38 protein-coding genes (1 of these 38 running past the window's edge) are annotated in these 51,541 nt (G+C 44.0%); 11 read left to right on the top strand and 27 right to left on the bottom strand.

Annotation, left to right across the window (positions count from 1 at the left end; all coding sequences use genetic code 11):
* Window positions 1-492 precede the first annotated feature (492 nt).
* The 4 genes from ACEN2L_RS13795 to nlpI all read right to left on the bottom strand — a co-directional run bounded on the left by ACEN2L_RS13795 (window position 493) and on the right by nlpI (window position 4,368).
* Window positions 493-1,095 carry an HAD family hydrolase gene (locus ACEN2L_RS13795; RefSeq protein WP_441744489.1) on the bottom strand — a complete coding sequence of 201 codons (603 nt, stop codon included), beginning with the start codon at window positions 1,093-1,095 and terminating at the stop codon, window positions 493-495.
* A gap of 109 nt (window positions 1,096-1,204) precedes the next feature.
* On the bottom strand, window positions 1,205-2,263 hold the full coding sequence (nadA, locus tag ACEN2L_RS13790) for a quinolinate synthase NadA (RefSeq protein ID WP_441744487.1): 1,059 nt from the start codon (window positions 2,261-2,263) through the stop codon (window positions 1,205-1,207).
* A 96-nt stretch (window positions 2,264-2,359) separates the two neighbouring features.
* Window positions 2,360-3,454 (bottom strand): hypothetical protein, encoded by a 1,095-nt coding sequence (locus ACEN2L_RS13785; protein WP_441744486.1) that lies wholly within the window; start codon window positions 3,452-3,454, stop codon window positions 2,360-2,362.
* A gap of 5 nt (window positions 3,455-3,459) precedes the next feature.
* Window positions 3,460-4,368, bottom strand: coding sequence for a lipoprotein NlpI (nlpI, locus tag ACEN2L_RS13780; RefSeq protein ID WP_441744484.1), 909 nt, complete (start codon window positions 4,366-4,368; stop codon window positions 3,460-3,462).
* Between the two features lie 246 nt (window positions 4,369-4,614).
* Between nlpI and cdd the strand changes: the two genes are divergently transcribed.
* From cdd to ACEN2L_RS13740, 8 genes are all read left to right on the top strand, one after another.
* Window positions 4,615-5,025 (top strand): cytidine deaminase, encoded by a 411-nt coding sequence (gene cdd / locus ACEN2L_RS13775; protein WP_306022540.1) that lies wholly within the window; start codon window positions 4,615-4,617, stop codon window positions 5,023-5,025.
* Between the two features lie 220 nt (window positions 5,026-5,245).
* Window positions 5,246-5,950 carry an ABC transporter ATP-binding protein gene (locus tag ACEN2L_RS13770; protein WP_441744482.1) on the top strand — a complete coding sequence of 235 codons (705 nt, stop codon included), beginning with the start codon at window positions 5,246-5,248 and terminating at the stop codon, window positions 5,948-5,950.
* Window positions 5,943-6,902, top strand: coding sequence for an HlyD family secretion protein (locus ACEN2L_RS13765; protein ID WP_441744480.1), 960 nt, complete (start codon window positions 5,943-5,945; stop codon window positions 6,900-6,902). Before ACEN2L_RS13770 ends, ACEN2L_RS13765 begins: the two co-directional genes overlap by 8 nt.
* Window positions 6,903-6,912: 10 nt before the next feature.
* Window positions 6,913-7,902, top strand: a complete 990-nt coding sequence (locus ACEN2L_RS13760) for an HlyD family secretion protein (protein ID WP_441744478.1) — start codon at window positions 6,913-6,915, stop codon at window positions 7,900-7,902.
* Window positions 7,899-9,095, top strand: coding sequence for an efflux RND transporter periplasmic adaptor subunit (locus ACEN2L_RS13755; RefSeq protein WP_306022536.1), 1,197 nt, complete (start codon window positions 7,899-7,901; stop codon window positions 9,093-9,095). Before ACEN2L_RS13760 ends, ACEN2L_RS13755 begins: the two co-directional genes overlap by 4 nt.
* Window positions 9,095-10,336 (top strand): ABC transporter permease, encoded by a 1,242-nt coding sequence (locus tag ACEN2L_RS13750; RefSeq protein ID WP_306022535.1) that lies wholly within the window; start codon window positions 9,095-9,097, stop codon window positions 10,334-10,336. The genes ACEN2L_RS13755 and ACEN2L_RS13750 overlap by 1 nt, the downstream gene beginning before the upstream one ends.
* Before the next feature lie 46 nt (window positions 10,337-10,382).
* A complete protein-coding gene (locus ACEN2L_RS13745; RefSeq protein ID WP_441744475.1) occupies window positions 10,383-10,850 on the top strand; it encodes a (2Fe-2S)-binding protein in 468 nt (155 codons plus the stop codon).
* A gap of 1 nt (window position 10,851) precedes the next feature.
* Window positions 10,852-13,059, top strand: a complete 2,208-nt coding sequence (locus ACEN2L_RS13740) for a molybdopterin cofactor-binding domain-containing protein (RefSeq protein ID WP_441744473.1) — start codon at window positions 10,852-10,854, stop codon at window positions 13,057-13,059.
* A 60-nt stretch (window positions 13,060-13,119) separates the two neighbouring features.
* Here ACEN2L_RS13740 and ACEN2L_RS13735 read toward each other — a convergent pair whose 3' ends face one another.
* Together ACEN2L_RS13735 and ACEN2L_RS13730 are read right to left on the bottom strand one after the other, a co-directional pair.
* On the bottom strand, window positions 13,120-13,425 hold the full coding sequence (locus ACEN2L_RS13735; RefSeq protein ID WP_441744471.1) for a DUF1244 domain-containing protein: 306 nt from the start codon (window positions 13,423-13,425) through the stop codon (window positions 13,120-13,122).
* Between the two features lie 48 nt (window positions 13,426-13,473).
* Window positions 13,474-14,061 (bottom strand): glutathione S-transferase family protein, encoded by a 588-nt coding sequence (locus tag ACEN2L_RS13730; RefSeq protein WP_441744469.1) that lies wholly within the window; start codon window positions 14,059-14,061, stop codon window positions 13,474-13,476.
* A gap of 279 nt (window positions 14,062-14,340) precedes the next feature.
* Here ACEN2L_RS13730 and ACEN2L_RS13725 point away from each other — a divergent pair, with 279 nt between their 5' ends.
* A complete protein-coding gene (locus ACEN2L_RS13725; protein ID WP_306021917.1) occupies window positions 14,341-14,979 on the top strand; it encodes an NAD(P)H-dependent oxidoreductase in 639 nt (212 codons plus the stop codon).
* Window positions 14,980-15,062: 83 nt separating this feature from the next.
* Here ACEN2L_RS13725 and ACEN2L_RS13720 read toward each other — a convergent pair whose 3' ends face one another.
* Window positions 15,063-16,106, bottom strand: coding sequence for a serine hydrolase domain-containing protein (locus ACEN2L_RS13720; protein WP_441744467.1), 1,044 nt, complete (start codon window positions 16,104-16,106; stop codon window positions 15,063-15,065).
* A 305-nt stretch (window positions 16,107-16,411) separates the two neighbouring features.
* Window positions 16,412-19,099, bottom strand: a complete 2,688-nt coding sequence (locus ACEN2L_RS13715) for a M14 family metallopeptidase (RefSeq protein ID WP_441744465.1) — start codon at window positions 19,097-19,099, stop codon at window positions 16,412-16,414.
* 569 nt (window positions 19,100-19,668) lie between these two features.
* On the opposite strand from ACEN2L_RS13715, the gene ACEN2L_RS13710 reads away from it, so the two are divergent.
* Entirely contained in the window at window positions 19,669-22,077 is a 2,409-nt protein-coding gene (locus tag ACEN2L_RS13710; RefSeq protein WP_441744464.1) for a hypothetical protein, read from the top strand.
* 242 nt (window positions 22,078-22,319) lie between these two features.
* On the opposite strand, the gene ACEN2L_RS13705 is transcribed toward ACEN2L_RS13710, so the two are convergent.
* The 10 genes from ACEN2L_RS13705 to ACEN2L_RS13660 form a co-directional block, all read right to left on the bottom strand.
* On the bottom strand, window positions 22,320-22,946 hold the full coding sequence (locus ACEN2L_RS13705) for a hypothetical protein (protein ID WP_441744462.1): 627 nt from the start codon (window positions 22,944-22,946) through the stop codon (window positions 22,320-22,322).
* Between the two features lie 37 nt (window positions 22,947-22,983).
* The gene (gene asd, locus ACEN2L_RS13700) at window positions 22,984-23,895 is read right to left on the bottom strand and encodes an archaetidylserine decarboxylase (RefSeq protein ID WP_441744460.1); all 912 of its coding nucleotides are present in this window, start codon (window positions 23,893-23,895) and stop codon (window positions 22,984-22,986) included.
* Window positions 23,895-26,603, bottom strand: a complete 2,709-nt coding sequence (locus ACEN2L_RS13695; protein WP_441744458.1) for a glycosyltransferase — start codon at window positions 26,601-26,603, stop codon at window positions 23,895-23,897. The genes asd and ACEN2L_RS13695 overlap by 1 nt, the downstream gene beginning before the upstream one ends.
* Window positions 26,604-26,605: 2 nt before the next feature.
* Window positions 26,606-28,357 (bottom strand): aminotransferase class III-fold pyridoxal phosphate-dependent enzyme, encoded by a 1,752-nt coding sequence (locus ACEN2L_RS13690; RefSeq protein WP_441744456.1) that lies wholly within the window; start codon window positions 28,355-28,357, stop codon window positions 26,606-26,608.
* 153 nt (window positions 28,358-28,510) lie between these two features.
* Window positions 28,511-31,627, bottom strand: a complete 3,117-nt coding sequence (locus ACEN2L_RS13685; RefSeq protein WP_441744454.1) for an efflux RND transporter permease subunit — start codon at window positions 31,625-31,627, stop codon at window positions 28,511-28,513.
* On the bottom strand, window positions 31,624-32,730 hold the full coding sequence (locus ACEN2L_RS13680; protein ID WP_441744452.1) for an efflux RND transporter periplasmic adaptor subunit: 1,107 nt from the start codon (window positions 32,728-32,730) through the stop codon (window positions 31,624-31,626). The genes ACEN2L_RS13685 and ACEN2L_RS13680 overlap by 4 nt, the downstream gene beginning before the upstream one ends.
* Window positions 32,731-32,843: 113 nt before the next feature.
* Window positions 32,844-34,862 carry a RecQ family ATP-dependent DNA helicase gene (locus tag ACEN2L_RS13675; protein ID WP_441744450.1) on the bottom strand — a complete coding sequence of 673 codons (2,019 nt, stop codon included), beginning with the start codon at window positions 34,860-34,862 and terminating at the stop codon, window positions 32,844-32,846.
* A 57-nt stretch (window positions 34,863-34,919) separates the two neighbouring features.
* On the bottom strand, window positions 34,920-35,156 hold the full coding sequence (locus ACEN2L_RS13670) for a DUF2164 domain-containing protein (protein WP_306020756.1): 237 nt from the start codon (window positions 35,154-35,156) through the stop codon (window positions 34,920-34,922).
* 136 nt (window positions 35,157-35,292) lie between these two features.
* Complete coding sequence (locus tag ACEN2L_RS13665; protein ID WP_441744449.1) at window positions 35,293-37,083, bottom strand: trans-sulfuration enzyme family protein; 1,791 nt, start codon at window positions 37,081-37,083, stop codon at window positions 35,293-35,295.
* A gap of 187 nt (window positions 37,084-37,270) precedes the next feature.
* Window positions 37,271-37,723: a hypothetical protein gene (locus tag ACEN2L_RS13660; protein WP_441744447.1), complete on the bottom strand. Its 453-nt coding sequence runs from the start codon at window positions 37,721-37,723 to the stop codon at window positions 37,271-37,273.
* 241 nt (window positions 37,724-37,964) lie between these two features.
* On the opposite strand from ACEN2L_RS13660, the gene ACEN2L_RS13655 reads away from it, so the two are divergent.
* A complete protein-coding gene (locus ACEN2L_RS13655; protein WP_441744445.1) occupies window positions 37,965-38,363 on the top strand; it encodes a DUF2750 domain-containing protein in 399 nt (132 codons plus the stop codon).
* A 148-nt stretch (window positions 38,364-38,511) separates the two neighbouring features.
* Here the strand turns inward: ACEN2L_RS13655 and ACEN2L_RS13650 are convergent, their stop codons facing one another.
* The 9 genes from ACEN2L_RS13650 to ACEN2L_RS13610 form a co-directional block, all read right to left on the bottom strand.
* Window positions 38,512-39,159: a hypothetical protein gene (locus ACEN2L_RS13650; protein ID WP_441744443.1), complete on the bottom strand. Its 648-nt coding sequence runs from the start codon at window positions 39,157-39,159 to the stop codon at window positions 38,512-38,514.
* Window positions 39,160-39,290: 131 nt separating this feature from the next.
* Window positions 39,291-39,683 (bottom strand): response regulator, encoded by a 393-nt coding sequence (locus tag ACEN2L_RS13645; protein WP_441744441.1) that lies wholly within the window; start codon window positions 39,681-39,683, stop codon window positions 39,291-39,293.
* A gap of 191 nt (window positions 39,684-39,874) precedes the next feature.
* Entirely contained in the window at window positions 39,875-42,247 is a 2,373-nt protein-coding gene (locus ACEN2L_RS13640; protein ID WP_441744439.1) for a DNA polymerase II, read from the bottom strand.
* A gap of 1 nt (window position 42,248) precedes the next feature.
* The gene (locus ACEN2L_RS13635; protein ID WP_441744437.1) at window positions 42,249-44,156 is read right to left on the bottom strand and encodes a diguanylate cyclase; all 1,908 of its coding nucleotides are present in this window, start codon (window positions 44,154-44,156) and stop codon (window positions 42,249-42,251) included.
* 114 nt (window positions 44,157-44,270) lie between these two features.
* Window positions 44,271-46,799, bottom strand: coding sequence for a glycoside hydrolase family 3 protein (locus ACEN2L_RS13630; RefSeq protein WP_441744435.1), 2,529 nt, complete (start codon window positions 46,797-46,799; stop codon window positions 44,271-44,273).
* Window positions 46,796-46,960: a DUF6445 family protein gene (locus ACEN2L_RS13625; RefSeq protein WP_441744492.1), complete on the bottom strand. Its 165-nt coding sequence runs from the start codon at window positions 46,958-46,960 to the stop codon at window positions 46,796-46,798. The genes ACEN2L_RS13630 and ACEN2L_RS13625 overlap by 4 nt, the downstream gene beginning before the upstream one ends.
* Before the next feature lie 75 nt (window positions 46,961-47,035).
* Window positions 47,036-48,577, bottom strand: a complete 1,542-nt coding sequence (locus ACEN2L_RS13620) for a tryptophan halogenase family protein (RefSeq protein ID WP_441744433.1) — start codon at window positions 48,575-48,577, stop codon at window positions 47,036-47,038.
* A gap of 11 nt (window positions 48,578-48,588) precedes the next feature.
* A complete protein-coding gene (locus ACEN2L_RS13615) occupies window positions 48,589-50,088 on the bottom strand; it encodes a tryptophan halogenase family protein (RefSeq protein WP_441744432.1) in 1,500 nt (499 codons plus the stop codon).
* A gap of 105 nt (window positions 50,089-50,193) precedes the next feature.
* A protein-coding gene (locus ACEN2L_RS13610) for a TonB-dependent receptor (protein ID WP_441744430.1) crosses the window boundary here: on the bottom strand, window positions 50,194-51,541 show its 3' portion. 1,988 nt of this gene lie beyond the right edge of the window; 1,348 of the gene's 3,336 nt are visible here — the last part of the coding sequence; its start codon lies beyond the right edge, outside the window; it ends in the stop codon at window positions 50,194-50,196.

The following is a 51,541-nucleotide window of genomic DNA, read 5'->3' as shown; positions in this document are numbered from 1 at the left end:
CTACTCTTCGATTTAATCCCAGAGTTAACACGTCCATGATGATCTGCACCCGGATTCGACGTCCTGTCGAATCGTTCCACCGGGCGGAGCTTCGCTCCTAAAGAGACCGGTTTCACCCACCTCTCCAAATTTTTACTCTACTCTTCGATTTAATCCCAGAGTTAACACGTCCATGATGATCTGCACCCGGATTCGACGTCCTGTCGAATCGTTCAACCGGGCGGAGCTTCGCTCCTAGAGAGACCGGTTTCAGCCACCTCTCCAAATTTTTGCTTTGCTCTTCGATTTATTCTCAGAATAAAAAGTTCGTGGCTAAAGCCACTCCTACCAGGGGCTGTTTTCAACAAGCCCTACAAAAGAGGCGCGTATGTTAGGGAAATACCTTGTTCTGTGCAAGTAATAACTGCTGTTAGGCCGCGAGTCGGTGAACTATTGTGCAATTTAATCTGACAATCTCAAGTAAACGCGTAATCGAGGTAGTTATTCAATACATCAGTTAATGGTCTGAATCGGTAGTTCTATCTTACCGTTAATTACCATAATGCAATCCATCCCGGCATTTTGGGCGGCTTGACGCCCTATTTCGGTATCTTCAAACACCACGCAGTCTTTGGGCTCGATGCCCATGTTAAGTGCTACGGTTAAAAAGGTTTCGCCGTGCGGTTTGCCGTTTAACACATCGGTGGCAGTAACAACGGTTTCGAGTCGCTCTAACAAACCTGTGGCGGTTAGCATGGAAATGGCGTTACCGCGCTCCGAGCCGGTACCAACGCCCATTTTGAGCACACCTTGATAGCGCTTCATCACAGCAAAGGTGTCTTCTATTACCGTGGGCTTATCGTCAAGTTCAAGAAAAGCTTGCCGTTTGGTTTCGGTAACCTCATCTAAATCGTGATCAAGGCCATGTTTTTCATTCAACAGTTTAACGATTTCGCGGGTGGGTACTCCGCCGAGGTTATGAATATAGTCTCCGTCGTAGGGATAATCATATTTTTCGCAAGTTAGCTGCCACGCTTTGCCATGGGCGCCCATCGAGTCTATTAAGGTGCCATCCATGTCAAACACGATCCCCTTGTAGCGGCTTAAATCTGGCATGTAGTACTCCTTTTTAGTTAGTTGATTAATCGTTATGAGGACTAAAAATAAAAAAGCCAGCATAGCTGGCTTTTTGTTGAGTAAATATACCTAAAAACGATAAGGTAAATCAGGCGTTACCCGTCACCTTCATCTTTAGCTCTGCAGAAAAATCGAGCATGCGATTGAGCGGCACTAGGGCTTGTTGACGCAGGGCTTCGTTTACAAAGATTTCGTGGCCGCTGTTGTCGGTCAATGACTGGTAAATGGCTTGTAAGCCGTTCATCGCCATCCATGGGCAATGAGCGCAACTTTTACAGGTTGCACCATTACCAGCGGTAGGTGCTTCTAATAATATTTTACCCGGCGCCGCTTGTTGCATTTTATAAAAAATACCACGGTCGGTAGCCACAATAAAATGACTATTAGGTAGGGTTTGCGCGGCTTTGATTAATTGTGTTGTTGAGCCAACGGCATCGGCCATTTCAACGACACTGGCGGGTGATTCGGGGTGCACCAATATAGCGGCATCAGGATACAGGTTTTTCATGTCCAGCAAGGCTTTGGCCGAAAACTCGTCATGTACAATACACTCTCCCTGCCACATCAACATGTCTGCACCGGTTTGTTTGGCGATATACGAACCTAAATGACGGTCCGGTGCCCAAATGATTTTCTCGCCTAATGAGTCTAAATGCTCGACAATTTCTAAGGCAATACTTGAAGTGACTACCCAATCAGCTCGGGCTTTTACTGCTGCAGAGGTATTGGCATACACCACCACGGTATGGTCGGGGTGAGCGTCACAAAACGCCGAGAATTGATCGGCTGGACAACCTATATCAAGCGAGCATGTGGCTTCTAGTGTTGGCATTAGAACGGTTTTTTCAGGGCTTAGAATTTTGGCGGTTTCGCCCATAAACTTAACACCCGCCACAATGAGGGTATCGGCTTCACAATCTCGGCCAAATCGCGCCATTTCCAATGAATCAGAAATGCATCCACCCGTGGCTTCAGCTAAGGCTTGAATCTCTGGATCGGTATAATAATGCGCAACTAAGGTGGCATTTCTCTTTTTTAAAAGCGATTTAATTTCTTGCAGATAAAACTGCTGCTGATCAACAGACAAGGTTTTGGGTTTAGCAGGAAAGGGATAATCGACTTTTTCGACTTCAATAAGCTGTGACATAGATAACCTGAGGCGCTGACTAGATAAAATCGGGGAAATTAGGTCCGGGCATTATACCTAATTGAAATAAAAATGACATATAGGACGCATTGAGTGCTAATTGAAATGAAACTGTTCGTAGCGCTTACGCCAGTAAGTGGCATATGGACTAGCCGGCTGTTCTTCAAAAGTTTGAGCAAAATTTATAAAGGCCGGCGTCAGATTTTTTGGCTGCTTTAACGCTTGCTGCCAAGCCGCAAGGTAAAATTCAGGAATACGTGCCACGTCGTAATATTCCATAAAGGTTAACTTAGCGCTGGGTTTAAAGGCTTGGCTACTGTGATTGTCACACGTACGTGCTGGGGTCAGCGCCACATTAGTGTTTTGTTTGAGACTCTGCCAGTACTGTGTATCTATTTGTCCTTCATTGATACGTTTAAACACCAAGTTAGGGGCTTTTCCTTGTTTACAAACGTTTGCGGCTAACTCGCTCGACAAGGGGTACTCATCAACAAAACCGGCAAAATGGGCCAATTCGTGCACCAATACATCATAGGTGTCTTGCTGGTCGAGATACATAATACCGTTGTGCACATTAGCTTTACCGTGTTTGGCAAATACCACCAAATGGGTGAATTGTTTGTTTTCTAATTTTGGCGCTAAAGGCTTGATATCACAGGTAATACGAGCATTTTTATACGGGCTTGCACAAGGCAGTAAATGGGGCTCAAAAACAATATTTGCGGCTATGCAAATAGGCAAAGACGCCAAGCGTTTATCCGCGTTAAATTGATGAATAAAACGGCTAGCCTGTGGCAAAGAGTCAAGCTCTGAGGTGACAAATAATATTTGCTGCAAACACGCTTGAGGCGCCCAAGCTTGCAGTGAATTTTGCTCAATAACAAGGGGCGCACTTTGCTGTGCAGTTAACCACTGCTGGCCATATTGCTGATATAGGCCAGCGTCTGGCGAGCCCAGTTCGTTTGCCTTGGCAAAGTCATTTAAGGCAGCGACATATTGCTGTTGTTGCCATAAATTTAGCCCTTGAGCTAGATGCAACTTAACTGCGGCACTACGTTGTTGTTGGTTAAGTTGAATAACGGGCGATACAGAAGAGGGGAAATAAGCACTGTGGACCATTACAACAATAGGCAAGGCAGCGAGTGTTAACCACAGCGCTGCCCAACTGACCTGACTTATTTGCTTACGCACCGCTTTTATTGCGCTTGAATATTAGCATCTTGTTCTTTACTGGCGTTTTCGCGCAGCAAATTTAACTCTAAGCGGGCGTAACGATGTTCAACGTATTCAAACACATTGGTGCTTAGGGCGAGTTTGAAATAGTTAGACGCCACACCACGATGCCCTCGGGCGGCATGGTATTTACCTAAATAAAAATAGGCCTCGCATAGTCTGTCGGTCAGTTGCTGCTGACTGGTCACCCCTTGGATCAAGGCATTAAGTAATTGGTTTTCGGTAACCCGGTCTAAGTATAAGTCTACCAGCCGAGTGGCCCAATTATCGTTATCAAGGCCATTGCGAGCCGTTTCTAATGCGGTTATTGCTGCATTAGCATCAAGCTCACTGGCCGCTAAATAGTTCCACAGGGCTCGATAAGGATCACTTTCATCTTTTGCATAAAAGGCGTTTAGATCCTGCACGGCTAAATCGGGACGCCCCCCGTAATACAAGGCAATGCCACGGTTTAAAAAAGCAAAGTCATAAGTTGGATTGATGTCGAGTGTGGCGTCAAAGGCTTCATAAGCCTGAATAAATTCCATTTGCTGTGTGTAGTGCACACCTAAGGCATTATAGGCTTCAGCCAAGTCAGGCTTAAGTTGAATAGCTTGGTTAAAATCATATTGCGCTAAACCCGCTAAACCGACACTGTCATACAACATGCCGCGCTGTTGCAGCAATTGCGCGCGCTCTTCATCTTTTAACGTAGCCTGAGCCAAAATTTGGTTGTAACGCGCAATCGCCATTTGCGAGCGTGCGCTCATGGGTGCAGGCTCAGCCAGCAGCAAATTACTCATTTGAGGGTAATCTTGTTTGGTTGGTGGTGTAGAACTGCAACCTGCTAAAACCGCACTACAAAACAGTAAAGAAATAAGACGTTTATACATAATAAAGAAAGACTGAAGAACCTGGTTGAGATTACTACGACCTTGTTTAACGGTAAGCTAACTCACGCTTTTAAGCCCTAGATAATCGTTGAATTCGAACGACTGGTTGCGTCTAAGAGTCTCGCAATTAGGTTTAAAAGTAAAGATAAGCACTGGGCTTGGCACTAAATTTATCAATATAACTTGTATCAAACAGTAAAAATAAAGCAGACTAGATGGTCAAGTATAAAGACACCCGAGGAAGCCATGTCTGCAACTGTTAGCGATATGCAAACACAATTACTAGAAAAAGCCTTTCTAGCCCAAAAAAACGCTCACGCCCCCTATTCACATTTTCAGGTTGGCGCTGCCCTGCTTGATAACACTGAGCAAGTTTACCATGGCTGCAATGTTGAAAATGCCGCTTACCCCTTAGGCCAATGTGCCGAAGCTACCGCTATTGGCAGTATGGTGGTAAATGGAGGTAAAAAAATTCGAGAAATTCTAATTGCCAGTCCCAATGACGACTTTTGTCCTCCTTGTGGGGGGTGCCGCCAAAAAATAGCTGAGTTTGCTGATAAGCATACGCTGGTCCATCTGGCCACTCAGCAAGGCAAAATAAAAACGGTTACGTTTAGCGAACTACTGCCACTGTCATTCGGTTTTAACCCAGAGTAGTTAAGACCCAATGCAGCACTAAGATTATGGTATTTAGCTTATTGGTTTACTTAATTTATTTAAATAGTCAGTCTTTTGGGTCGTCCACCTAAAACCGCTCTAATCGTACACATCTTGAAACATTAAATAGACCGTCTCAGGCCCTGTTTTGCTGTTGCTTTGTTGCGCCAGTTTGGCCACCCAAGTAAGGTTAAGCTTAGGTCATTTTTTAGTTAACTGTATGTTAGAACTTCGCCATATCTGCAAGTCGTTTCTTAACGGCACAGAGCAAGTCCACGCTCTGAACGACATCTCGTTATCCATTCAAACCAATGAATTTGTTGCCTTTATGGGCAGTTCAGGTTCGGGCAAATCGACTCTTATGAATATACTCGGTTGTTTAGACGCGCCCAATAGTGGGCAGTACCTACTCGACAACCAAGACGTAGCCAGTTTGGACGACGACACTTTGTCGCAAATTCGCAACAAACACATTGGTTTTATCTTCCAAACCTTTCATTTACTGCCCAAGCTTGATGCCATCGCCAACGTAAAATTGCCCCTGCGCTACACCCATGTGAGCGATGCCGAAGCCACAGAACGCGCGGTTGCTTTGTTGCAAAAAGTGGGACTTGGGCATCGCATGCACCATAAACCCTTTGAAATGTCGGGTGGGCAACGTCAACGAGTGGCCATAGCTCGGGCGCTTATCAATAATCCTACGGTAGTCTTAGCGGATGAACCAACCGGCAACCTAGACAGTAAAACATCTGTTGAGATCATGGCCTTACTAACCGACTTACACAAACAAGGGCAAACTATTGTCATGGTTACTCACGAAGACGATATCGCCGCTCACGCTCAGCGTGTGGTGATGATGCGTGATGGAAAAGTGCTTGACCTTGATTACAAGATTGACGCAATGACGAGGCATCCCCATGGTTAAGCCAATAGCGAAAGTGATTTTTTTATCTGCCGGTTTATTAAGCATTGCAGGCACCGCCAGTTATGCATCAACCCTATTAACCGGTGAAGTTGCCTCAGCGCAAAGTCAAACGGTTACCGCCCCCAAAAGTACCGGTTGGCAAATTCAAATTCAGTGGCTTGAAGAAGAAGGCACCATCGTGAAAGAAGGCGACCTGGTAGCGGTATTTGACTCAGGGGGTATTCAAACTCAGCTAGAAGAAAATCAAGAGAATTTACAAACCCAAAAATTGCAATTGTTAAAAATTGAAATGGACGTAAATCAAGCCGTAGTTGAAGCAGAAGGCCGCCTAAAGCTAGCTACCATACAGGTTAAAAAAGACCGCATAGAAGCCAATATCCCTAAGGGTGAAGTCAGCGATTATGAAAAAGGTAAATTTATCATCGCCTATGAAAAAGCCCTGATGGAACAAATTAAAGCCGAAGAAAACCTCAAGCTTAAATTGGCGGAACGGGATGTTGCTATTCAAAAACAAAAAATAGAAATTATTAAACTGGAAGAAAAAATAGCCTATCAGCTTGGGCAAATAGACAAACTCAGTGTACGGGCGCACATCAGCGGACCGGTGTCGCATCTAATGCATCCTTGGATGCCACAAAAAATTGCCGCAGGCATGAACGTCCAACCCGCATGGGAAGTGGTAAGGGTGCAAGCACAGTCGTCGTATCAAGTGACCTCATGGGTACATGAAATCGATGCAGCAAAAATGGATCTTGCCAATAACACCCTGCAGCTCACGCTCGACGCCTACCCGGGGAAAAGCTACCCAGGTAAACTGCTCAGCATGAGTAGTCAAGCAGAACAGCGCAGCCAATGGAGCGAGAGCGCTTACTACCGACTTGAAATTGCGTTTGATGAAGCAGTTAACCATCCCATTTTTCCGGGCATGAGTGTCCGAATTAATCTGCAATAAGGACGGCCCGATGATAATCATTACACGTTCAGCCCTGCTTGCTGCCATAAGTGCCTTTGTCTTAGTGGGCTGCCAGCCAGATGCGATCGAAACTAGTGTGGTCGAGCAGCCTAAAGTCACTGCCACCGCAGAATTAATTTCACTTAAAAATGCAACGTTAGGACCGCCCAGCATACCGCGGATGTGGCAATATAAAATCGAATACATGGCCCGAGAAAATCAGTTGGTCAAAGAAGGCGATAAAGTTTTAGTCTTTGATGCCCAAAACCTAAAAAATGACTTAATTAGCCAATCCAGTCGGCTTGCTGCAGAAATTAAAAAAGCGGAAAACCAAAAACTCAAAGACGAAGCCACACAACAAGATTTGATTTTGGCCTTAGCGGAGGCCGAAATGAATTTTCAAAAAGCCAAACGTAAAGCGGAGATCACCGACGCCTCTCGCTCGAAAATCGAACGAGACAAACAACAAGCGGACTACGAATACCAAACAGAAAATCTAGCCCAAGCCAAACAAAAGCTAGCACACCACAAAAAAGCGATGGACATTAATCGCAGGGTGGATCAAGCCGAAATCAATCAGCGTCAAAGCCGTGTGAATAGCGTAAAACGTGATATCGCTAAACTTACTATTAACGCCCCCAAAGATGGTTTAGTTATGTATACCGCTGATTGGGAGGGTGAAAAAGCGGCAGTAGGTCAAACGGTGTACATGGGCCGCACATTAATGCAACTGCCATCACTTGATGAGGTGGCTATAAAAGCTGAGTTTGCCGAGCCCGACACCGCTAAATTGCACACTGGACAAGTGGTTAAGGTCATCTTTGAAGCCTACCCTGAAAATGCGTACATGGGTAAAATTTCCGAACTTGGGGAGGCCTATTATCCGAAGTCCACGTCTAATGCCAAAGTGGTATTTGACGCGTTAATTGAACTTGATGACAACAAACCGGAAGTTATGCGCCCCGGAATGAAAGCAAAGGTAGAGGTACTAGGTTCATGAGCAAGTTTTTAATGTTTGCGGGCTGTTTAAGTGCCGCCACGTGGCTTAGCGCTTGCAGCGAAGCGCCCATATCAAGTACCCCCGTGTTCACCGTTGAAAGCCGAGAGTTTGAAATAATCATCCCTGCCTTTGGAGAGCTAGAAGCCGCTGAAGCACACAATATTTCAGCGCCAGGTCGTCAACCAATGATGATTGATTGGCTAGCAGAAGAAAACAGCAAAGTGAGCAAAGGGCAAGTGGTGGCGCGCTTTGATGCCGAACGCTTATTGCTCGATAGCCGCGAAGAAGAGCTTGAAATGCTGTTGCTCGATAAAGACTTACGCAAAACCTACGCCGAAAAAACCAAACAAGAAAACGAGCTTAATTCAGAAGAAGTGTTTGTGGGTAAGGAGTTCAAGTTTGTGGATACCTTTGCCATTGATGACATGCGTTTGTATTCGAAAATTGAAATTATCGACACCCTATCAAACCGCGACTATTTAGGCGCAAAAGAAGAATTTATTGATTGGAAACAAGACAGTATTGGCGAGCAAAACCAAAGTTCGGCACAAATTTTAGATATTCGTAAACAAGGCCACGAAGCCAAATACACCCAACACAAAGAAGCCTTATCTCAATTAGAAATCTATGCTCCTTTTGATGGTTTGTTAGTTTACGAAAAAAACTTTCGGGGTGATAAACCCAGCGTCGGGCAAACGGTATTTCCGGGCAGCACTATTGCTAAAATTCCTAACTTAGAAAAAATGCAGGCTAAGGTGTTTGTGCTCGACAAAGACGCGATTGGCTTAAAAGCTGGCCAGAATGTTGAGCTAACCTTAGAAGCCCTACCTGATCAAAAGTTGCAAGGCACGGTGGCCAGTGTATCGGGGTTTTCACGCACCATTAAACGGGGCAGTCCAACAAAGTATTTTGAGCTGACGGTAGACATCCCACAAAGTGAGCGCAAGTTGCAACCTGCACAAAAAGTGGTCGCTGCTATCAGAGTCAGCGATGTGCAAAGTAAAATTGTGATCCCCCTACAAGCTATTTTTAACGACAAAAGTGAAAACTTTGTATACCTGCAACAAGGCAGTGACTTTGTGAAACAGATTGTCACCACCGCCGATAAAAATTTGTATTTTGTGGAAATCAGCAATGGCCTCAAACCCGGCGATATTATTGCCCTTAGCGTACCACTTGGAGTAACTGGCTGATGGTTAGCACCTTTAAACCTTTAATTGTGGATGCCCTAAAAGAAATGGCAGCCCACAAATTACGTACGCTACTCACCTTACTTGGGATGATTTTTGGGGTAGGCGCAGTTATCGCCATGTTGAATATTGGCGAAGGGGCTGAGCGCCAAGCCTTGAAGTTAATAGACTCAATGGGCCTGCGTAATCTCATTGTTGAAAGTAAACAATTTGCCAGTGACGAACTCAAAGAAATCCGCGAAGAATCATTAGGCCTAACCTTAGCTGATGTTGAAGCCGCTGCCGCGACACTGCCCTTTGTCGAAGACTATAGCGCCGAACGCAATATCAAAACCCAATCGGTTTACAGTGACAAAGGGCGTTCAGATGCCAACGTGGTAGGGGTGACGCCAAGTCACTTTGTATTATCGAACATGAAAGCCGCCAGCGGCAGATTGTTAGACGATGCAGACGAACGCAACGTATCGCAAGTTGTAGTACTGGGTGCTTCAGCCGCCGATGCGTTGTTTCCACAAGGCAATGCACTGGGACAGTTTGTAAAAGTGAACCACCTTTGGCTAGAAGTAGTAGGGGTATTGTATAACCCGTTTTTAGGTAAAGACGAATTTCAAGGGGTCAAAATCGGCGGCGACAGTGAACGTTTATTTGTACCGCTGTCTACCAGCTTGAAAAAACTCAGTGCATTGGCGTTGGCCAGTGAACTTGATACGGTAAAACTGAAGATCTCTGAGCAAGTAGACCCCAGTATTGCCGCCAAAGCAGTAGAGCAGTTGTTTAAGCTGCGCCACGGTGAAGCAGAAGATTATCAGTTAATCGTACCTGCGGCCTTATTGGCCCAGCAAAAACAAACTCAGCAAATATTTAATATTGTCATGGCCTGTGTGGCGGGCATCTCGTTATTAGTGGGTGGCATCGGCATTATGAATATCATGCTGGCCAATGTGTTAGAGCGCACTAAAGAAATTGGACTCTTAAGGGCTGTAGGGGCCACCCAACGTGACATTAAGTTTCAGTTTATTGCTGAAAGTTTTACTATATCGGTGCTCGGTGGTTTGTTGGGCATCGTCTTTGGTTTGGCTCTATCAGAAATTATTGGTTTTTATTCTGGCTGGGCTGTCAGTTGGTCAATGGTTGCTATCTTTTTGTCTTTAGGAATTTGTATTGCAGTGGGTGTGGGCTTTGGGGTATTTCCTGCCATTAAAGCGTCACAGTTAAATCCTATTGAAGCCTTGCACAGCGACTAACACAATTAACTAACATAGTCAGGTGTGCTGGCTAATGGAGGATACAATGAATAAAAGCATTAACATCAACGGCAAAAATTTCGAGCTCGACGTACCTGACGACATGCCACTGCTGTGGTACTTGCGTGACAAATTAGAACTTACCGGCACTAAATTTGGTTGCGGTATGGGTTTATGTGGGGCGTGTACCGTGCATTTAGACGGACAAGCTATCCGCGCCTGTGTCATGCCAGTGGCAGCAGTTGCAGGCAAATCAATTACCACTATTGAAGGCTTGTCTGAAAATGGCAGCCACCCATTACAAAAAGCCTGGATTAAACACAAAGTGCCACAATGTGGTTACTGCCAAGCAGGTCAAATTATGAATGCAGCCAGCTTTTTAGCCGCAACTCCGCGCCCCAGTAGTGCAGACATCGATAATGCGATGCAAGGCAATATTTGTCGCTGCGGCACCTATCAACGCATTAAACTCGCCGTGGCCGATGCCGCTGACGAGTTAGCTAAGGAGGTATAAGATGAGCGCTAAAGAGACTCATATTCATCAAGGCTTTAACCAAAGCCGGCGCGTTTTTCTAAAACAAAGTTCGGCCTTAGGCGGCGGGTTAATGCTTGGTGTTAGTGTGGTGCACCCGGCCCTTGCGCAAGTCAAGGTTGGCGCAGTTGAGAATTTTAATCCTAACGCCTTTATTCATATTGCGCCCAATGGCGATACCCTGATTTATTGTGGGCGCTGTGAAATGGGGCAAGGCATTAGTACCGCATTACCTGCTGCAGTTGCAGACGAACTCGAAGCTGATTGGGCAAGAGTGACGGTTAAACAGGCTGACGGTGACGAAGACAAATATGGCTCACAGGCTACTGGCGGCTCAGCCAGTATTCGTACCATGTATATCCCCATGCGTGAAGCAGGCGCCGCAGCAAAAGAAATGTTAATTGCCGCAGCTGCTAAAGTGTGGGCCACAGACGTCAAGAACTGTAAAGCAGACAAGCACGTTGTGATTAATACCCTGAACCAGCAAAAACTAGGTTACGGTGAACTGGCCAGTTTAGCGGCAGACATGCCTGTACCCGCTCAGCCAAGCTTAAAAACCAAAGCAGAATATAAATACATAGGTAAGGGGCTGGCGAGACACAATCAAGGCGATATCGTAGTGGGTAAACTCACCTATGGTGTAGATACCAAGTTACCTGGTTTAAAATACGCAGCGATTACGCATTGCCCTGCTTTGGGCGGAAAACTAAAATCAGTCGCCAACAAAGAGCAAGCTTTGCAAATGGCGGGAGTAATCGATGTCGTCGAAATCCCTCGGTTTGAAGTGCCCTTTGGTTCAATTGGTGGTGTGGCCGTTGTAGCAGACAATACCTGGACAGCTCAGCAAGCCCTTAAGAAGCTCAACATAGAGTGGGACCTGGGTAAAAACGCCAGCTACGATACCAATGCCTACAAAGCCATGTTAGTAAAAAATGTTGAAAACCCAGCTAAGCTTGTAGCTGAACGTGGCAACCTGCAACAAGCATTTGATGATGCAGCCCATTTGATGAAAGCCACTTACACGGGTGGGCATTTATCTCATTCACCCATGGAACCTAACGCCAGTGTCGTTTGGGTACAAGATGACTCATGTGAAGTGTGGGCCGCCACGCAAAGCCCCGGCGATATTCAAAAAACCTTAGCCGAATATTTTAAACGTGATCCCAAAGATATAGTGGTGCACGTCACCATGTCTGGTGGCGCCTTTGGTCGTAAGTTTAAATGTGATTATGTGCATGAAGCAGCGGTACTGTCTGCTAAAGTGAAAGCGCCGGTGCAACTGACGTGGTCTCGAGAAGAAGATATGCGCACCGGTTATTTTCACTCAATTAACGCCCAGCATATTGAAGCGGCACTTGATCAAAACGGTAACGTGAGTGCTTGGCTGCACCGCGTTGCCTTTCCGCCCATTGCCTCTTTGTTCAACCCTGCACAAGACCGAGCTACTGACGCCGATGTGGCAGAGGTAGCGAATCACCCCTTCGGGATCGCTAATTTGCGCAGTGAAAGTGGCGAAGCGCCAGCGCATACCCGTATAGGCTGGTATCGAGCGGTATACGCCATCTTTTATGGTTTTGCTTTTGGTGCTTTTGCTGATGAACTTGCCCATCAAAACAAACAAGATACCGTCGAGTTTTTAAATCGTTTATACGACAGTAATACCGACCCTAAACAAGCTGAACTCGTCAAACGCTCAAAAGATGTCTTGGCGCTGGCTGCTGAAAAATCAGGTTGGGCAAAGCGTGATGCGTTACCGAGCAATCAAGGTCTTGGCATTGCAGTTCATTATAGCTTTAACACGTATGCGGCCATGGCGGTATTAGTGGAAGTGAACGGCGATGACATAAAGGTACTCGAAGTGTGCGCCGCCATTGATTGTGGCCAAGTACTCAATATTGACGGCGCTACGGCGCAAATGGAAGGTGCCGTAGTCATGGGCATGGGTTATTCTTTGCGCACTGAAATAGTATTTAGAAATGGCGAAGTGCAAAACACTAACTTTCATCAATACCCCGTACTGCGTATTAATGAAATGCCTAAGGTACAAGTACACTTTGTAGAAAGTGATTATCCGGCAACGGGCTTAGGTGAACCGGGCCTTGGTCCATTCGCCTCAGCTTTAAGCAACGCGGTATTTGCAGCTTCTGGCAAACGTTACCGCGACCTGCCTTTTAAACCGATGGCTATTTAAGCGGGGGCATACCGAGAATCTTTGTCTTGCTGAGCATGGCAAAGATTCTCACTGTGATAATTATTTGTCTTTCTTAGCCGCTTCACGTGCGTTGAATAAAGCGAGCTGTTCTTCAGTAGCCGGCAGTTGGTATTGCGCTTTCCACTGTGCGAAGGGCATGCCATAAATCGCTTCTCTTGCTTGGTCGTAGTCCAACTCAATGCCCTGATCCTGTGCACCAGCCATATACCATTTTGCTAAACAGTTACGGCAAAAATCAGCCAAATTCATTAGATCGATATTTTGCACATCTTTGTTTTCATCAAGATGTTTGACGAGTTGTCTAAAAGCAGCTGCTTGCGCTTCGGTTTGTTGCTGTTGATTCATTTTCATTTCCACACTATTAATACGATGGCTGGTATATTATCACTAAAGCTACTTTCTGGGGTCAGTGGCCGTGACTTCAATGCGCTGGGCATTATTTTCATGAAAGGCCAATAGTTCAGTCAGCCCTTTAAGGTTATGTAAACTTCTGAACTCTACCCAGTCAATCAAACTAAACAAACACATAGCAGGGTATTGCCAACTTTTGAACAATCCTAGCGAAGCCAACTCATCTAGCTCGATGAGTACCGCATTGACTCGCTCTTTTTGTAGCTTAAAAAACAACAGATTTTCATCTGCTTTAATGCCCGACTGCGCCAGTAAAAACATTTGCACCAATGAGTCGTTTACCGCATCAATAAGCGTAAGCTGATTTTCTTGATCCCAGCTTAATTTGGGTCGGCCCAGTTTTTCACTGAGGTAATGAAAAATAGCGCGTGAATCCAGCACGGTTTGACTGCTTCCTTCTTGTTGATCAATCAAAAAAGGGACTTTCATGCTTGGATTAAGCAAGATCAATTTTTCACGATCAGGTTGCTCATAAATTTTCAAATTAACAAAATCATGCTGAGTATTGGCCAACCAAATACGCAAGCGTCTGACATAAGGAGAAGTTGTTGAACCATATAGTGTTAACATAGTAGAGCCTTAATATATTGCTGAAAATACAGCGTTATCTTAGTGTACGAACGAAGAATATGGATATTAAAAATGGCTGAGGGTTCCCTTCTGACATATTTCGCAACGATTTTTCCCATCATCAACCCAGCACTTAACTCACCGTAAATAAAAAGAATTTATACGTTTGAGTTGATAATTGTCTGACTCGCCTACATCACTTACCACGATGAACTAATCCAATTTTATCTCGTAATAGCGAGTTAGTTTACTTTTTATTAATCAAACAGAGAGCCTTACATGTCTGAATTATTGCAAAACTTGCAATGGCGTTATGCCGCTAAAAAAATGAATCCTGAAAAAGTTGTCAGCGAAGAAAACGTAAATTTTATTTTAGAGGCAATCCGTTTAACCGCGACGTCTAGCGGCTTACAGCCTTACGAAGTTATTGTGGTTACAAATCCCGCAGTGCGTGAGCAAATTGTGCCCCACGCGTGGAACCAAAAGCAAATCACTGATGGCTCACACCTATTAGTGTTTGCAGCATGGGATAACTACACGACTGAACGCATCAATGAGATGTTTGATTTAGTGAATGAAGAGCGTGGCTTTAAAAACGAAGGGTGGGAGAACTATCGCCAAATGCTACTTAATACTTATCCACAACGTGATGCAGAAACTAACTATCAACATGCAGCTCGCCAAGCTTATATCGGACTAGGTTCAGCCCTAATTGCTGCCGCTGAAGTTAAAGTAGACAGCACGCCAATGGAAGGTTTTAGCCCTGATAAAGTAGACGAAATTTTAGGCTTGAAAGCGCGTGGATTGCGCTCGGTGGTGCTATTGCCACTTGGCTACCGCGCCGACGAAGGCGACTGGTTGGTTAACTTGAAAAAAGTACGCCGCTCAACTGAAGACTTTGTTACCCAAGTAAAGTAAGCACCTCGATACCATGCGCTAGCCACACAGAACAACGTGGCTAGCGCCTTTTCAATCTTGCTATCAATCATCACAAACCTGCTTTATTCAGACATTTCAATTTGCATAATCTGCTCGCCTTTTTTACCTAAGTAATGCAAGAGTAAGGCCTCATAGACTTTGTAACCCTCATCTACATTGGTGAAAATAATTAAACCTTCTTTGCTTTTTGGCAAGATAAATACGATGGTTTGCGCACCATAATCTGACCCACCATGAGATAGCGCGTATTCACCATCAGCTAAATCATAAATTTCAAAGCCTAAGCCAAAGTGCTTACCCTTGGTGCTAGCAACTTGATGAGAAATCATATCCTGATACACACTGTCAGACAGACCCGCCCCGGCTAAAACACTGACCAAAAATTTACCATAGTCTGCAACGCTAGTTAGCAGATCATCAGCAGCATTGGCGGTTTGATGTTTAATCGTTTCGTAGGCCTTACCTTGCGTATCATAACCTTGCACCACTCTGGCTGGGTCGATTTGTGAATTAAATACGTACTGAGTGTCAGTCATCGCCAAAGAGGTGAATATTAGGTCATTGGCCAGCGCGTTTAAACTTTTACCAAACTTGTTTTCTAAGGCTTTTCGGAGGTACTCCATGCCTTCGCCTGAGTATTGATATTGAGTGCCAGGAGAAAATTTAAAATCTAAGGTATTCGACTCATTCATGTAGCGCCAATTAGGAAAACCACTTTGGTGGCTTAAAATATGTCGAGTGGTGAGTAGTTTACTTCTGGGATCGGCGGCCACATCAGGATCGGTCCAATAGGTAAAAAGGGGCTCGTCTAGTTGCCATTCACCTTTACTAACTAATGTTAACGTCACCATGGCAGTAATAGGCTTAGCTAAGGAGGCAACGTTAAAAATGGTATTAAAAGGCGCGGCGTTGCCGCGTTCAAGCTCACCAAAGACCCTAACCTGCTGCAACTGACCGTGCTTGATGACGCCAAGACCTAGGGTAGGAATACTGTTCGCTTTTAGCCATTGCTCAATTTGCGCGTCATTCCCAAGTAGAGGCTTATCTTGCCCTATGGACACTAAGCTGACCAAACATAAACACACCGACACTATTGATTTAAACATTAGGGCTTTAATAATCACACTCCTTTAACGCGGCGTTGACACTCACAAAATGTGAGGTTTTATGTAACCACCGCTAATGAATTTCGAGTGATAAAGCAACTCTAATACCAAAAAATTAAGTCGTTGATTTAATGATATATTAAACAATCCCACAGAATATTAGTCATCTAAGTGGCTACTTTTTAGCTGATTGAACCAACAAATTAGGCGGTTTTAGCGAAATTTACGCCACCCGCTGCACAGTCACTTAGCCCATAAAAAAGCCACGAATTAACGTGGCCTATTTAGGAGACAACGAGTCAAACTTAACGCAAAGGCGCTGCGTGCGCTGCCGCGCTAAAAATACTGTTCATCAATAGCACGTTCAAACCGTCTAAATAAGCACGGTTTGTTGGCTCTTGCGTAAAGGCGATGACCATACCTTTGCCACTGGGCTGATGAATTAAAAAGGGTTTGTAGGCTAACTGCTGAGTCACTTCAGGCCATAAGTATCCACTGGCTAATACGTTTTTCTCATCGGCAAACCACGCCAAATTCTTCCCAGAGGCCAGTTTTATCGGACTATAAATACTATTACCTACGACCATTGCAACCAGCTTAGGATTCACGCCTGCAGTTAACCAGTGCTCTTGGTCCACTTCAACATTTGCCAGAATACCCGCGACATAATCAGGACTTTCGTCATTGTTTTCAGTGGCTTTAATCAGCTCAGCTTTTGACGTAATCAACTTTCCAGCTACCGTTGATTTTTTGTCTTCTGACTTAACTGCGGCCTCTTTTTTAAACAAATTTTCTCGTTGTACATCAAGCAAATTAATATCTGCTTGAGCAGCAAAGCGGGTGGCACTGCCAATAGTCAGCAACACACCGCCTTGATTTACCCATGCCTGAATGTTTTCTGCACCGGCTTTACCTAAGGCTTGGGCATAATTACCGGAGGGTAAAACGAGCACTTGATAGTGACTTAAATCAGCACTGGCCAAGCGGTTAGAACGGATGGCCGTGACGGGGTAATTAAATTGACGTTCTATAACAAAACGAGTATTGCCGGCACTTAATGAACTGGTTGGCTCATCCCATGCCATCGCAATATTAGGGGCACGCATTGCAACGGTATAACCGCTACCAAAGCTTGGACCATCGGTTACCCAACTGCTATCTACCCCAACAACTTTAGCCCCCGTTTGCATGGCAAGATCACTTACTTGCTTGGCCACGTTGTTATCATTGGCTTTCACTTCAATAATCAAGGTTCCTGCTGGGTAGGTATTTTTATTATCAAGCACAAAGGCTTTATCAGCACTTTTAACCCTTAATCCAGCTTGCAAGGCCCCCGTTAGAAAACGACCTGCAGCCATATCGCCCCAAGGCACTAAGTACGCGACTTTAGCGCTTGGATTGAGCACTTCACCTTGCAGTGCCGTATTGGCGTTTACTGAGGTACTGGCAACATCGACCTCTTTGCCGCAACTATTGGTCTCGATATTAAACATCAAGGGTAACGACCAACCGGTAACGTCATAAATTTCGTCGTTAAGTTTACGCGCCCGGCGGCGTTCTTGCTCTTTTATAAAAGCGTCTGACATATCCACTTGCGAGGTAAACGTTGTTTTCACAAACCGTCCACGTGGCTGTGCAGTATCAATATAATATGCGCCAGTAGCATAATTAACTCCGCAGGCTCTAAAATCTTTGCTAGCTTGTTTTACTTCCACGCCATGCTGGGCCATTAACGTAGCTAGGCGATGGGTACCTGCTTTGTCACGCACATTTGGCATGATAAATACCCTTTCAGTTTTGTCGTTTTTACCTTCAATAATGGCGTTTTCTTGATAACGGTAAAAATCATGCAGAATCTTTTCACGATTGTCAGCGACGGCTTCGGCTGTGGCAATTGACGCCACAAAGTGCCGTTCGATGGTATCGATATAGAGCATGGTTTCGCCATTTGCTTTGCGATATAACTCACCACGACTTGAGGAGACTTCGTAAGTTGCCGCCGATGCCCCATAGAAGGTGGGCCAACTGTCGCCATAGCCCGGATAAAACGCATCGAATATTTCACGGGTAAAATAGTCAAAACCGTGCTGATCAAAATTACGGCCTATGTTTTTGCCGATTATCGCGGTGTTTTCTAATTGCGCTTTGCTCATGTGCGGATTGATTGGCTCAGCCGCAGGCGGAAAAAAGTAACTTTCGTCGCCGCCCATTTCATGCAAGTCAATGACGACTGTCGGTTTGTAATGATTGAGTAGTTTTACTCTACCGGCAGTTTCTGGTTGGGTTATTGCTAACCAGTCTCGGTTCATATCAAATAAATAGTGATTGCTACGCCCGTTCGGCCACGGCTCGTTTTGTTCTGCGCTTAAACGGTCGCCACTATGGCTCATGCCAACTGTGGCGTAATACCGGCTAGTAAAACGGGTGCGACCATCTGGGTTTTGCAAGGGGTCGATAAACACCAAGGTATTGGCGAGGATCTTTTTATTGCGTGGGTCATTAGGCGCTGCCAACAGATGATAAGCGGTCATCATCGCAGCATCGGTGCTACTAATTTCGTTTCCATGAACGCCATGTTCTAACCATACAGAAGCCGGCAGGGTATCAATTAGTTGTTTAGCGGCTCTTTCGTTCGTTACGCGAGGATCTGCGAGTTTTTGCATCTTAATTGCAAATTCATCTAACTTCGCAATGTTCTCTGCTGAGCCAATCACAGCATAAATCAACTTACGCCCTTCCCAAGAACGCGCATATTCAAAGACCTTAATACGCTGCGGTGCGGCCTGTTGTAATGCCTCAAAAAAGCGCAACATATCGCTATGATTAGTAATGCGCTCGCCCACTTTATAACCGAGCACTTGGGTATGCGTAGGAATCGTTTGGTCGTAGTCGGTGGCCGACAATGGGGAGTTACTTTGTTTTGCAAATGTGGGATTAATTAGCCCAAAGAAGCTTAAAGTAAAAAGTAAAATACAAAGGTGGGTGAATCTCATTGATTTTCCTGTTGGTGACAGACTGCAACTTAATCGCATACTATCAGCGAGATACCCTGTTATTCAAAGTTAATTCATCGCATCCACCGCCGTTTTCATCCTAAATAGACTTAATTCAAAATGAACTGAAGGCTTATCTTTAAAGGTATATGACAAGCTTGGGCAATTGACAGTCAGCACTAGTGTGCAAACCTCAGTTTTTAATGCCATGACTTTAGCTGTTTGACCTTGCCCACACTGTAGTACGAATACACGTTCAAATTAAGTGGACGTCCTTTCAATAATTTTTCTAAATTATCTCTCACTTACACCATGAAGCGAAGGTGTTGAGTAACGTAGCGCCGTTGTACATTTGATACGCCGGACAAGGTAAAAATACGGGTTTAAATTGAAGGTATTAGACTAACGAGACGATTGAATTCATTAGGGAACATGATAAAGTTGACTCGTTAGTCAATAAGCATTGTGCTATGGACTTAGCTAATATATTTAGGTTGTATTACAAATGTAGGTGTAAGGTATCGGTTGGATACTAGCCAGTTGATTGACTTAATAAACGGAATGCAGAGTTGAGCAGTAATAACGTAGACGACAAACAGTATTTTGAGCTGCTAGAAAGAATTAAATACACCAAACCTCAGACGCTTAGAAAACTTATGCAAACTGAGGGGCTGTTTAGTGGTTTAGCCCCTGCGTTAGTCCAAAAATTAATCCGCGAAGTTGATCATCTTTGGATTAAATGTGATCGTCCAATCGATTTACGCTACAAAGAAGATGGTTTGGTTATCGGTCGCTTTGACTTATTAGGTACCACGCATTTTATTGATAGCAGTTCAAAACGGCTGTTGTTGGATGAAATCAAACGCTTCGATGACACCTACACTATAGGCGTATACGAAAGCGTTAAATCTAATTTTGAAAAAAACAAAGCAGATTTAGCCTTATCTCAGCGTTTAAATGAACGTGACATCAACTTAGTTAGATTTAACGAAACAGAATACCGCAGTGAAGAGCGCATGAATCTGGCGATTTCTGCCACATTGTATTGCTTACCCGACGCTGATGTGGCTATAGATTTTGTGCCCCGTACCAAGATGTTAAAAGATGGTTTACCCGTCGTCACCTCTAACATCAGTCACCATGGTTTAAAAATTAAAGCCCCTACTAAATTTAAACGCGGGCAATTAGTGATCATCACCTTTGATGATCTTGAAAAGGAATTGGTCTTCAAGCAAAACATGATTATTTACAAAGTCATGGTGTGCAAACCCAATCCAAAGAGCGATGTGTTTGATTCAATGTTAAAGCTGGAAAATATTGAAGCGAATGATGAGTTTAGTCATTATGTTAAAAACCTCATTTTTAGTCATAAACATAAATACAAAGTTGATTTAGATACCATTTACACCTCTGCTCAAGGCAAAGGCTATGAACAATATTATATTGATTTAACAGATGCCTTAGTATTGTTTGCCAACGAAAAAAATATCATCACCCATGTATTGAGCGACTTAAAACGCCAGAGTATTCAGCCCTTTGTTTTTTCTGAAACCAACTTCCTTTGCGCATTGCTGGCCAAAGATAAAGTTATTGATTATTTAATAGATCATCAGCACTGTTATTATTTTGTTGTACGCCTAAAACAAAAACAAAGTCAAAAAGTGGTTTTTTTCAGCACTATTATCAAAAAAGAGGCTGAGATTTATTCGCTGCTGCAGCACTTTAAAGGCAGTGTCAGTGCACGACTATTTAAACTGCAGATGGATGATGTTGAAACAGAGCGTGCCCTGTTAAATTCCACCATACCGGAAGAAGCCCAAGTTAACTATGGCACACAGCGCATCCATCGATACTCGAAAAAAGCAGAAGACATTGTCAGTCAATTTGAGCGTTTAATAAGCCTCATACCCGTAAGTGCAAAAGTGTTAGCCAGCCTGACTTTTACTGATCAGCCTTACAAGCCAAGGGTTGAGGATGTATTTAAACCGCACAGTAGTCTAGCATCTAATATCCAAACCATTATGCCTGAGACCAATGATGGCCGAGCTGAAGACAGGTTTTACTATCAAACATCAGTGACGATTTCATATTTAAAGTCCAGCTGCAACGCCATCACTGAAACCATTTCATCTTTAGGTTTGAGTTGCCGTATTGACGGGAATACCCACTTTAATGTTGGTACGGTTATCACCGTGAGTTTTGATGAATTTGCCGAACGAAACACCAAGTATGCCTTGCGCCTTTGTAAATATACCGTGGTAGGGTTTAAAGACGGCGTAGTGCGAGCGTCTAACCAAGCCTTTAGTAATCACGACGGACGTACCTTTTGGCTGGCCTTCATTCTGGATAAATTAGACCAGCTAAAAGTACAAGGACGCGATCAGCAGGCCTATGGCTTGAGCCGCGCCTTACGTAATTTAGCCGCAAGTAATACCCCCGTGGTTAATCTTTTTTACACTACCTACAAAGCACGGATGGTAATAAGTAGTGTGGCGGTCCCTAAAACACTGGCCATGTTCCAAGAAAATAAAGAGTTGGGCCAAAGTTATATTAACATCATAAAGGGCTGGTTTTATCATCACGATATACGTAAAGAACTGCAACATATGGTTCGTGACGCTGCAGAAGAAAGAAGCACTCAGTACGCGGTACTAGTGGTCTCGACCAGCCGCCAAGACAAGATAGAGGTGCTACAAAAAGCCACGCTGATCCGCAACGCTGAATTAACACCTGAATTGTTAGGCAACACCATCAAGTTCGCTCAATTTAAGGGCAGGATTATGCGCGTGTTTGAGTTAAAGCTGAATCCAACTCGCAATGAATTTAACCGCTATTACCATGATGAACTTAACTATATTAAAAGTTTTGCGAATCATCGTTATAAAACCTTAACGCAAGAAATAGCGAACATTAAAGGCATGATACAAGCCACCAACATTACTGATTTAGTACCTGAGTTAATGCTGACAAAAAAATAAGACATTGATAAACGGTTTAGCAAGGTACGCTCTTGTCATCGAAAAAACGTGGCTAGATCAGAAGCTCAGACAATTTGCAGTGCCTTCACCCGGTATGAGCTTAACAAGCGGCTATTTGATAGCCGCCTCAACTCAATACACTTTAGAGTTATTGCCCATAAGCCACTAGGCCCGTAATCTGGCGTCGCGATCAAAAACGTTTTACATCTGAACAAAAGTCACACAGCAAGCGGCTACACACCCTAGGCTTTATTTTCAAACGAGGTCTCTTCGTACCAATCTTCCATGTTGTCGTACATCTCACCTTTGAGAATGAAATACGGTGATTTGCAGTAAATTTTAATATCGTGAAACGGGTCGGTGATAATTTTTGTCATCCATACCAAACCTGATTGCAGGCCCATTAATTTAAATAAAAGCAAGGTTCTAAAAGCAATAGCACCCAACCCTACTACCAACCAAATAATGGCCATATTGTTGATAAAAGCCATAAACGTAGTGGCAGGGCTAAACACCCCAAAAAAATCAGGTTTAACGTATAGCACAACAGGTACTAGTGCCCAAATCGACAATAACACCACTTTGCGATTTAAGTTGTAACCTACCTTTACGCTTTCTTTGTATTCATGCGAGGCGTTATTCACTTCATCATAGGTTTTAGGCTCAAAGAAAAAATGCCCGGTTTGACGCAGCACCATCGCCAATAACCAACCGACAAGGGCAGCGGCCGCCGGGTAATAAAAAACCAATATATAACTGACTAAAAAACAGCTGGCACTGAGTAAATGCAAAAACTGATTTATACGATTATGGTGATAATACCGGTGGTCATCCCAACGTTGTTTTTGCAGCTCTTGAAAAAAAGTCATGGCTAGTTCCTTGATAAGTATTGTTATTAAAAAATAATTAGGCGCCATCATCAGCGAAAGATGATGGGTCACCGTGGCAAGTTGGGTGCCCTTGTAGTAGGGCTTCACCCATTTTTATTGGACTGCCTTGCGCTACTCCCTGACACAGTTGGTAATGCTCTGTTGCAAACACTATGATGGTCGAGCCGTGCTGAAAATAGCCCATTTCTTGGCCTTTATTAAAACGAGCATGACAAGACAATAAATTAGGGCCTTTGTATCGCAAATCCAGCACCTTGGGCAAAAAATGAAACTTCATGCTCGCCACCAAAATCGCGGCAACGGGCACCAAGGTAATGCTGCTCGATTTGTCGCCCAGTAGTAGTTCAATAACCGCACGTTCGTTTTTACAAAACAGTTTTTCAACCCGTTTTAAGGCAACAGGATTTACGTTCCACGTATCACCAGAGATGTAATTAACCTGCTTTACTTGGCAATCAACGGGGGCATGAAAACGATGGTACATACTAGACTTCAAGCGCAGTGTCACAAAAAAGCCATTGCGGTATTTGTGCGCCAAACGTACATCGGGGATGAGGTCATTCAACTCATAGGGAAAGCCTTTGGCTTGAAACACACGATTACCCTCTACTCGGCCACACGCTCCTACAATGGCATCACAGGGGCTGACTACAATGTCAGATTGCTGATTGATTGGCCGCAGTCCATCTTTGAGCTGACGAGTAAAACACTCACCAAGGCTATTAAATTCTTGCTGTTTGGCGTCTTGTAAACGTAAGTCTTCGGCAAACCACTGCCACACCCTTATCGATATTTTCGCCAGCCATGGACTTTGAATTTGACTGTACCACCCCATAAACAAGGTTAGCCAGCGCCTGGGTATGCGATTCGTCAGTAAAAAGTTAAGCTGCTCTTGTTTACTTAAAGGTTGAGCAAGGATTTTCATCATCAGGCAACCGTGCGTTGTTGATGATAAACCGCCGGACAATCTAAGCCCAAGTCAGTTAAAAACTGCTGCATAATGGGTTCAGCTTGATAGTCGTTGGCACGTTGACGTGCCTTTTGGCCCATAGCACCTTGTTGTTTTTTATCAGTAAAAAATTGCACAATATGCCGCGCCATTGCCTCTATATCATCCACCAAATAACCGTTTACCTCGTGCTGAATAATGTCTCTTGGGCCTTTGCAGTTATAGGCGATAGTGGGCATACCATGCACAAAAGCTTCAAGAATAACGTTACCGAAAGTGTCAAAACGCGAGGGAAATACAAATAAATCTAAGCCCAAATATAAGGCTGCCAATTGTTTTTTGTTTTGCCAACCGAGGTATATGGCATCAGGCAGTTTTTGTTTTAGCTTTTCTGTTGCAGGGCCAGCGCCCGCAATTACAATTTTTAGCTCTGGCAGTTGTTGTTTGGCTATGGCCACAATTTTTGGCAAATCAAAAATGCCTTTCTCTTGGCTGATACGACAAGCGATAAAAAGCACGGGAGTGTCTTCTGTCGCACCGGGGAACAAGGTGTCTTTGTGCACTCGTTGCACTTGCATATCACGGGCTTGGGTATGATGCGCGGTCAAAAACACTTGCTCTTTGTTTAGCTGCATTTCATGGCCTGTCAGCCAGGCTTTATGCTCTTGATTAAGCACAAAAATACCGTCGTAGCGATTGTACAAGGCACGCATTAAACGGCGCACTCGGTCACGCTCATACTGATTCAAGTCAGTAGTATGTTTTATAAAATCAATCCAGTCGGTGTGCATAAAGAAAAAACTGGGAACATTAAACATCTGTTGTAAAAACAGCGAGACCACTGCCATGGGTCCTTCTGTTGAACATACAATCCGGTCGTAGCCTCCCTCGTAAAATATGCGGGCTATTTGCATAATATCGGGGATACGAATTTGTTGTTCGCCATAACGTTGCACATCAAACTCAGCAATGGGTTTAACCACATGTAAATGAGACTCGGCTTGTGCTTCACTATGACAAATGAGAAAGTCGATAGGTAAATCGGCTCTTTGAATTTCTTTTAATTTACCGGACAAGGAGGTTGAAACACCGTTTTTATCTAACAAGGTATCGGTTAAATACAAGGCGCGTTTGCTGTGTTGATTTTTGCCTAGGTGCTGGGCAAATTGATTGAGTAACTCACGGTTTTGATACAACACTCGGGTCGAAGCCAGATTTGAGCCTGCCAAGATAATACTAATGAGTACCGGAAAAGATAAGTTATCAAATATCTTGCCCATATTAACGTTACTCATGTTGTCTTGGCGTTTACCTTCCCCTAAAAATAACGCGGTGAGTTGACTAGGGATTTCTAGTTTACGCGTCAGCTCTTCAGTTGAAAAACTATCAAGCAGTAGCCCTTGATGTTTATCAATCGCACTGGCTATGCGTTTAGCAATTAATTGATTTAAGTGAGTAAATAACTCACTCATGGCGACATTCACGGTTTCAATATAGGTTTCGGGTTTATTGCGTTTAGCGTCAGCAATACGTTCTAGCTGGGTGATGCAAAATTTATAATCTTTGGATACTTGCCATTTAAGCAATTTGTTGGGTTTTTTACCTTGAAGCGCATCATGGACAAACGAAAAAAACTTCATGGTTTTTTTATGCTTTTGCATTTCAAGCATGATGTTACTCACCGCAAAGCAGCCAATTTTGTCCCAAGTAGATCCGCGATGGAGCAAAATACGCAGTAAACCAGGATCCTTGATTTTAGTGGCCACCTGCGAAAAATAATCTAACAAGGAAATATTCAACTTTTGGTTTTCAGCAATGTGACCAAAAGGTGCAATATCCCCTTTTTTAAGGGCTTCGAGGGCTAAAGCAGAAGGGCTTTGGGTGAGTAATCTTTCTTGCAGATTTGGCACATATAGATATGAACCACACTGCCCTGCAAAAATACCGGTGTGGTCATCCGAGCCGCCCGTCAGGATCTTGGGCTTTTTAGGGTCAACCCCAAATGTAACGGGGTTAAGGTTATGGCGCAGGGCGTATTGCTTAATTTTTTCTGGAGTAAGACTTTGCACCCAGTTTAAGGTCAACACACTTTGCCACAGATCACGCTGACCGTTTAGTACTTCAAAACGAGAAAACATCACCGCAAGTTTTTCAAATAGAGACAAATCGATTTTTTCATTGCGAGTATAAAAATACAGCGGATGGGGCAAAATCACCGGAATATCTTGCTCTGCGCAATAGCGTAAAAAGTCATAAATATTCTGTCTTTTTTTATTTAAGACCACCTCTTGTTCACGACTAAAGCCGTACGTCAACACATGAATAAATAACTCGTATTCTGGGAAGTAGCAGGTGAACTCAGCGCCAACCAGCACATCAATGCCTTTGTCTTGTAATTCCCAACACGAGCGAGCATTGTTGTGATTGGTGATGGTCACCACGCTATTCCCATTGGCTTGCAAGGTGCTATGCAACTTTTTAGTTTTTAACCAGGTTTCAGGTAAGCGTAAAATACGCCCCCATAACTCATCAGGCACATCACTGTTGTGATCATGGCAATGAAAATCGATCTTAAGGCAGTTTTTGGGGTTAAAACGTTGCCCCTGCTCTTGCAAAAATTCGGCGTATTCGTTAGCCAAACGTTGTCGAAATTGTGGTTGTGCCCCTAGGCTTATTCGCTCAGACATATTCACCCCGCCTTTGTTAAGTTGCTTTCTTCACTCGGTGGTAAGCCAGTTGCATCGGATACCGTTGATACAGATAAAGGCTTGGGTAATAGTGTTGCAATAATGGGATATTTGGTGCCCAGCATATCCATCAAAAACTGCCGTTTAATGCGTTTATTGGTCAGAGCCGGCGACTGCCACCACCACTGATCCTCTTGCATTTTTTTTGCGGATTTAATAAAACAGCTGATGACCTGCGCAAAGTCCTCATCAGTAAAATTAAAGCTCATAATCAAACGCCCGGTGCCTGTCCAGCTCAGCTCAATACCATTGTTTTTTAGATAGAACTGCAGCATCCAGTTGTAGCGACTGGGTAGGGTATAAATTACTGATAATATCGAATGGATATTGCTAATTTGAATGGGCAAATTTTCTTGGTTTAAGCGACGATTAAAATGCTCGACGCGTTGGTTCCATAGCGCTTCTGATTGCGCATACTGCGCTTGGATTTCGGGGCCTTGAATGCGTTTTAAAAACACATTCATGGCGCCCATCACATAAGGGTGTGAGTTAAACGTCCCGCGAGCAAATGATACATTTACTGGCCTGTCATCTTGAAAACGCTTCATCAGTGCATGAGTCCCGGTTAATACCCCAATAGGTAACCCCCCTCCTAGCGTTTTACCATAGGTGACCATGTCAGCTTGAATACCGTAGTACCCTTGTGCGCCGCGATAACTAAGGCGAAAACCGGTAAATACCTCATCAAAAATCAGTACAATCTTATGCTCGCTACAGACTTGGCGAAGCTGTTTTAACCATGCCACATAGCGCGGTTTATCAAAGTGAGTACTGCGGTCACTGGCCACCAAGGCAGCATCAGAGGGCGCATCAGCATTAGGATGAAAGGCTTGTAACGGATTAATCAACACGCAAGCGATGTCTTTACGACTGCGTAATACTCGCAAGCTATGCTCACTGTAATCAGCCAAGGTGTATACATCATGAGTTACCCGAGTATTGCCAATGCCAGGTTGGACGCCATCCCACCAACCATGATACGCACCGCAAAAACGCACTAAATGAGTCTTGCCAGTATGATAGCGGGCCAAGCGTACAGCTTGCATCACGGCCTCTGTGCCCGACATATGAAATGACACTTCATCAAGCCCAGACACTGCTTTAATCATTGCAACGTTTTCACTAATCAATGGGTGATACGCGCCCAGCACAGGGCCAAGTTGCTTGGTTTGAGCGATACCTTCTTCCATGCACTCTTTATAAAAGTCATAGCCAAATACATTCACACCATAAGAGCCGCTGAGGTCATAGCGCCAGTTACCGTCTAAGTCACACACTTTTAGGCCCTTAGTTTCTTGGGCGATAGAACTGAGTGTGAAGCAAGGCGCGAGCTGATTACGGTAGGGAAAAGGAATACGGTAATGACTGGTAAACCGCACATCTGAAATACTGTTTTCTAAATTTTGGCTATGGCTTAAGGTCTGCGGACAACAGGATTCAATGTCGTCTTGCAGTTGTTTAATGGCTTGGCGCCGCTGGGCCACCACCTTAGGGGGTGCGCCATCACTGTTGTAAAAGCGCTCTGCGTCGTAACTAAAAAAAGGAATAAAGCGGGCCACGCGCCGCGACCATTTGCTATGCCCACGTAAGGAGGGGTGTTTTGCTTTGGATAATTGCAAACGCACAGACAGTTTGTACAGCAGTAAAACACAAATGCTGATAACCAGCAGATAGACCAGATTAGATTGACTCATTGTTACTCAAATCACAGCACGTTTAGCTAAAACTAACATGGCTATTTGAATAATTTATTTCACTTTATAGACGATTGTGTGACAAGTAACTGGATGACAGATAACGCGGCTGCAAACACTGTTTTAACGAAGTGCTTGCAGCAATCGTGACTGCTAGTTTGTTTGCTGGGCTACGTTAAGGGATTTTTTATCTTCACTCCGGGCTTTTAACGCTAACAAACAGGGGGTGAGGATTAAGGTCAGTAAAGTAGCAAAGGCTAAGCCACCTGCTACAGCAGTTGCTAATTGCGACCACCACTCAGTTGAGGGGCCACCGATATCAACATTACGACCAATAAAATCAATATTAATTTCTGCCACCATGGGCAATAAACCCAAAATCGTGGTGACCGTAGTTAACATAACCGGGCGTAAACGCTGGGCGCCCGTACGCAAAATGGCTTCCATCGCTGGAAAACCTTGTTTGCGTAAAATGTTATAGGTATCAATGAGGACAATATTGTTATTCACTACGATGCCTGCCAAGGCAATCACACCGATACCTGACATCACAATGCCAAAGGGCTTTTGAAAAATAACTAAGCCTAAGAATACGCCAACCGTCGAAAACACCACTGCACTTAAAATCAGAAAGGCTTGATAGAAACTATTAAATTGTGTGACCAAAATAATCGCCATAACAAACAATGCGACTAAAAAGGCTTTTTCTAGAAATGCGGTTGATTCATCTTGTTGTTCGTTTTGCCCCTTGATAGTCAGCATGACTCTGGGGTCGAGATTCAAGTCAGGTAATTGAGCTTGTAACAGGGGTAACTCTTTGCTCAGTAGTTGCCCTGGCGCCATATTCGCTTCAACACTGATAACACGATTACCATCGATATGACGAATAAGGTCAGTTTTGGGTTGGGCGGTACGTTCGACAAAATTACCAATAGGCACCATACCTGTTGGGGTTTTCATGCGCAGTTCATCAAGCTTACCAATAAAGCGTGAATCAATGGGATAACGCACGCGAATATCTAACTCGTCATCTACGTCGTCTGGGCGATATTCACCGATTTTTAAACCATTGGTGACAAACTGCACCGTGCTACCCACTAGTGTGGCGTCTGCACCAAATCGGGCCGCATCACTGCGATTCACTTTTAGTTGCCATTCAATTCCGGGTTTAGACGCCGTATCACTGATAGAGGTGAACTTGTCGTTGTTATCCAGTGCATTGCGGATTTTCAGCGCGGCATCATTGAGTAATTCAGGGAAACGGGATGACAATTGTATTTGCAGATCTTTACCCGATTGAGGGCCATTTTGGTCGGCTGAAATTTCAATATCTAATCCCGGCAAGCCTTTTAAACGCGCTTGAGTGTCTTTGAGAACCTCATCTGAATGCGCACGATAATGCCAATCCACTAAATTTAAACGCAAGTAGCCGATTTGATCTTGTCCACCAGTACGCACATACAGGGTTTCGATTTCATCCATATCGATAATTTTGCTTTCAACATCGCGCATTATCTGATCTTTTTCGTAAATCGACATATCGCTGGCAGAACGCACATTAACGTTAATACCCGGCACATCGACGTTCGGGAAAAACTGGGAACCCAAGCCCGACAAATTAAATGCGGTAATCGACAAGATGGCAATAATAATGGCTGAACCTAGTATTTTCCAAGGATGCTCGATGGCTGTCGCAAGTACATTGACGTATTTACCCGTAAAGCCACTGAGATGGCGAATATCACCACTTTCAGCTTCATGCAGTTGGCGTTTTGTTTCTTCAGACACATAACGGGGTTTGCCAAATACACCGCCCAGTACTGGCACAAAAATAAGTGCCATCAGTAAGGAAGCCGACAACACCGCGATAAGCGTAAAGGGTAAATACTTCATAAATTCACCCATCATGCCTGGCCAAAACATCAGCGGCGCAAAGGCTGCTAACGTCGTGGCTGTTGAGGCAGTAATAGGCCACGCCATACGCTGAGCAGCAAGGCCATAGGCTTTTTTCTTGTCCATGCCTTCACTCATGCACCGGTCGGCGTATTCGGTGACGACAATCGCCCCATCCACCAGCATGCCCACTGCCATAATCAGCGAGAACAACACCACCATATTCAGGGTATAGCCAAATAACGCGATGATCAGAATGCCGGTTAAAAATGAGCCGGGTATAGAAATACCCACCAATAAGGCGGTGCGCAAACCCAAAATAGCCACAATCACCACAGCCACTAAGATGATGGCGCTGGAAACATTGTTTTGCAGATCGTTGAGCATCATGTTCACGTCAACACTTTGGTCACCGGTGTAACTGACATTTATACTGGCAGGCCAAATGGCTGAGTTTCTGGCAGTTTCAATCAAGTCTTTTACGTTTTGTACGGTGGCCAACATATTTTCGCCAGGGCGCTTTTTCACTTCCAATGACACCGACACATCACCATTGACTCGAGCAAAGCTTGAAGGGTCTTTGTACGAACGTCTGACCTGCGCTACATCAGCAAAAGTAATAACGCTATCACCCTGCACTTTTACCGGCTGCTCCATCACATCTTTGACTGACTCAAAAACCGACGGCACTTTTACTGCAAAACTGCCCTTGCCGTTGTCCATCGTACCGGCGGGCACAAGGCGGTTATTTCGAGAGAGCAAATTAAAAATATCGTTTTGATCAAGCCCATATGACTCCATCAACAAGGGATCAACCACAATTTCAACCATGTCTTCACGGTCGCCACCCATGGTCACTTCAAGGACTTCACTCATGCCTTCTAAGCGATTTTTTAGCTCACGAGCAACGGTGAGTAATGCTCGCTCAGATACTGGTCCGGATAACACCACAGTGATGGCAGCTTGCTGTCCGGCCATGGTCACTTCGTGAATAGTGGGCTCTTCTGTTTCAGTAGGTAATTTAGCTCGTGCAACCGTGACCTTGTCACGTACATCAGCCAGGGCGGCTTGCGAGTCTAAACCGGGGAAAAATTCCAAAGTGACATTGGCAAAACCTTCTCCGGCGGTCGCTTTCATCTCTTTTACCCCATCGATTGAGCGTAACTCTCTCTCCATGGGTTTTACTAGCATTCGTTCAGCGTCTTCGGGTGAGATACCGTCGTGTACAATAGACACGTAAATAACCGGGATGGGTACGTCAGGATTTGATTCGCGGGGAATAGTCGCGTAGGTCACTGCCCCTGAAATAATCAGCAAGACAAAAATCATTAATACGGTGCGGGTTCGGCTTAGTGCCGCTTGAATTAGCGCGTTCATTGACTCACCGGCTCGCTATATTCTTCGCTATACACCACTTCAACTTTGTCACCATCACGCACAAAACCTTGACCTAAGGTGATAACGTCGGCCTGCTCACCCATGCCACTTAACCACACACCTTGGCTGTCGCTTTTAACAATATCAATGGGCACAAATTTTACATGCTCATCCACCACGGTTTTTACCCCTAGATTCCCCTCTTCATCGAGCGCCATGACCGCTGGAGTAATTAACATTGCCCAGGTTTTATGCAGTGGCAAAGCCAATTCAGTACTCATGCCCGCTAAACGTTTATGTTCGGGATTAGGCACGGCCACTTCGATTTTGAAGGTATTGGTACCTTGGTCTGAAACACTTGAAATATAACGCACCGAACCTTGTAGAACGTCTCCGTTGGTCATGCGCCCTGCTGCGACTTGGTCTAACTCAATGCCTTGCACATTATTTTGTGTGACATTAGCGGTGATCACTAAGGGATCTAAATCAACTAAGCTGGCAATCTGATCTCCGTCTTTTAGCAAGTCGCCAATCTCAACAAAACGCTGGTTAATAACGCCATCAAAAGGGGCAGTAATCAGCGCGCGTTGCACAGCCAGTTCTAACAAACTGACCTCTGCTTTAGCGCTTGCTAAATTCGCTTTCGCTTGTGCTAAATTTACCTGAGATTGATAACCTTGCTTGCCTAATGATTGGGCGCCATCTAATTCAATTTCCCGTTGTTTAAGCATCGCTTTTGCTGATAACAACCGGCTTAATGAATCGGCATTATCAATCTGAATTAGCTGTTGACCTTGTTTAACAAACTCTCCCTCCCTGATAAATATTGCTTTAACAAGGCCCTTTACCTCGGCTCTTAAGATAGCAACTCGGTCGGGCTCAGTGCGGCCATATAGGGTGATTTCACGATTAACCTGTTCTGCCTTAAAACGCGTTGCATTGACTTTAACTAGCGGGGAAATACGATGTTTGTCAACATGATTTGGATTCACCTTATCGTCGTTAGATAGCATTCCAGAGCCAACCCACAACACCAGAAGTACCACAATAGCGAGGGCTATCCAGATAGGTTGTTGCCGAATTTTAGTCATTACCGCAGCCATAGTTCATCCATACTATTTTAAGAGCGGTTAATTTAACCTTTTTTACTGACAAATCGCAGAGTTAATGTACTAAACAATATTAAATATATGTTACTAGATGCAAATGAACAGCATTAATCCGATGAGCTCAAGATGGCTTTTACTTGCTTCCTGACCTCGGCGTAAGGCTGCTGCTCACACAGGCCAAACCCTGACAGTTTAGCCGCGCGAGAGCGCACAAAAAGCGGCATGCTCATGGCGGTCAAAAAATGGCAGTAGATACTTTCACTCATTGCGATATCGGCTTTGTTCTCAAGATAAGTAGACAATGACGCCATAGCCTCCGAGATCGTTTGCCTATCCGGCATAGCGGGTAAAGCAACGCGCTCCAAAGTAGCGGTTTTACCCTGACACACACTGCAATGACCACAATTCGTGGGAGCATTGTGGTCATCAAAATAACGCGCTAGGTTGTAACTCAGACAACGGTCTAATTCAAAAAAGCGTATCATTGCTGCTATACGCTTAATTTCTTTTTGCTCATTGTCCGCAAAATAGTGGCCAAGGTGAGCGGCCAATTCAGGGGTTAGCATGGCACCCGACTTAACCTCATACACATCCGTCATTAAGCGAGACTCGAGCTGAATATATTGATGTTCTGCCAAATACTCTAAGGCACTCACCACGCGATGCCGAGGCGCTTGATATTGCTGGTATATGGCATCAAAATTGACCACGCCCCAGATTTTTTTCATCTGAGTGGTATTAAAAACACAGGCTAAGAATTCGCGTCGCTCACCATCAAATAGATTAAGGATGTCGTTGCTGTCACGATTAAACCGCAACTTAAATTCAGCAAAGTAGGCATACAAAGATTTCAGTACACCTGCTAACTCTAATTGCACTAACAATGTTTTAAGCGGTAATTGGCGAATATTACTGATTTGCGATAATTCGTTAATCTGCATTTCCCAGGAGTAGGCTTGCTCAGTAAACTCAGATTCAGCGGAACTTTTAATGTTAGCAAGTACTCGCTTTATTGCATCAGCATCGGGGGTATCACCAAATACAAAATTTTCAACGGTAGTCAGACCGTCGAGATTAGCTAAAACTAAGCAACGTGAAACTTGACCGTCGCGCCCTGCTCGGCCAATTTCCTGACTGTAGTTTTCAATGGACTTGGGTAAATCGTAGTGAACTACAAACCGTATGTCTGACTTATCAATGCCCATACCAAAAGCAATAGTTGCCACGACGATTTGAACTTTTTGCTGCATAAATTCAAGTTGAATATGCTGGCGTAATTCATTATCTAAACCAGCGTGATAGGCCTTGGCCGACAAACCCTGTTGAATTAACAGTTGAGCAACTGCCTCAGCGGTTTTTTGCAAGGTAACGTAAACAATACCGGCTCCCGCTTGTTGTTTGAGCACGCTAATCAACTGATTGTTTTTCTGGGATTGGGCAACCGGTACGATATCCAGTTGTAAGTTTGCCCGATAAAAACCTGTTTGAACGATATGCCCAGGCGCAATCGCAAAACGCTGTGCCATGTCGTGTTTGACTTTTTTGGTCGCAGTGGCAGTGAGTAGCAGTACCAAAGGTATTTTTAGGTCTTGTTGGTAATCGGGAAGTTTTAAATAATCGGGCCGAAAGTTATGACCCCACTCTGAAATACAATGAGCTTCATCCACTACCAACATCGACAGAGGCACACTTTTAATAAACTGCCTAAATCGTTCGTTTTTAAAACGCTCTACCGACACCATCAAAATTTTACACGCCCCACTTCGAATATCCTGCATCACTTGCTGGTTTTGCTCAAAGCTGAGGGTTGAATCAATACTGGCAGCCGCAATCCCTTTACTGTGTAAAAACGCCAGTTGATCTTTCATTAAGGCCAACAAAGGCGATACCACTAAGGTGAGATGGGGCAATTGGCTAGCGACAAATTGATAACACAGAGACTTACCCGCCCCTGTTGGAAAAATGGCTAAGCTTGAGTGCCCCGCTAACAAATGCTCCACCACATCTTGCTGCCCCTGACGAAAGGTCTCAAACCCGAACAAGCGCTGAAGTTCAGTAGCCAAATGTTCGGTGCTGGGTTTAGGGTGCGCTGATGGCATCGGAATTTTGGGGGGGTTATCGTTCATTCGCTATCCCTGTCGTGATGTTGTCCAATAAGTTGCTTGTTTTAATATTGAGCAAGGTTATTTTTCAAGTTGTAGAATAACGTCCGTTAGCGAATCGAGCCTCTCAGTTAAGACCGCTTGAGCGTCGTATAGCCCTTGATTATAGTAGACACTGCCAAACTCTTTAGAAATAAAATCCAGTAGAAATTCACCGTCAAATTGACCCAGCTCACAGTCTAATTCGTCGTGTAGGTATCGTTGTAACTTATCCACTAAGGCGTCTTTTTGCGCCTGTGAGAATTGAATATCGGCCATGTATAGACTCTTCAAATGACAAAAAAGAAGCGAATCTTAACACTATTTTAAGAGGGGGTAGGCGCAAAGACAGGAGATTAGACGAAAAGCACAAACGGGTGATGGGTTAAGCATCACCCGCACAACAAAGGGCAAATTACACTAACATTTCTTTAATTGAGCCTGAACTGGCAAAGTGCTGCTCACTGATTCGGCGGCAAGTTTGGATATACAGCTCATCAATTTGCTTTATCGACATAAACTGGTTACTAAAGCCTGGTACTACAGGATCAATGTGCAATCTCGCGCTATTTATAAAATGAGCGATCAGTTCTTTGACATTGTCAGTCCCCATCGCCACCCGCATAGTGGTTAAATAAATACCGCTTTTTTGCTGAGCATTTTTGTCTAATTCACTGTGAGAGGTTAACGCGGGGCATAAGATAATCGTGTTATTTTGACCGATACTAACTTGATGACTAAATGCAGGCTCAAGGGCATCAAAAAATCGTACAAAGGTATCCCGATTAAGACTGGCGCCTTCCATATCCACAGTAAACAAGGCACAAGGCCAGCCGTGACGCATTTGACGTTGACGTAGTGCACTATTGGGATGGCCATCGATCGCATGGCAGTTCACATTTAGACTGGCATGGGACGCGAGAAACTGACTGAAAACCGTGGTATTAATCACCTTATTCATAATACGCATTTCTAAGGTCTTCATGCCGTTTAATACATCAAAGGCTTTTTCAGAATCTAAAAACGCACCTTTAATGTAATACACATCCCAAAACATAGTGCGTGACCAATCATAGCCATTAGCACAATCTCCTTTGCCTTGGAACATACGATAATTTTCACCAATCACCACACCTGCTGTCGTCGCACCGCTACCACAAATATCTTTGGTGTAACTGTGCACCACGTAGTCAGGGCGTTCCGCTTTATCAACGCGCTGCAGCGGCTGATGCAGAATAGGCGTAGCCAAAGTAGCATCTAACATCACTAAGTGATTGTGTTCGTGAGCTAACTTACTGATACCTGCCACATCGAGTACATAGCCGTGAGGATTACAGGGCGACTCTATATAAACATGCAGGGCCTTACCTTGCGCTAAACGGGCTGCGTGTTTTTCACGTGCTTGATGTAAGAACCCAGCAAATTCATCGGCACTGTAGCCATCAAACCATTCAAGCTGAACATCAAGGCGATTTTCTCTAGCAAAAAAGTCATGCAAGAGCTGGTAAACGCCACCATAAACATTGCGCGATACAACGATAACATCGCCATGGCCTAATACATTTGATAACAACGCATCAATAGCGGCCATGCCTGAATTGAAATTCCACGCCAAATAATCTGCGGCGTAAGGCCCAGCTTCTAAATCGACGATGGCATTAGCCAAAGAAATATTAGTGGGATTAAGCAGTCGTGAATAGATTTGGTGAGTTGACTCTTTCCCCTGAAACGCATCATCAACCCACTCTGTGCAGGCATACACGTAAGTAGCAGTGCGCACCACAACTGGCGTGGCTGAAAATAACGCAGTCACATTATCAAACAAGGGATAATGGCTTTTGCTGACCTGAGAGCCAGATTGTTTGCTTAGGCTTTGATACGTCGCTCGAAACGGGTTTTGCAAAGTATCGAGTATTTTGGCAATTTGAAATGACAAGAATTTTTTTGCATTAAAGTAGGCGACTTTATCTTGCTTATCGAGGCCAGCTAGCGTTTCGCTGGTCACTCTCCAAAGGTGTTGCACATCGATTTGTGCATGGTACAAGTGCTGAGTCAGGCTACTTAATGCTTGGCCATAATCACTTTTTGGATCAATCCCAAAATGGAGCAACTGTTCATTTGACAAAGCCTCGACAGACATAGCCATAGAGGTATTACGTTTAGGCGAAAGTAATTTTGCATGAGCAAGATCAGAAGATGTAGACATAGAGACACCACGTTATTATTGTTTAACGCAGGTTACACCGAACTAAATTACTTAAAAATATACTATTGACTAATAATATTTTAAATAAACAGGGTAATGGCAAGATAAGTTTGCAGCTCGTCCTAAGATGAGCCGCATCATGTATATAGCGATGAGAAGCCAATCGACATGCCGATGCCTGACACATTTATATTTTAGGCAAAAAGTGACACTGATTTAAAAAGCTTGTTAAGGCGGGGCGATCTAACTGAAAGTGTTGTTGCGCCAACCACTCAATGGCTGACTCAATCGAATTAAAAAATTGATGTTCAATCTCTGCTTGTCGGTAGGCTGCACCCAATTGCTGCTTAATTGTATTGCGAATATCAGACTCTAAAATAACGATAGCCAGGCAAGCTAAACCTTTTTCTTTGCGAATTTTACTATGGTAAACAAATCCGTCAAATGTAGACGGAGGCATTAAACACTCACCCACCAAGCAACTCAACTGAGCCCACGGTAAGGTGAGGTCTAGGTGCTGTATCTCTTTGCCTAGTTTTTTAGCACCATCGATAAGCGCCTCATCATTCCATGGGCCACGGCCGACAAATAGTAAAACCTGTTGATTGATACCGACGACATAATCACCGTGCTCGAACACATAGCCCCCTGTTAATTACGAGTGAACCAAACCACCTTTATGTATTGTATTACGATGCAGCGAAATAACACTGTAATAAAGAACATAAAAATTGTCATAGGGCCGAAAGCGAGGTAAATCCAGCTATCGGTTAAATATTCAGCAAACAGTCTGGTTTTATTTGTTTTTGACCGACATTAAAAGACTAACTTGAATTTGTGCATTATTCTATTTGGCAATGCTCTTTCTACTAGGACAGATTATGACTGACTCCACCAAGCCAACGGGCTTAGCTGATGTTGCACAATATACACCCGAACAACGCCTAAATTACTTGGTTAAAGAAGTGGTTAATAACCAAAAGGTGTGGATACTGACTGATAATGATGGCTGTGTCATGCTGAATACCGAAGACGAAGACTGTGCCCCGGTTTGGCCAAGCGAAGCATTCGCGCAAGCATGGGCAACAGGTGATTGGGCTGACTGCAAACCTATCGCTATTGAACTAAAAACATGGCGCACTCGCTGGACTTATGGTCTTGAAGGCGACAACGTCGCTATTGCCGCTTTTCCCAATGAAGATGAAGAAGGCTTAGTTATTTCAGCACAAGAATTTGATTACGAAATTCAGCAGCAAATTAATAAAAAGAAAGTGAATTAAGCGATAGTCGCACGCATCGAGACGCGAGTTTCGAAACCAAAGATAAGATTATCGTTGGGCGACAGGGCATGCGCTGCGATTATCCAGTATGGCCAGCGGCCACTGTGTTTGTACGCTGAGCACATGCTCCTTGCGCCCTTCACATGCTTTAGTCTTTAACAAAAGTCTCAAACTGATTAGGTAAATATTCCACCAGCTTGCCTGAGGTCTCTACGTAAGTGCGCAAGGTGTCGGGTAGCGACAAATATATGGTCGCTAAATTTTGCTCTAACTTGTCATTGCCCTTACTTTTGGCCTGTTGCAAAGCAAAGGGAATATCAGCAAAGGTACTAAACATACCTAAGCAGTATTTTAAGTCTTTTTGCAGCGTTTCGATGTCTTTGCTACTGGTGTTTAACATGGCTTGCCAAGCTTTTTGCCAGGTTGAATCAAGTTGGCTATGGGCTAATAACAAACCTTGCAGCCAAAATGACAAATGGCCGTCTTTGTAGGGCGGGGCCGGCAACGCTAAGCCTTGCATGAATTCAACATGTTCATCGCGCATGTTTTTGAGTTGCCACTGCAAGCACAGCATTGCCGCATCTGCGAGTTGATCAACGTCTTCGCTGTATTGCGTCGGCACTGGTGCTTTGAATAACCAAGGTAACCACTGAGTGGGAAGCGGAATTTCAGGTGCAGATGCCACCCCAAAAATACAGCCCAACATGCTATGGGGCTCGAGTACAAAAGGACGCAGGGTTTCACTCGTAGCAAGATGATGGAGTTGTTGCTGACTGGGATCAGAAAATTGCGTCATTGGCTAAACTTGTGCAGATAAAGATACATAGACACAGCCTTGATTAGCATGTATGCCCGCAGGCTCTCAAAGTCTATTGGTTTAATCACTTAGGAATAAACGCCAAGTGTAAAAAATACAGGAGTGTGCAATTAATCGAAGCTGATTTCATTAATGAGCCTTTCTACTTTAGCGGAAAGATCTGCAGTGACAAAGGGTTTAACAATAAAATCAGAGGCGCCCAAACGCATCGAATCAACGACCAATTTTCTAGTGGCATTACCCGTCACCATTAAAAACGGACAGGTGTTATTGTGCAGTCTCAGCGCAGCGAGTATATCCAAGCCCGTTACATCTGGCATAAGCCAATCGCATATAACGAGGGAAATTTTTTTCATCTCTTCACTTTTTACAAAGGCGAGGGCTTTGGTACTGTCTGAAAAGCTGATTATTTCGCCTGATACAATATCTTCTAAGATAATGCCAAGTAACTCTAGAATGATGTGATCATCATCTACAATTACGATATTACAATCGTACACCATTCTTCCTTTTTGCCACTATTTCGATTTTTGTACATTTAATTGACTCATGCAGAATACTGAAAAGAAGCCTTATTGCAAAATCAAAAATTAACTTTCACCAAAAATTTACTCAGACTTTACATCCACTACATTGCTCTTTTGTGAAATCGCGCAAAATTATTCCCACATTTAAGCATCGTAAAAAAATACGTTTAGCTATCATAAAATAAATCAAATTGTGCGGTGGTTAATTCACTAAATGATAGGCCAATAAAAGGTAAAATTCCCTCAGCAATGGGTTTAATTTGTTTATCAATATAGTGCTCATAATCCAAGCTTGAATTAATAAACTCAACAGGCTCTGGGCCATTGATGGTAATGACGTAACTGATCCACCCTTTGTTCTGGTACCTAGCAGATTTACCCCGCTTTAGGTATTGCTCGTCAGCTAAACGCGCCGCTTTAACATGGGGCGGCACATTTTTTACGTATAAATCTAAACGTCGTCTGATCCGTTTGCGGTAAACCAAATCTTTATCTACCCGGCCTGACTTCAGATCATCGATGGTTTGCTGTAAAAATTGCCTTACATCTTGTTGAGCGAAAACCAATTGGTACAAGGTTAACTGAAACCTTTTAGCCAAAGGCGTCCAATCAGAACGCACCGTTTCCAAACCTTTAAATACCAGCTCATCTCCCTTGGATGTGCGCTTTAAACCGGCATATCGTTTTTTACTGCCTAACTCTGAACCCCGAATAGTGGGCATTAAAAATTGCACAAAGTGCGTTTCAAACTCTATCTCGAGGTAATTTTCTAATTGATATTCTAGGGCGATGAGTGCAGTCCATTGTTGATTGATACTGTGTGCCAGACGCTGACCAATACACTGAGCTTGCTCATCTGACTCAATACCTTGTAAATAAACAAAAGTAGAATCAGTATCGCCGTAAATGACCTGATAACCCGCTTGTTCAATCCAATGCGCTGTGGTTTGCATAATGTCGTGACCGCGCAGGGTAATTGAGCTGGCTAAGCGGGTATCGTAAAAGGGACAGCCACCAGAGCCAAGTACCCCATAAAATGAGTTCATTAGTATTTTAATGGCCTGACTTCGCACCGAATCGCGGTCTTTTTTTGCTTGATCTCGTTGCTGCCATAAGGAGGTAATGATATCTGGCAAAAAGTGTTTTGTGCGATCAAATACCGCCCCGCGATAGCCGCCAATGGCATTGTCAGGGGCTTTTAGTCCCTCAATTAAACCAAGAGGGTCGATTTTAAAAGTACGAATAATCGAGGGATACAAACTCTTAAAATCGAGTACCAGAACATGCTCATATAAACCCGGCCTTGAGCTCATCACATAGCCCCCAGGACTGGCCAAACCACCATCAATTGGCCGGTTAGGCGCAACATAGCCCGCCCGATGTAATTTTGGTAAATACAGATTAACAAAGGCGGCTACCGAGCCCCCCATTCGGTCAAGCTCTAGGCCTGTTAATTGGCTACGTAAGGTTAAAAAATCTAACACTTTGGTCTGGGCAAAGATTTTCAATACGAGAGCGCAATCTTGCAGGTTATAGCGTGCTAACTTAAGCTTATTAAATTGAAAATCGTGTTCAATTTGAGCTAAGCGGTTGTCAAGGTCTTCAGCTTCTTTACCTTCGCCAAGAAGCGCTTGTGCCACACTTTCTAAACTAAAACTGGCGAATTGATACGTGGCGGTTTTGAGTGCATCAATACCGTCTATGACCACTCTTCCTGGCATCGTGACGTAGCCTTGATTCACTTCGTTACGGGCATCGCGCCAGACAATTGGCTGCTTACCTCGTCCTAGCGTCAGGTTTACCTTGTGTAGGGCGGCTCGCTTTATCAACAAACGAAAATCAAAATTGACCACATTCCAGCCAATAATAATATCGGGGTCAAGTCGCTGAATATGCTCAACTAAAGCAATAAGTATGGCTTTCTCATCTTTGAGCCAATAAATCCACGGCTCACTGGCTTGAGGCTCGCCGATCATCAAAACGTGCTTATCTGTATCGCTCATCAAGCCAATGCAAAATAATTCACCTTGCTCACTGCATTCGATATCTAAAGACAACACATTAAAGCGGGGTTGATAGTTACCTGATTTCAGTTTTGCCTGTTTTAGTTGCACATAGCCACTGCTGGTATTGGGCTCGCCAAGCACACCAATGACTTGCGCACTGCCATAAACAAAACGTTCCATCAAGAAGCGCTCACTAAGGCGCACGTCATCTTCAAAACACATCAATTGATGTTGCTTTAGCTTCTCTTTTGCTTGGTAACTGTGCACGGGCATAGTGAAGTACAAAGCGGCCACGGGCTCTTCATCAAAAGTAGTCAACGCAACATCTTGGCAGTCAAAAGGGATGTGATGTTGCGATAGAACACTGCGAGCAAAAGTCACATTTTCTTGTTTAATAAAAAATAGCACTTTTTGTGTGCCGGTGGTGGCTTTAACCACACCTTGATCAGTTAGGATCCATAATTCTAAATAGGTTTCACCGCGTAGCTCAACCGTCTGTATGGTTAAAATAAAACCAGCAAATTCACTCGACATATTACTCAGATAATTGATTTTGAACGGAAAGAGGATTTAGCGTTCGTTGGGCGAGGACGATTTGATTACGCCCATTATTTTTTGCAATATACAGCGCCTCATCAGCACTGGCTAATAAGCTTTCGACAGTACCTTCATGTTGGTACTCGACCAATCCCACTGAAATGGTTACTTGAATATTAGGCTCACCTATTGTTCTACCGATACACCTTAGTTGGTCTGACAAATGACTCAACGCTTCATGCGCTTGCTTGCCATTGGCTTGTTTAAAGATAGCGAGAAACTCTTCCCCGCCAATTCTTCCAATGACATCGGAACCTCGCAGTCCTTTACGAAAAACATAGGCAAATTCTCTTAGCACTTTGTCACCCACCAAATGCCCGTATGAGTCGTTAATTTTCTTAAACCAGTCGAGATCGATCATGGCCAAACATAAATTTTTATTGTGTTTGCAGGCCCATTCAATGTGCTCACTTAGCACCTGCATCGTGTGGCGCCGATTGTACAACCCTGTGAGTTCATCAATATTGACGAGCTTTTCTAATTTCTTTTTGTAAGCCCTACTTCGCTGGACCGTCACAAGCATCAATAAGCAAGCCAGCAAGCTAAATGCACTGATAAGAATAAGCTGTATTCTGTCATTTTTTTCACTGCTTAATTGCAGTTGTTGAATCGCATTTTTTTGGCTTAATACTTGGTTTTCTTGCTGTGCAAGTTGGATTTCAAATCTTGAACGTAGCTGATGCAAGCGCTCAGTGCTGTTGTTGTTTTGTACCTTTTTATGAGCAGAAAATGCACTTAACAAACGTTCATAGGCTTGTTGGTAATGTTGCTGTCGATACAACAGATCGGCTTTTACTTCATCAAAACCAATGCTATGAGTTGGCATGTTGGCCCTATCTAAAAAGGCTTCAGCTTGGTCTAAATACGCTTGCGCCTTGCTTAGCTCACTGGTTTTAAACGAAAGATTAACAAGGCTGAGCATCACATTAAAACGCATTTGGTGATTATCTGCTTGTGCAAAAATGTCAGCGGCCTTTTTAAGGTCTCGTTCAGCCTCCTCAAACTTCAGTTCAATAATCTCGATGTCAGCTAACTCTTTTAATGCATAAGCGACACCTTGAATATCATCAATTTTTTCTGCTGTTTCCTTTGACTCAATCAGCTGAGCTTTAGCCAACGTGATGTTACCCAAGCTGCGATTGGCCTTACCTAAGCCATATAAGGCAATACTCAATTCAAGGTGGGCTTGATTGAGCCGATGAGCCGCAATGGCTTCTTCATAAAAAGGGATAGACAGTTTATCTTCGTGGCGGTACTCATAGACTTGGGCCAGCATCGAGGCGATATGGGCTTTGCTCAAGGTGGTGGGATCATCATTGGCAAGAGAATAAGCAAGTTGAAAGTCGTTCAAAGCCGAGACGTATTCGGTCAACGTTGTAAAAATAATTCCCCTTGAAAAAAGGCTATTTAAGTATAAAAGCGGATCATGCTGTTTTGCCCATTCTACGCTGTCATTGATTTCGACTAATGCCTCACTTGCATGTCCACTATTTTCTAAGGCTAAAGCTTGGGATATTTTTACCTTATGATAGAGCCAAGGTTGCTCAGTCAAAGAGGTGTAAGTTAATGCGAGCTGGGCGTATTCAAGCGCTTTTTTAGGGTAGGTTAAATTGTAAAATGCTTGACTAAGGACAAGATGATATTGCGCAAGAGTAGTAGGGTCCGAAGCCATTTCTGGCTCAAATGCCATCAAGCTATCTAATGCTGCTTGAGGTTTATTTTGAGCTAACCGTGCAAGGGCTGAAAAGGGCTCATCTAACTTTCTCAGCGACTGTGCATGAGCACTTAAGGCTATTAAGCACATCAAGCCAATACAAAGTTGCCTCGCTTTTAGCAAAAGATTCATTAGCCCCTGACAAGTGCATTCAACTGAACATTAAGCTTATCACTTATTAAGCAAGTAGCAAAAAGGCTTCTATTACCGAGAAGCCTTTTGTTTTAACAACCTAAAACAACTGGATTATAAGCTACAACGCGCAGCCCCCTCGTTGGACACCAGTTTAATCTCTTTCAATTGTATGGCGGTGCCTTCGCTTGAGCGTAAACCAAACGGGACCTTGATCCGAGTTAACGCATCGTTGGACAAACCAAAACAGCTCAGTTTTATTTGCGCTTTTTGCCAGTCCTGCCCTACTTTTAATTTAAGATCATCACTGATGTCGATATTGGTATCACAACCATCGCAGTCGATGTAAAGCGCAGTCGTGCCTTCGCTTGCGCTTATCACCTTGTAGTCAATTTGTATTGCCATATCAGCGGTTGATTGACGACTCAAATTTACCGGACTGCCTTGTAACAAGAGTTGTGCATCACCTTGCCAAGTCACTTCAATCGTATCTTCTTGGGCTAGATAATCTGCCGCTTTAACATTCACACTACCCGCCGCGCTCCTTTGTGCATTACCCGTCACTTGCGTTTCACCGGCTTTATCATTAAGCACTAACCGCCAAGGTTGTACGGCATCACCAGCAAATAAATAACGACTGTCATTTTGGGCAGTAATAGTCGGATCGAGTGTTTCATCGAGTTCACTGAACACACTGGTGTCGGTCACACTTAAACCATAGCCATAGGCAAACAAGGGATCATAGCCAGGTTTACCAAGGTTTAACTCAACATCACTTGGCGTACGAGGCCACGAGAACGAAAGGCGCCCACTAAAATCATATTGTACCTTATCTTGTGCATCACGAAATAACATGTCAGCCACACCACCACCTTCTGAGCCCGGTAACCAAGCAGCAACAAAGGCGTCAGACGCATTGATTTCTGGGTTCACCCACATTGGTCTGCCCGATAAGAATACGCTTACAGTGGGAATACCTTGAGCTTGTAAGGATTTTAAAATGGCTAAACTATCCTCAGGTTTAAAATCTACATCAGCCACATCGCCTTGAAACTCAGCATAGGGCTGCTCACCAAAAACCACAATCGCCACATCAGGACGCTGGCTAAACTCACCACTTTCGTTAAGTTCAACACTACCGCCTGCAGCCGTCACGGCACTCGCAATACCTTGGTAAATAGACTCGCCATTTGGAAAATCTGAGTTTTTATTCCCGCTTCCTTGCCATGTTAATGTCCATCCGCCGGATTGCTGACCAATATTATTGGCCGCGCTGCCGGCAACCAAAATCGTTGAATTAGGCGCTAAGGGCAACAACTGCTCATTGTTTTTCAATAAGACTAAAGACTTACGTACTGCCTCTCTGGCAACCGCACGATGCTCGGCCGAACCTAACAATTCAAATTTACCTGCATAAGGTCGAGATGAAGGTAAACCTGCTTCAAATAAACCAGAGATTAGTTTTACTCGCAAAATTCGTGATACCGCTTCATCTAAACGGGCCATTGAAATTTCGCCCGACTTAACTTGTGCGAGAGTATTTTTGTACAATTCTTTCCAGCTATCAGGTGCCATGAACATATCTAAGCCAGCGTTAAACGCCGCAGCACAACTCACGTTACTACAACCAGCAACTTGACCATGTCCATTCCAGTCACCAACCACAAAACCATCAAACCCCATTCGTTCAACCAAGACATCGTTAAGCAAACCGCGATGACCGTGCATTTTTTTGCCATGCCAACTGTTGAATGAGGCCATAACAACCAAAGCACCGTGCTGAATGGCCGGTGGATAACCTGCGGCGTGGATATCTCGCAGTTGCTCTTCAGTGGCAAGGGTATCACCTTGATCAATGCCGTCTTTGGTACCGCCATCACCCACAAAATGTTTCACGTTGGCTAACATGTGATCATTATCTAAAAACTGTTCGCTGTTTACTCGGCCTTGAACTCCCTCAACGACCATGCCTGCATAAGTGGAAACGATTTCAGGATTTTCAGAAAAACTTTCAAAGGTTCTGCCCCAACGATCGTTCTGAACCACGGCAATAGTAGGGGCAAAGGTCCAATCAATTCCCGTTACAAGAATCTCTCTGGCAGTCACTGTGCCAATTTCACGCATAAGCTCGGGATCATTCGCTGCGCCTAAACCAATATTGTGAGGAAATATCGTCGCACCCACTACATTATTATTACCATGTACTGCATCGATACCCCACAAAGCAGGGATACCCACGCCGCCGTCTGAGGTATCGGTTGAAGCAAGCCAAAACTTGTCTGCCAACTTTAGCCACTCAATGGCAGGCGAGTGATTATCGTTATTTGGTGCAGAGTTACCGCCATTTAGTACTGAGCCTAAATGATATTCCTTTACCTCTTCAGGCGTTACTGAAGCGATATCAGCTTGAATAACCTGACCGACCTTTTCTTCCACTGTCATTTTTGCCAAAAGCATGGCTATACGGGCTTCACGAGCTGGTTCGCGCGCAATAGGCGAGTTTTGCTTAGGCCAAATTTCTGGGTGAATCTTACCGTGTTCTGAAGATTGCTTAGCTGGCGGCGGCACTGAAGCCGTGTCAACCGCGCCATTGCACCCAGCCAGAGCGGCTAGGAGTGAGAGTGAAAGTAAATGTTTTGTCATGTTAAGCCTATTTTTTTGCTAAGCACTTGGCGATGTAAGAACGACGCAATAGTGAAGCGCTCTGTTAATGGGTTCAGGTCAAATGAATCGTCTGGAGAGATGTCGCCAGAATGCAGACTCGAACACCGATAAATAACCGCTCGATTAACGTTAGCGGATATTGATGCAACCCGAAAAAGAAAACGTTTTCATTTTTTAATATAACACGCTTTTTGGTGCGTATCATATTGCTGAATTTAGTTTTTTAATTGCTTGTCATCATCTAACTGTAACGTTTTCGCTTTACAGTGCTGCGTAATAAAATCTTGATGGCTGGGCATGTAGTCAGCAGATTTGCGAATAACACTCAAGACATTATTGAGTTCTCGCTCTATTTTTTCTTCGGGTATAAGATCAACCAAAGGATCGTAGCCCATGGGTTTGAGGCCTTGGCCATTCATGACTTGAAACCAACTTATGCTGTCGTACATATTATCGTTAAAGCGAAAAATACGACCATTTTGTTGATACTGCTCGATTTTTTGTGTCACTTCAGGTGGCACACTCATTGTCCGGCAATAATCCCAAAAATCACTATCGCTGCGTTTAGTCACACAATAATGAGTTATCAAAAGATTGCGAATACATTCAATTTTGTAATTAGTTTGGCGGTTATATTCATCGATATCCGCTTGTTCAAAATCCATATTTGGGAAGAACTTAAACAGCTGCTCAATGGCAGACTGCACCAAGTGCAAACTAGTGGATTCTAGCGGTTCAATAAATCCTGACGACAGACCGATGGCTAAACAGTTTTTATGCCACGATGTTTTGCGATAACCCGTTTTGAAGTGAATAACTCTAGGCTCAGTGAGTAAAGCCCCTTCGACATTGCTCAGCAGAATATCTCGGGCCTCCTCATCTGACATGTACTTACTTGAATATACATGCCCATTGCCCACCCGATGTTGCAAGGGAATGCGCCACTGCCACCCGGCTTTTTGCGCGGTGGCTTGCGTGTAGGGCCACGGCGCTTGGGTACTTTGTGTTTGCACGGTAATGGCACGATCGCAAGGTAGCCAATGACTCCAATCTTCAAACTCCGTTTGTAAGGTTTCGCCAATTAATAGTGCGTTAAAACCAGAGCAATCCACAAAAAAATCTGCTTCATGCTCTGTGCCATCTTCAAGTTCGATGGCACGAATAAATCCGTTGTTATGTTGGCGCACTTGCTTCACTTTACCTTGGCTACGTTTTACCCCCCAATTTTCTGCGAGCCTACGTAAGTATTGACCATATAAACCCGCATCAATATGAAAGCCATGATCAAGGCCCGATAAGGGGGAATTGCCCGCATCAAAGGCGCGCATGAATTTTTTATCTTCGCTGGCGACAGCGTTTAATGAATAGTGCTCATAACTTTCGGCCTTACCTACAGCACGCAATTTTAACCAATATTGGTAAAACTTTGCATGACTGCCCATGGGCTTTCCTGACACCCCAAATGCATGATGATAGGCGTTGCCTATTTCATCCCAATTTACGAATTTGATGCCCAACTTAAAGGTTGCTTGCGTTTCGCGCATAAATTCATTTTCATCAATTCCCAACAAGCGATTAAACCCTTGTAGTGCTGTCAGCGTCGCTTCGCCTACCCCCACCGTTCCAATCTCATCGGATTCAATCAATTGAACCTGAATATTCATCTGTCGACTCAGTTTGCCAAGCGCAGCTGCTGTCATCCAGCCTGCTGAACCGCCGCCAAGAATAACGATTTTTTTAATTTTTGCTGCTGGCATATGCTTCACTTTTAGGCCTTACAATTCGCATTAATATAGTCTTGATGGGCAGGCATATAATCTGCCGATTTACGTATTACGGCATGAATATTGTGCATACTTTTGGCTAATTCTTTTTCGCTAAGCATGTCAACTAAAGGCTCATAAGCCCGAGGTGTAAGCCCTTGGCCATTCATCACTTGAAACCAGCTTTGGTAGTCAAACATTTCATTATTTATTCTGAAGATTCGGCCATTGTTGCTAAATAAGTCGATCTTTTGTTGGACGGTCTCAGGAACTGACATTGTGCGGCAATAGTTCCAAAAATCACTGTCGTCACGTTTAGTCACTTTATAATGCAAAATCAAAAAATCTCTGATGCGTTCAAAGTCAAAGGCGGCTTGACGGTTGTACTCATCAATATCCACTTGGTCAAAATCTGCATGGGGAAAGAATGTAAATAATTGCTCAATGGCCCGTTGAATTAAATGCAAACTAGTGGACTCAAGTGGCTCTAAAAATCCTGATGACAATCCGATTGCAAGACAGTTTTTATTCCAACTTTGACGACGATGACCGGTTTTAAATTTGATCAATCGAGGCTCAGCCAAGGGCTTACCTTCGATGTTATCTAGCAGTATTTTTTTAGCCTCCTCGTCAGACATAAATTGACTACTGTACACATGCCCATTACCTACCCGATGTTGCAGCGGAATACGCCATTGCCAGCCAGCAGCATGTGCAGTGGCCTGCGTAAATGACCACGGTGTTTGGGTTGATTCTGACGCAACGGCAACAGCCCTATCGCAAGGTAACCAATGACTCCAATCTTCGAATGGGGTATTTAATGTTTTGCCGATAAGCAGGGCGCTAAACCCGGAACAGTCGATAAAAAAGTCAGCTGTGTGCTCGCTACCATCTTCTAAAATTAACGATTTTATAAAACCATTTGCATGTTGTTGTACCTTTACCACTTTTCCTTCCGTGCGAAGTACACCGCACTGTTCAGACAGTGTTCTTAAATATTTAGCGTACAAGGTGGCATCGAAGTGAAACGCATAGGCAATATTAGACAAAGGCGAATTGCCCGCGTCAATCGAGCGCATAAAGCGTTTTTCTTCGCTGGCAACGGCATTGAGAGAATATTCTTCGAATTTTTTTGCCTGACCCAGACTGCGCATTTTTAGCCAGTATTGATAAAAGCGTAAACCGCCAATATCCTTACCTAGGTCGCCAAAAGCATGATGGTACTCATGGCCAATTTGATCCCAGTTAACAAACTTAATACCCAACTTAAAGGTAGCCTGCGTTTGTTTCATAAACTCATTTTCGTCTAATCCAATCAACTTGTTGAAGAGTTGAACGGGAGGAATGGTGGCTTCCCCCACACCCACTGTGCCTATTTCGTCTGATTCTATCAATTGAATTTGATACTGTTGCTTATTGAAAGTCTTAGCTAAGGCTGCAGCCGTCATCCAACCAGCCGATCCGCCGCCAAGAATAATCATTTTTTTGATCTTTGCTTTGGTCACATTCAAACCTTGTTTTTGTTTTCGAGTCAACAGGTCATAAATTAAACAAAAAAAAATGTGTTTCGCAAAACGAAACACATTTTTATCCGTTTTTAACTCCGTAATTTAGAAGTTAGCACGAAACACTAAGGCGACTCTACGGTCAGAAACAAACCAAGAACGGCCAGTTTCTAACAGTTCATCATTTAATATCATGATAGTTTTTGACGTTGAGTTAGTTAGGTTTGTACCTTGAATACCCACAGTGTAATTTTCAAAGTTATAGAAGAACGATGCATCAACTTGACCACGATCGTCATTCCATAGTGGCGCTTTACTGATTACATCACGTGTCGTTAACAAGTACTTCGAACGCCAGTTATAAGCAATACGGGCACTTATTTCATCTTTTTCATACATCGCAATAAAGTTAATGGTTTCTTTAGACTGCCCCTGCAGTGGCACAGCATCAAAGTTAACTCGGATACCCGTATCGTTGTAATCACTGTTGATCCAACTCGCTTCATCGTACGACTCTTCATTATTTGGCGTACCGCTAGCGTCAATGTAGCTATAAGTAGCTTGGATACCAAAACCGGGGACAAAATCATCAAAGAACTGTTGATAAGCCACTTCCAAACCGTCCATTTTCCCCTTTGAACCATTTACAGTAGACGACACTAAAGACGTTTCTGTTCTACCCGTTGATGGGTTGGTATAGGTTTGTGGAGATGCCCCTTTGATGAAGTAATTTTTCAAGTTTTTATGAAAAATGGTCGCACTTAATTGGCCTACATCAGCGAAGTACCATTCTAATGCGATGTCATATTGCACTGACTCCATCGGTTTCAAGCCGGTAAAACCACCACTACCTGTACGACCGATGACGAAAGCATCTTGTATTAAACCGTCTAAAGGATCCACTGTATCAGGGTCAGCTTCCGGATCGACTGTCGGTCTGACAGTGAACACGTCCGCACCCAGTGTTGTTTGGTTGCGAACGTCCTGAAGATCAGGGAAGGCGGCAGCTTTAGAAAAAGCAAAGCGCGCAATCAGTTCATCGGTCAATTCAACTTTAATGTTAAAGCTAGGCAACAGTAAGTTGAAATCAGCCTCTGAATTTAAGACATCATCGTAGTTATTACCCCATTGTCTGTCTTCTGCAGACAAGTAATTGATACCATCTGACACCCATCTGTTTGCTTCGTCATCTAAAAATGCGTCCGCATCAGCATACACACCGTCGTTGACTTGTTGAGTGATATAGCCTCTGACAAATTCATTGGTTAACTGCTCTGGCACCCCTTCCGGTACGGGCGAATCAGGCGTTAAATCAGGAAAGTTAATAAAGCCCTTGGATTCACGGTTTAGCGTGACATAACGTAAACCAAAGTTACCGCTGTACCGAAGGTCATCGTTTCCTTCAAAGTTAACTCTTACATAAATTGCTTTGTTGGTTTCGATGGTATTGTTT

The sequence above is a fragment of the Flavobacterium sp. W21_SRS_FM6 genome, assembly GCF_052119645.1.
Lineage (GTDB): Bacteria > Pseudomonadota > Gammaproteobacteria > Enterobacterales > Alteromonadaceae > Paraglaciecola.
The sequence above is the reverse complement of the archived record's forward strand: the minus strand, read 5'-3'. Positions and strand labels throughout refer to the sequence as shown.

Coding starts and splice junctions, on each gene's coding strand:
- ACEN2L_RS13795 (WP_441744489.1), bottom strand. CDS start 1,095: ATGCCAGATTTAAGCCGCTACAAGGGGATCGTGTTTGACATGGATGGC.
- nadA (WP_441744487.1), bottom strand. CDS start 2,263: ATGTCACAGCTTATTGAAGTCGAAAAAGTCGATTATCCCTTTCCTGCT.
- nlpI (WP_441744484.1), bottom strand. CDS start 4,368: ATGTATAAACGTCTTATTTCTTTACTGTTTTGTAGTGCGGTTTTAGCA.
- cdd (WP_306022540.1), top strand. CDS start 4,615: ATGTCTGCAACTGTTAGCGATATGCAAACACAATTACTAGAAAAAGCC.
- ACEN2L_RS13770 (WP_441744482.1), top strand. CDS start 5,246: ATGTTAGAACTTCGCCATATCTGCAAGTCGTTTCTTAACGGCACAGAG.
- ACEN2L_RS13765 (WP_441744480.1), top strand. CDS start 5,943: ATGGTTAAGCCAATAGCGAAAGTGATTTTTTTATCTGCCGGTTTATTA.
- ACEN2L_RS13760 (WP_441744478.1), top strand. CDS start 6,913: ATGATAATCATTACACGTTCAGCCCTGCTTGCTGCCATAAGTGCCTTT.
- ACEN2L_RS13755 (WP_306022536.1), top strand. CDS start 7,899: ATGAGCAAGTTTTTAATGTTTGCGGGCTGTTTAAGTGCCGCCACGTGG.
- ACEN2L_RS13750 (WP_306022535.1), top strand. CDS start 9,095: ATGGTTAGCACCTTTAAACCTTTAATTGTGGATGCCCTAAAAGAAATG.
- ACEN2L_RS13745 (WP_441744475.1), top strand. CDS start 10,383: ATGAATAAAAGCATTAACATCAACGGCAAAAATTTCGAGCTCGACGTA.
- ACEN2L_RS13740 (WP_441744473.1), top strand. CDS start 10,852: ATGAGCGCTAAAGAGACTCATATTCATCAAGGCTTTAACCAAAGCCGG.
- ACEN2L_RS13735 (WP_441744471.1), bottom strand. CDS start 13,425: ATGAATCAACAGCAACAAACCGAAGCGCAAGCAGCTGCTTTTAGACAA.
- ACEN2L_RS13730 (WP_441744469.1), bottom strand. CDS start 14,061: ATGTTAACACTATATGGTTCAACAACTTCTCCTTATGTCAGACGCTTG.
- ACEN2L_RS13725 (WP_306021917.1), top strand. CDS start 14,341: ATGTCTGAATTATTGCAAAACTTGCAATGGCGTTATGCCGCTAAAAAA.
- ACEN2L_RS13720 (WP_441744467.1), bottom strand. CDS start 16,106: ATGTTTAAATCAATAGTGTCGGTGTGTTTATGTTTGGTCAGCTTAGTG.
- ACEN2L_RS13715 (WP_441744465.1), bottom strand. CDS start 19,099: ATGAGATTCACCCACCTTTGTATTTTACTTTTTACTTTAAGCTTCTTT.
- ACEN2L_RS13705 (WP_441744462.1), bottom strand. CDS start 22,946: ATGACTTTTTTTCAAGAGCTGCAAAAACAACGTTGGGATGACCACCGG.
- asd (WP_441744460.1), bottom strand. CDS start 23,895: ATGATGAAAATCCTTGCTCAACCTTTAAGTAAACAAGAGCAGCTTAAC.
- ACEN2L_RS13695 (WP_441744458.1), bottom strand. CDS start 26,603: ATGTCTGAGCGAATAAGCCTAGGGGCACAACCACAATTTCGACAACGT.
- ACEN2L_RS13690 (WP_441744456.1), bottom strand. CDS start 28,357: ATGAGTCAATCTAATCTGGTCTATCTGCTGGTTATCAGCATTTGTGTT.
- ACEN2L_RS13685 (WP_441744454.1), bottom strand. CDS start 31,627: ATGAACGCGCTAATTCAAGCGGCACTAAGCCGAACCCGCACCGTATTA.
- ACEN2L_RS13680 (WP_441744452.1), bottom strand. CDS start 32,730: ATGGCTGCGGTAATGACTAAAATTCGGCAACAACCTATCTGGATAGCC.
- ACEN2L_RS13675 (WP_441744450.1), bottom strand. CDS start 34,862: ATGAACGATAACCCCCCCAAAATTCCGATGCCATCAGCGCACCCTAAA.
- ACEN2L_RS13670 (WP_306020756.1), bottom strand. CDS start 35,156: ATGGCCGATATTCAATTCTCACAGGCGCAAAAAGACGCCTTAGTGGAT.
- ACEN2L_RS13665 (WP_441744449.1), bottom strand. CDS start 37,083: ATGTCTACATCTTCTGATCTTGCTCATGCAAAATTACTTTCGCCTAAA.
- ACEN2L_RS13655 (WP_441744445.1), top strand. CDS start 37,965: ATGACTGACTCCACCAAGCCAACGGGCTTAGCTGATGTTGCACAATAT.
- ACEN2L_RS13650 (WP_441744443.1), bottom strand. CDS start 39,159: ATGACGCAATTTTCTGATCCCAGTCAGCAACAACTCCATCATCTTGCT.
- ACEN2L_RS13645 (WP_441744441.1), bottom strand. CDS start 39,683: ATGGTGTACGATTGTAATATCGTAATTGTAGATGATGATCACATCATT.
- ACEN2L_RS13640 (WP_441744439.1), bottom strand. CDS start 42,247: ATGTCGAGTGAATTTGCTGGTTTTATTTTAACCATACAGACGGTTGAG.
- ACEN2L_RS13635 (WP_441744437.1), bottom strand. CDS start 44,156: ATGAATCTTTTGCTAAAAGCGAGGCAACTTTGTATTGGCTTGATGTGC.
- ACEN2L_RS13630 (WP_441744435.1), bottom strand. CDS start 46,799: ATGACAAAACATTTACTTTCACTCTCACTCCTAGCCGCTCTGGCTGGG.
- ACEN2L_RS13620 (WP_441744433.1), bottom strand. CDS start 48,577: ATGCCAGCAGCAAAAATTAAAAAAATCGTTATTCTTGGCGGCGGTTCA.